Below are 57,671 nucleotides of genomic sequence, written 5' to 3' on the forward strand. Positions count from 1 at the left end.
CGTCTGTGCATACTGGTCCTTCCAGGCCCATACCTGCTCCAGGAACTTCTCGCGCCCCAGATCATGGCGGGAGATTCCCTGCTGTCGCAGCTTCTGCTCCACCTTGGTCTGCGTAGCGATACCAGCATGGTCCGTGCCCGGCAGCCACAGGGTATCATATCCCTGCATCCGCTTGGTGCGGATCAGCACATCCTGAAGCGTGAAATCCAGCGCGTGTCCGATATGCAGCATTCCTGTTACATTCGGCGGCGGAATGACGATGCTGTAAGGCTCCGCCCCCGGCCGCTTGCCGGCTTCGAAGAACCCCTTCTCCATCCAGTACGCATACCACTTCTTCTCTGCCGCTCCAGGATCATATGTAGTCGGCATGTCGCTCTGCTTGTGATTAGCTGCGGCGGTGTCTTCTGCCGCTTCCTGCTGGTTCGGCAGCTCTGCTGCTGCATTGTTATTATCAGCCATTGTGAACCCTCCACTGTTAATGTATTGAGTAGCTAGTGGTTTCTGAGAATACAAAAAGGCCCTTCGTCTCAAAGGACGAAAGGCCATTCTTTCGCGGTACCACCTTTGTTTCGCGCCAATAAAAAATAAACCTCTGCCTTAAGTCCCTCTTAAAGGTTCCTAAAGCTTAGCGCGACACTCATGCAGGGTAACGGCTGCATCCGGCCGCATCCTAACCCGTCTTCATCATGAAGACAAGCTCAGAAGGGCAACTCCGGGGCGACTTCGGGGGCTGCATCCTGCGGAAATTCACACCAATGATAATCCCGCTCTCTGAAGGGCTGACCGCCTACTCTTCCCGTTCCCAGTCTTTATGCTAGTTATTACTTAGTTCAATAATACATTCAGTGTTATCCCTAGTCAACCAGCATATACACAAAGGGCGCGCAGAAGATGAACTTCGGCGCCTACTCCCCGCTCCAGATCACTTGAACTACATTGAAACCCTGATTGCCGCCCGTTCCGGGAGCGCCATCCAGCGTAACGGAGAAGGTGCTTCCAGCATCAATAATCGAGAAGGCTGAGGCGGAGACCTCCTCCGTCTTGGAGGTCGCTCCCTTTTGCACAAAATAGTCCTTGTACGTATTGCCGAGCGTCTCCAGGCTCTGCTTCGTGGTGTAGCTGAAGGTCGCAGACGGCTTACCGGTCGCCGAGCCTTCAATTAGATCAAAGATCTTCGCGTCCGCCGGAAGCGGGAAATCTGCCGGCAGGCTCTTCGGACGCTTCACGGACTCCGCTGGAGTTCCTGCGGAGGAGCCGCCGGAGGAGGCAGGCGGGGCAGCCGCATCGCCAATGATTACCCGGCTGGTTACAGCATCGTAAGTGACAGCGGTGTTCAGCGCTTCACCGATCGAGCGTACGGGCAGATAAGTAATGCCGTTGTAGGTAATCGGGGCGAGGGTTTTGCCGTTGCCGTCCTTTGGCGTATAATTCTGGCCGTTCACGACGATCCCGATCTTATTGTTGAGGAGCGCCTTGATCTCCTTCAGATTGCTGGCGGCGTAGACACCGGCCGAGACTGTCAGCGTCAAGCTTAGTGCGGCCGCAGTGGCTGCCACTTTTTTCTTCATGTGAATTCTCATCCTTCCAGAAGTGGTGTACCAGCGCATAGCTGCCTGAATGTGTAATGTATGTAGGCCGGTAGTGACTATTACCCCGGCTTCAGTGGTTTTCAAACGAAGGGTACGGGCGGACGGCAACAGGAGGGAAGCCTGCTTCATGGATGCACCTGTTAATACACACAACAAATACCCCCGTCCGGTCTATAAGGCGGGGGATAACCTGTGAAGAAGGCTGGCTTCATCTCAGGGAATATATAATACCTGTCCCTCTTCTACAATCTGACCGGAAAGCCGGTTGTACATGGACAGCTCCCGGGTGCTTAGCTGGTATTTCTCTGCAATGGTGTCCAGCGTCTCCTCCCGCTGCACGATGCACAGCCGCACCTTGCGGAACAGATCCGTTCCGCCGCGCCCGCCGATGAACCGGCTCTTCCAGGCCGTATCGTTGCCAGCCTCAGGAACAGTTTCTTCCTGAGATGCCATATCGCCGGAATGCAGATCCTCCAGCTCTTTGTTGGCGCGGCTTGCGCTAAGCAGCGAGGAGAAGGTGAGCGGCTCCTGCTCGGCGGCTCCCGGTTCTTTTTTGCTGCCAAGGGCAACCTTGAGATCCTTTTTCTCCTCCTGGGGAGCCAGAGATTCCGCCGACAGGAAGACCTCATTGTCTTCCGCCTGGATCTCCTCTGCCGCCTCCCCCTCTTCGTTCCCGGCAAACAGCGCAGCAGCATCGCTGGCAGCGGAGGTAAGCACCGGCTCCGGCTGCGATACGGCATGAAGCTTCGCATTGCCCCAGTGATCCACAGTGTTCAATGCGGCGGTACCTGTCTGCAGCCCGGTGTCTTCCTGAAGCGACTGGTTCACAGCCGCCGGTGCCGTTTTCTCTTTGGAGGTGAGGAAGTGGCCGGAGACCGGATCAGCCGCCTGCTTCCGGCCTGCCGGGGATGCCGTATCCAGGCTATGGGTCCTTACTCTCTGTTCCTTGTCCTTCAGCGGTGTAGAGAGATAGGCCGCAGGCTGGGTATACGGAGCGTCTTCCGCCAACAGCGGTTGGCCTTCAGCCTCAGCCGGTGCTGCGGAGTCCTGATCTTCCACAGCCCCCTCCGCCGCCCCTTCGCCATATGTCCAGAGCGAATTCTCATAGAGGGTGTCATTCTCCGGACTGCGGAATGGCTCTCCGGCCCCCTTGCTGTCTCCTGCCTCCGGCGAATACGCTACCGTGTATTCCTCCTGCTGCCAGGCCGGCTGTGCATCCGCACTTCCGATTCCTCGCAGCGAGAGCACACCGGTAATGTTAACGGTCCGCATCGTCAGCAGATCAATATCGAAATTCTCGATCTCCACCCCTATGTCATCAAGTGAGCTGACCCGGGTCAGCGGAACTGTGATTTCAACGGGAATCGCATGCTCCAGACGCTGTGTACGATCATCTTCCCCCCGGTAAAGTCCGGTGAGCAACAGCTGGCCATGCAGCTCGGCCCGGTCCTCCCGCTGGATTACCTGGATGTCGGGAACCAGCTCGACTTCCTCCAGCTCAGCTATTCCCGGAAGCTCTTCCGAAAGGTGAATGCGTTCATAAATATCAAACCGCAAGCCATGGGACTGGTCAAACACGGGAAATGTCCTCCTTCTTGGCATAATCTATCCCTGAGACAAGCCCAGAGTATAAGCCCAAAATGTTACTCCCCTCATGTATATGCTTCAATCAGGCAGGCATGACAACTTTGCCGCTTCATTCGCGGACAGCGGCTATCCCAGAGGAGAAAGGGCCGTACGCGCATCCGGTATGGAGTAATTCTGCGGAAGCTTAGCACGCATCATTCCGGCAAGCGGATTACCCGGATCACACTGGCTCAGCACATCCGCCGGATGAAAGGCTGATGGAATTGCGCCCGCGCCCGGTTCTTCTTCAAAACGCACGTTGTCCGGGATGCCCTGCCGGCTCCTCTGCAAACTGATAGCCCTGTGATAGACATTCAGCGTACCCGCAGCCATGACATCCAGCGAACGGGTCTGTTCCGCCCACTGTCTGGCCTGGAGGCCGGTCCGTCTTCGCAGCTCCGCATCCCCCAGGAGCTGCTCGATCTGCAGAGCAAGCTGCGCAGCATCTCCAGGCGGAACAATCCAGCCCGTCTCTCCCTGCCGAACCATCTCCGGCATACCTGCGGTTCCGGCGACGATCGGCGCGATCCCGGCAAGCTGCGCCTCGGTAACCGAGAAGGGCTGCGTATCCTGCAGCGAGGGCTGCACATAGATATCGGCTGCCCGGAGCGCGGCCGGAATATTGTCCAGCTTCCCGGTGAAATGAACCTTCCCCGCAATGCCAAAAAGGCGGGTCTGCTCCATAAGCTCCTCCAGGAGGCTGCCGATTCCGGCCACCGCACAGATCCAGCGCTGACAGCGCTGTTGCAGAATGCCTAGCGCCTCTATCAGCACATGGACTCCTTTGATATATTCAAGACGTCCGGCAAACATGATCACAGGGATTCCCTCGGCAAATTGCAGCGGCGGCGTCTCTGCGGCCCGGGCGGCGTATTGATGCAGATCCAGTCCGTACGGCAAGGTATGAATAAGACCCGGGTTGACCCCCAGACTCTGCGTGAGCTGTCCAATCCAATCCGAAGAGACCAGAATCCGGTCAGCCGACCGGGCACCCAGCGTCTCAAGCCTGCGGAAATAACGCCCGATCGGGCGCTGTTCGTAGGCCTCCCGGGTCAGTCCTGGCTCAAGCCCCTTGTATTCATAGAAGGTCTCCTTGGTCAGGGCCCCGTGAATACTTGCGACCAGCGGAACGGGACGGCGCATGATCCGCCGCAGCGCGTACGAGGCTATGGGGTCCTGGGCATGAATGACATCATATTCCTCCAGCCCCAGCACAGCGGCGCCGCCTTCAAACACATAACGCCCCAGCTCAAAGCTGAAGATGCCATGCTCCAGATGCAGCGCCGGAAACCGCCCGATATCAAGCTGCGGCAGCAGCAGCGAATAGAACGCTTTTTTATCAAAAGACTCCGTCCGGTTCAGCAAATAAAGTGTATTGTTCTCCGCATGGCTGCCCATCAGGGTAACGGAATGGCCCTGCTCGCCCAGCTTGTCTGCCAGCTGCCTCATATACGTCCAAATGCCGCCCATATTGGTGAGGCCCCAGTAGGTGACCAGCAATATCTTCATGTATTCCTCTCCCCGGCTTATAGATTCACTTCTGTGCAGGAGCAGTCTGCTCCGTCCTAGTCAGAACAGTATATGAATGTTGCAGGCAGCGGGTATAGATATTTAGTCATGCTATAAAAATTTAAAAATAACTTTTAATCAATAAACATCTTTTCGGGTATAATCGGTATAAATCCTGAAAGGAAATTTCCGACATGTCCAAAGCGAGGGTATTTGACCTTTTTCTATTTGTCGCATCCCTGGCTATAGCCTTCATTCCCGCGCATGCTGTAGTCCTGGACGTTACCTATATAAAAGCATTACTGCTGTACACGATCTTCTCCAGCATCTACTTCCAATTGCGGATTGTGACCCGGAGCGGGAATTCTACGATCGATTATGCGATCAGCTATACTTCCTCTTTCGGGATTTTTGCCGGTCCGCTGGGCACGCTCCTGTTCGAGACCCTCTACCGGTTCATTGTGTATTTCTATAAAAAGAAATCAAAAACCGCCGATCCCGGAGAGTTCCTGGATACGTTCTACAACATCGGCTCCTTCACACTGGGCGGCTCTGCTGCGTATTATCTGTACACGGCGCTCTCACCGCTGGCGGACAAGCTTCCGCTCGGATACTGGCTCTTGTTCCTGCTTGTAGTCTGCGTCACCACCCTGCTGTCCTCCACCTTCCTGGTGCTCACCTTCGCCCTGTCGGGAGATATCAAGACACGCCGGGAAGCGAAGCACCTGCTGTTCCGAAGCCGGAATCTGCTGGACTTCAGCAAGGTTGCCCTGAGTAACGCCCTGCTTCTGCGGCTGCTGCAAATGGAGAATTGGGAGATGCTGATCGCTCTCTTCCTGCTCAACTATGTGGTCAGCATCTCTTTTTATTCCAAATCGCAAAGCGCCCAGCACAAATACGAACGCGACAAATTCGAGCAGATGGCATACCGTGACTTCCTCACCGGAACCTACAACCGGGCGCATATGGACAAGATGATGAAGGAGCTGAATCAGAGCGGGGAATACATCGGGATTGTAGTGGCGGACATCGACCGTTTCAAAAAAATCAATGATTCCTATAATCACGCCGTCGGCGACCGTGTCATTGTTCATTTTGCCGATACGCTGCATAAGCATCTGAGGGAGGGAGACATCCTGTTCCGCAGCGGCGGGGAAGAGTTCACGCTGTTCCTGAGGAACAAGACGTTCGAGGAATGCAGGGCGCAGATTCAGGAGATGCTGGACAGCCTTCACGGCCACAGTGTAAGTGCAGAATTCGAGGAGGAGATGATCCGCGTGCCCTATTCGGCATCCTTCGGACTCTTTTACTATAAGGCAGACCCGAATCAGAAGACCTCTATGGAAAAAGGGTACGTCCACGCCGACCAGCTCCTGCTGGAATCCAAGAAGCTCGGCCGCAACCGTCTCTCTTACCGGAATGATGTGCAGCCATAAGCACACATTCCTGCGCAGGGGGACGGCCTGTGAGGGCCGGGCAGAACCCGTCTAATGTATGCTGTTTTTAGCATACATCCGGTGCGTGCGCCTGCGCGCATGCACAATGTATGCTGTTTTTGGCATACATCCGGCCCGTGCGCCTGCGCGCATGCACAATGTATGCTGTTTTTAGCATACATCCGGTGCGTGCGCCTGCGCGCATGCACAATGTATGCTGTTTTTGGCATACATCCGGCCCGTGCGCCTGCGCGCATGCACAATGTGTGCTGTTTTTGGCATACATCCGGCCCGTGCGCCTGCGCGCATGCACAATGTATGCTGTTTTTAGCATACATCCGGTGCGTGCGCCTGCGCGCATGCACAATGTATGCTGTTTTTGGCATACATCCGGCCCGTGCGCCTGCGCGCATGCACAATGTATGCTGTTTTTGGCATACATTCCAGCTTCCCGGCGGAGCAGAAACGGCTCCTCATGATAAATCCCGAATAAGAACAAGAGCCGCTCTCCGTGAAGCGGATGGGCGGCTCTTGTGGTGACAGAACAGTTGCAGGCTAGAGCTTAGAGCTCAGTAGCCTTGAAGGTATCTCCGCCGGCAATCGTACCAGAGTTAAAGCCTTTATAGAACCAGCGCTTGCGCTGTTCGGACGTTCCGTGCGTGAAGCTGTCGGGCACCACATATCCCTGCGCCCGCTTCTGGATCGTATCGTCCCCCACCGCGCTCGCTGCTGTCAGAGCCTCATCCAAGTCTCCCTCCTCCAGCAGATTCTCACCCTGGACATGATGCGCCCACACTCCGGCATAATAATCGGCCTGCAGCTCAAAGCGCACCTGAACCTTGTTGAACTCGGTCTCGCTGAGGCGCTGGCGCTCTGCATTCAGCTGCTCGGAAGCGCCCAGCAGGGTCTGCACATGATGCCCCACCTCGTGGGCAATCACATAGGCCATGGCGAAATCTCCCGGCGCCTTGAACTGCTGCTGCAGCTCATCATAGAAGCTGAGATCGATATACAGGTTGGCATCCCCCGGACAATAGAACGGGCCTACGGCCGAGCTGGCGGTTCCGCAGGCAGAGTTCACGCTGCCGCTATAGAGCACAAGCGCCGGGTCCTGATAAGTCATCCCCTGCTCCTTGAAGATATCGGACCAGACATCCTCGGTATCGGCCAGCACGACAGATACGAACTCGGATAACTCCTTTTCCTGAGCAGTCTGCTCATAAGGGACACTTGAGTTCGTACCCGAACCGGTTGAGGTCAGATTCCCCATAATATCGCCGATATTCCCGCCGCTCAGCAGCGTAACAATCACTATGATCACGATCCCGCTGATACCGCCGCCAATCAGCTTGCCTCCGCCACCGCCTCCGCGGCCTCTGCGGTCTTCCACATTGGAACTCCCTCTTCTGCCCTGCCATTTCATGGCCTAACCCCCAGTTATGAATACTCGTGAATGCAGATCTATTTGTACTTAATACTGTTATACCCATAATTGCAGGGGTGCCACTCTTCTGAAGCAGCAGGTTCAGCCTGGAGACAAGTGGAAACCTGTTTGAAATAGTAAAACCTTTAAATAGTAAAACCCCTCCACCGCCGCAACGATGAAGGGGTAAAATAGGTTAAAGGATGGAACCGCCGTTTATTTTGCAGCTTTGGCTGCGCTTAGAATGGCTTTCAGATAACCTTGGGTGTCCACCAGCGTTGCACCGCTTACAGCGTCAACAACCTGCTCTTTGCTTTTGTTCGTCAGTGTAGCTTCAAGGGATTTTATAGTTTTGCCTGTTGCGAATTTCTCTATAGCCGCCAGGTTCTTGTCATAGGCTACTGTCGATTTGGCTTCTTCCGTCATGTGCTCACTGTAGTATTTGGCGTTGGTCTTCTTGGAGGCCAGCACCATGTTCGGATCTTTGTAGTTCTTGCCGAAATCCTTGTCCGAGTTCGGTACACCAGTGGCTACATCGGTGCCCAGGAACTGATAATCATCCAGCGAAGCCGCTACAATTACGCCATTCTGTACTACAGCAACCGCTACGGTGAAGCATTTGGTGCCATGGGCAGCCGCTTCCACCCGGCCTACCTTAAGCGGTGCACTCGCTGCCGAAGTAACATTGTTCAGGGCTCCGCTGCTCCCTACCCCAACAAGTGCCAATGAGATACTGGCCACGAGCATTAACTTTGTAACTTTTTTCACAAATATTCCCCCAGTTCATCAAATAGACTGCGCTTACATCCTATTTTTATCAATATATTGACAGACCGTCAGTTACAAATGTTACTGGAAATCTGCAAATATCTGGATTGTGCATAGATTAGCTGCAGTTTTGTTTGATTGTCACCTTGTTATTCGTAATGATAACCTTGGAATATCCGGATAAAGTTTCGGTGTAGGAGCATATTCCGATGGTTATGGGAACGTCCGGTTCTCTTGGATCTGCATACTTCAGATAAATTCCGCCTTCACCGTTTAAGGTTAGCCGGGGCTTAATTTTTACGGTTTTTCCGCTTTTGAGTATCTTGCCAACTTCGTCTACTGACGCCTCCGCTGCTGCGCTGGTTACCACTCCTGTCTCCAGAATACTCAGCTCAAAGTCTGATTGATTGTCTACCCTCACCTGGAAGCTCTGAAGCTGGGCAACCAGACCCATTACGCCATATTTGTTGTCCAGCCGCACAACCAGCATTATTCCGGCGGCAATCACCAGAGTCAAGGCGGCTAAGATTCCTGCCACTCTGCGATTCCATCTCATGCCCACAGTCAGATCATCTCCTCATACTAGTAAGACGGGTTTGAGCGCGGAAATGTATCAGAGGGCACGTTGGCTAACTGGTGGCTACAATGAAATAAGTGGAAAAAGGGCAACTGTTCAACAGTAAATCTACGAATATCCGGCAACAGTTGGAAATCCACTTAACGTCCCCTGGAGAGTAATGGTGCGTAAATTAAATAGCATAAACCACTTATTGTTCGATATTTCTGCTCGGGGAGGTCGCAATGAACAACAACAAAATAACCGGGCCGCTATCCTCCAGAAATCAGAGAAACGCGGCCCGGCTGGGCATGGCATCTTTTTGAGTTACTTAACTTCAAAGAGCCGATTCGGTAATGGCCTACTCCTGATCTACGCCGCCGATTTGTGCGCGCAGACGGAGCATATCCTCCGGCCAGGGGTCAGCTACTTCGATGCGGCTCCGGGTCCAGGGATGGGCGAAAATCAGCTTCTCGCCGTGCAGCGCCTGGCGGTCGGAACTCTCCTTCTTCACCTTGGCTCCCGGCTTGAGAGGAGGAGCCGGCTGCTTGCCGGGTCCTTGCAGACCCGGCGTGAGACCCGCCTTCTCTTGCTCCTCGAACCAGGCCGTAATGGCAGACTTGACTTGTCCCGGTGCCGTGCGGAGCGGCTGCGTTGGGTTGCTGTCGCCGGAGGGAACCTCTGCCGTATGCCAGCCGGACCCTCCATAGAGATCATCCCCGAACAGCGGATGGCCCGCATGGCTGAGGTGGACACGAATCTGGTGCGTACGGCCCGTCTCCAGCTCCAGCTTCACTATAGTTCCGCCGGGCAGGGCCTCGCGTCCCACAATTCGTGTCACCGCCGCCTGCCCTCCCGGGGATACCCGTCGGCGCGCCGCATGATGGCGGTCGCGGCCGATTGGAGCATCGATCACCGTAAGCTCAGGCGGCACTGTGCCTTCAACAATCGCCGCGTACAAGCGGGATACGTTCTTCTCACGCATATCCTCATCAAGCACAAGCTGGGCGTATTCGTTCTTCGCATACAGCACAGGTCCGGTGGTATCCTTGTCCAGCCGGTGGATATGACGGACGGCAATGCCGCCGCCGGAAGCCGCATAATGCGCGGCTACGAGATGATCCAGCGTTACTCCCGTACCGCTGCCGTCCGGATGAACCGCCAGACCCGCAGGCTTGTGGACCACGAGGCAGAAGTCGTCCTCGAACAGCACCTCAGCCGCAGCCTCCTGCCACACCGGCTCGATTCCGGCTTCCCTGTGAGGGAACAGGGCCAGCCGCAGCCGGTCGCCCCTCCACTGGATGCCGTCCTCGCGGCGCAGCCGGGAATGCAGCTTCTCCGGCATGCCGGCTACGCCCAGCAGCCAGGTATCGATGGCTGCCGGTCTGTCGGCAGCCGCTGTAATGACCCGGCCAGGCATGGCTTCCAGCCATTCCCCGCGCCGGGTCCACTTGCCGCCGCCCGCGAAGCCGGCACTGCCCGCGCCGGACCGATCCTCCGGTCCGGCCGTCACAGCGACTTCAGGGCCTGGTAATGGCCCTCGATCGTATCGTCAATATCCTGCTCGCTGTGCGCAGCGGATACGAACATGCCCTCGAACTGGGAAGGCGGAACGCTGATGCCCTGGTCCAGCATTTTGCCGAAATAGCGCTTGAACCGCTCCAGGTCACTGGTCTTGGCTGTCTCGAAGTTAGTGACCGGCTCTTCCGTGAAGAACGGGCATACCATCGAGCCCACGCGGTTGATCGTCAGCGGAATTCCCGTATCCTGCGCATTGCGCTTAAGCCCCGCTTCCAGTCTCGCGCCCAGCGACTCCAGACGGGTGTAGACCTCAGGGGTCAGCAGCGCAAGCGTGCTATAGCCCGCCGCCATCGCCAGCGGATTCCCGCTGAGGGTACCCGCCTGATAGATCGGGCCGGACGGGGCAATTTGCTCCATAATCTCTCTTTTGCCGCCATAAGCCCCTACTGGGAGCCCGCCGCCGATTACCTTGCCGAAGCAGGTCAGATCCGGGTCCAGCCCGAACAGTCCCTGCGCACAGCCCCGGTCTACACGGAATCCGGTCATCACCTCGTCAAAAATCAGCAAAGCCCCGTACCCCGTAGTCACCTTGCGGAGACCCTCCAGGAACCCAGGCAGCGGTGGAACTACACCCATGTTTCCGGCGATCGGCTCAACGATGATAGCAGCAATCTCGTTGCCGTAACGCTCAAAAGCAGTTTTGACCCCGTCCAGATCATTGTAAGGCACGGTGATCGTGTTCACCGCCACACCCTCAGGCACGCCCGGACTATCCGGCAGACCCAAGGTGGCAACCCCGGAACCGGCTTTAATCAGCAGGCTGTCGGCGTGGCCGTGATAGGAGCCTTCGAATTTGAGGATTTTGCTGCGTCCGGTGAAGCCACGGGCCAGTCTGATTGCACTCATGGTCGCTTCCGTCCCCGAGTTCACCATGCGGACAATGTCCACGGAGGCTACGCGTTCTACCACGGTTTTGGCCATTGCGGTCTCCAGCAGGGTCGGCGCACCGAAGCTTGTCCCTCTAGCCGCAGTCTCCTGCAGCGCCTTCACCACCTCAGGATGGGCATGTCCCATAATCAGCGGTCCCCACGAGCAGACGTAGTCAATGAAGCTGTTGCCGTCAATATCGTAGATCCGCGAGCCTTCGCCCCTCTCCACATAGACCGGGGTCAACCCTACGGATTTAAATGCCCGGACCGGGCTGTTCACCCCGCCGGGAATATATTGTTTTGCTTCTTCAAAAGCGGTGCGGGAAGCCTCTTCCCGGCGGTTTAGCGGTATATTGCCCATGCTTGTCCCCTCCTGATCCTAGCCGCGCAGCCAACGGGCTGCGTCCTTGGCGAAATAGGTAATAATCACATCTGCTCCGGCGCGCTTCATGCCGGTCAGCATCTCCAGCACAACGGCCTGCTCATCGATCCAGCCCTGCTGCGCAGCCGCCTTGACCATCGAGTACTCACCGCTGACATTGTATGCAACGAGCGGCAGATCGAACTGGTCGCGGATCGTTCGGATCACATCCAGATAAGCCAGCGCAGGCTTCACCATCAGCATGTCTGCGCCTTCCAGTACATCGGAATCCGCTTCGCGGATAGCCTCCCGCAGATTAGCGGGGTCCATCTGATACGTCTTGCGGTTACCGAACTGCGGAGCGGAATCCGCTGCTTCCCGGAACGGGCCGTAGAAGGCAGAGGCGTATTTCACCGAATAGGACATGATCGGCACATGCTCGAAGCCATTCTCGTCGAGACCTGTACGGATCGCCTGAACGAACCCGTCCATCATATTGGAAGGCGCGATAATATCCGCCCCTGCCCGGGCCTGCGAGACCGCCGTGCGGGTCAGCAGCTCAAGCGAAGCGTCGTTGATCACATCCCCGTGCACCACACCGTCCACAGTATGAGTATGCACCATGCCGCAGTGGCCGTGGTCGGTGAATTCACACAGGCAGGTGTCGGCGACAACAAGCAGCTCGGGGTACCATTTTTTGATCAGCCGGGTTGCCTCCTGCACAATGCCATCTTCAGCGAAGCCGGACGAGCCCACCGCATCCTTCGTCTCGGGAATACCGAACAGCAGGACCGCCGGAATGCCCAGGGAAGCAATCTCATCCACCTCCGCCTTCAGCGTGTCCAGCGAGAAATGATACACGCCGGGCATGGAGCTGATCTCATTCTTCACACCGGTTCCATAGGTTACAAAAATCGGCTGGATGAAATCCAGCACGTTCAGGACGGTCTCGCGCACCATGCCGCGAATACCGGCCGACCCGCGCAAACGGCGGTGTCTGGTTATTGGAAAGCTCATTGCTGTATCCTCCTGTTCAGAAAGTAAGTATATACACACATCTATTCATCTTAAGCAGTATTGGGATGTTACCGTTATCGCCGATAACAGGCCCGACCCCGATCGCATCGCTCAACAGCAGCACTGACAGGTCTGGCAGGTCTAACAGAACAGCCTATCTCCGCCTTGTCGATTCATTCCAGCGGCAGAGCTCTTGCACCAGTCCTTCGATGGTGGCTTCTTCCGGGAGCAGTCCCGGTGTTAATCCTGCTTCAATGGCGGTCTGTTCGGTCACCGGACCGATGCAGGCAATCTTGACGCCCGCCAGCAGCGCAAGCGGATCTTCCAGCCCCATCCGCTTCAGGATGCCGAGGAAATTGCGCACCGTGGATGAACTGGTGAAGGTCACCGCATGAATGCGTTTCTCCTCCAGCAGCTTCACCAGTTCAATATCGTCTTCGCCGGTGACCACCGTCTCATACGTATCCACTTCCGTCACTGCAAGTCCCAGCTCCCTCAGCTTGCCGGGCAGCCATTCGCGAGCCAGATCGCCGCGCGGAAGCAGCACCTTCTGCCCTGGCTTAAGCTCCGGGCCGAACGCTTCAATCAGCCCTTCCGCCTGGAAGCGGCCGGGCAATTCTTCGGAGATCAGCCCGCGCTCTGCGAGCGCTGCCGCCGTACCCGGTCCCACAGCGCACAGACGCGCCCCGTGCAGGCTGCGGATATCCAGCTTCTGCTGCGTCAGATGCCGCATGAAGAAGTCTACGCCGTTCGGACTGGTGAAGAACACCCAGTCATACGCCGCAAGCCCGCCAAGTGCCGCAGCGATCTCTGCCTGCTTGTCCGCATCCCGCTGCATCACCGTCTCAATGACCGGGAACTCGTACGGCTCGCCGCCCAGCTCCTCGATCCGGTCCACCAGCTCGCTTGCCTGGGCGCGCGCCCGCGTCACGACAATCCGCTTGCCGAACAGCGGCAGCGCCTCCACCCACATCAGCTGCTCCCGCTGGAGCACAACGTCACCGACCACAATAACCGCCGGCGGCTGAAAATCCGCTGCCGTAACCTTCGCCTCAATATCGGCCAGCGTACCGGTCAGCGTCTCCTGATCCGCACGGGTCCCCCAGCGCACCAGCGCCACCGGGGTTTCCGGCGGACGTCCGTGCTTCATCAGCTGGGCGCTGATGTAGCCGATTTTGGCGACACCCATCAGGAATACCAGCGTGCCTGTCGCATTCGTTACTTTATCCCATTGAATGGAATGATCCAGCTTATCCGGGCTCTCATGCCCGGTAATAATCGACAGGGAAGACGATGCCTCCCGGTGGGTCACCGGAATACCGGCATACGCCGGGACGCTGATGGCCGAGGTAATGCCCGGAACAATCTCATAGTAGATACCATTCCGGCGCAGCAGCTCCGCTTCTTCACCCACCCGGCCAAAAATCACAGGGTCCCCGCCCTTCAGACGCACCACCGTCTTGCCCTCCAGCGCGAGGTCCACCAGCAGCTGATTAATATCCTCCTGCTTCATCGTATGGCGGTCCGAGAGCTTGCCTACGTATATTTTCTCACCGCCGGGCTTCATCCATTTCAGCAGCCTTGGACTGGCCAGCCTGTCATAGACCAGCACATCGGCCTTCTGGATACACTCCAGCCCCTTGACTGTAATCAGCTTCGCATCCCCCGGACCTGCACCTACCAGATATACCTTCCCCGCCATCTCCGTCATCCCCTTATCCCTCTACACATGCGATTCTGGCCTGCACAAGCTTCTCCTGAGCCCACACTATTCCCTGTCTAACCCTTACCCCTTATTCCCTTACATCCGCCAAAATCTTCTCCGCACCTCTGGCCACCAGCTTACGCGCGACCTCCGCACCCAGCTCCACCGGATCTTCACCGGTGCAGGTCTCCTTCAGAATGACCGCCCCGTCCGGTGTTCCGACCATTCCGGTTAACGTTATGGACGGCCTCGCCGCTGTTCCGGCTTCTGATTCAAGCACCGCATAGGCGCCAATTGGCACCTGGCAGCCCCCGTTCAGAGCACCGAGGAAGGTCCGCTCCGCCGTAACAGTAAGCGCCGTGCGCTCATCATTATACAGCGCCAGCAGCTTACGCAGCCCGTTGTCGTCCTCGCGGCATTCGATGCCGAGTGCGCCCTGGCCGACAGCGGGCAGGCAGACCTCAGGCGGCAGATAGGCCGTAATCCGGTCCTGCCAGCCCATGCGCGACAGCCCGGCCGCTGCCAGCAGAATCGCGTCATATTCGCCGCTCTCCAGCTTCTTCAGCCGGGAGTCGATATTGCCGCGTACCGGCTCAATGAGCAGGTCCGGCCGAAGCGCAGCCAGCTGGCTGGAGCGCCGCAGGCTGCTTGTGCCTACACGCGCGCCTTCCGGCAGCTCCTCAAGGCCCGCTCCGTTGCTTGAGATCAGCACATCGCGCGGATCTTCCCGCTTCGGCACCGCCCCGTTCATTAAGCCTTCCGGCAATTCGGAAGGCATATCCTTCATACTATGTACCGCCATATCAATGTCCTTGGCGAGCATCGCCTGCTCAATTTCCTTGACGAACAGACCTTTGCCGCCCACTTTGGACAGGGTCACATCAAGAATCCGGTCACCCTTGGTCACAATCTTATGCACCTCAAAAGTGAAATCAAAACCATGCTCACCGCACAGCCGCTCCAGATCGGCAATCACATGCCCGGTCTGCGTTAACGCCAGCGCACTTTGTCTGCTGCCCACTATAATCTTCCGCATGCCCATTCCTCCCTGTTTATGTCAGTCCCTTATTCCAGCCGCCGCCGTACAAACTCTCCCGTCCCGTGAATAAGCAAGATTGGGCCGCTTTCGCCGAATTCAAGGGTATTTATACACTTCATTCGCTCACTTAAGCCGCTTCCGCCGAATTCAAGTGTACTTTTACACCTCATTTGCTCACTTAAGCCGCTTCCGCCGAATTCAAGGGTATTTATGCACCTCATTCGCTCGATTGAGCCGATTTCGCCAAATCCAGGAGCACCTTTACCCTCATTCGCCCGCCTCAGCCGCTTCCCCCGCTATTCCTCCCGGTTGCGCGCGACCCAGGCTTCAATCTCCCCGGATGTCCATGGTATAAAGGTGCCCTGCCTCATCTCATCCAACACATCCAGCTGTCCCAGCCGCCTCAATAGCCGCGCCCGGACCGCCGCGGCTGGCTCCAGCCGCTTGATCTCCGTCCGCAGCTCATGCAGAAAATCCAGGTACGGCTCATATTCCTCGCCGAGCAGCCCCGCAATCTGCTGCGTAATCGCCGCAGCCGCAGACGGTCCCGCCCCGGAGGTCGAGACCGCAACCGTCAAGCGCCCGCGGCGGAGCACGCCGGGCGTAATGAACGTGCCCGCCTCCGCATGGCTGGCTACATTAACGGGCAGCCCCAGCAGCCGGGCTTCCCCCGCAACCCTCTCATTCACCGCTCGATCGTCGCTCGCGGCATAGACCAGAACAGCTCCCTGGAGATCCCCGGGAGCATACGGCCGGCTGATCCATTGCAGCCGCCCGCCCTCAGCCATCGCAGGCAGCGTTCCGCTTAGCGATGGGCTGATAATCAGGAGCTCCGCTCCTGCTTCCAGCAGCGGAAACGCCTTGCGTTCCGCCACAGCTCCGCCGCCGATAATGATTACAAGTTTGCCCTGAACATTCAGCATGATGGGCAGATAGTTGCTCATCTGTCTCACTCCAGCATCCAAAATCATCTATCCGCCAGAATTAGCATAATCCGGCCCGCATGATGTAGTACTCTTTCTCAGTAACACTACCCGCAATAGAGCACATAAGCATACAACGGGCAGCAACCTTAACTTACACATAATACCTTAGAAGTCCTGCCTCAACAGCCACTACAACTTCCCGCAATTTCCCCAGCGATCATCAGCCGCATGGCTTCGCGCAGTCTACCCTAGCACTCGTCAGCCGTAACAACTTCGCGCAGCCATCCCTAAGCTAATCATTCTTCACGTTTCACCGTTAATTCTCTTACTCCCCGCCCCAGCCATGGAACTCCGACCAGGAATTCAGCAGGAAGTTAAGAATAATGAAGCCGTATCCGGCAATGGCCCAGCGGGCCGTGACGGTACCGCTTCTGCGGCCGGAGAACTTCAGCACAAGGTAGACGATGTAGACTCCAAGGCCCGTAAGCGTAGTCAGAACCTTCGTATCCTGGAACAATGGCGCCCGTCCTTCCGCGACAATCGACAGACCCGCCAGAATCAGCGAGGCCAGCAGCAGCGGGACTCCGGCAAGGATCGCCGTGTAGGAATATTTGTCCATCGTCTCCAGGCTGGGCAGCCTGCGGACACGGTCATCCCACTTCTTATTCTTCAGCTTCGTATGCAGGAATAGATACATTATCGCAAATACCGTCCCCAGTGTCAGTGCGGCAAAGCTCAAATTGGCCAAAATTACATGCATCGCCAGCCAGCCGTGCACCGCACTCCAGCTCTGGAGGGTATGATCCTCTGCGGTCAGCCATACCCGGTTCAGCAGGAATACGCTGAAGCCCGCCATACTGAGCAGCAGAACCGTGAACTCGCCGCCGCGCATATACGCCACAGCAAATGAAGTTACAACCATACTGAAGGAGAACCAGAACAGGAAATCATAGGGCGTGAAAATCGGCAATCCGCCCTCCTGGGAGAAGCGGATCGCAAGGCCGGTCAGCTGCAGCAGGCCCACGACAGCAAGAAGCCCTGTGCCCAGCCGCTTTCCGCCCGGATTACGCCGAAGGCAATCCGAGAAAACAAACAGCAGGCTCAGGGCATATAGCAGCAGAGCGGCATCATATATTCCGTTCAGCAGTAGCATGTCGCTCACCCGCCCAGCAGACCGGCCGGGGTAAGCACCGCTCCCGGCACCCGGATCTCTCCGCCGGACGGCCGTTCAGCAGAACTGTGCTGAAGCGGTTCAACACTTCCACCGGCCGGACCTGCGTCCAGTTGCTCCTGCAAGGCGAAGATTTGAGTGAAATACTCCAGGGCTTCATTGCCCTGCTTGCCGCCGGACATCTCCTTGATGACATTGATCGGATCATGCATCATCTGGTTAACAATGCTCTTGGTCAGGCGGCGGATCACCTTGCGCTGATGCTCATCCAGCTCAGGCAGCTTGTTGAACAGACTATCCATCGTTTCTTCATAAATTCCGTTTGACTTGTCCTGCAGCGCACGGATCACCGGTCTGACGCCCAGCGTCTTCAGCCATTGCTGGAATTCCGCCATCTCGCCTTCAATCATAACCTCGATCTTGGCGGCTTCACTGCGGCGCATCTCCAGATTGCTCTCCACAATGCCCTCCAGATCATCAATATCATAGAGGAACACATCCGGTACACTGGCAGCGGCAGGATCAATATCCCGCGGCACAGCAATGTCGATCATGAACAGCGGCCGTGAAGGGCGGCGCTTCATGCCCTCGGCTACCTGGGCTGCCGTCAGCACATAGCCGTCCGCACCCGTGGAGCTGATCACAATATCCACTTCATCCAGAGATTTCAGCGCCTCTTCAATCGTGCGGGGTTTACCCGAGAATTTCTCGGCCAGCTCTACAGCACGGGATAAGGTACGATTGGCGACAATCACTTCCGCTGCGCCGCTGCTGTACAGATGCTTCACCGTCAGCTCGCTCATTTTGCCCGCGCCGAGAATGAGCACTCTTTTGCCGGTGAACATGCCGAAGATCCGCTTGCCCAGCTCCACCGCCGCATAGCTGACCGACACAGCGCTCTCGCCGATCGAGGTCTCACTGTGCGCACGCTTGCCGAGCGTCACCGCCTGCTTGAACAGCCGGTTGAACCAGGTTCCGGTAACCCCTTCCGCCTGGGCTGTCAAAAAAGCGCTGCGCACCTGTCCCAGGATCTGCGTCTCGCCAATCACCATCGAATCCAGACCGCAGGTCACACGCATCAGATGGGCAATCGCCTGCTCGTCTTCATATATATACATATGTTGCGTAAATACATCACTTCTTACTCCGAACCACTGCTCCATGAAGCTGCGGATGAAATATCCGCACATATGAAGGCGGTCCACGACCACATAAATTTCCGTCCGGTTACAGGTGGCGACAACGACCCCTTCCAGAACGCTCTTCGTCTGCAGCAGCTGATGAAGCGCAAGCGGCAGATCCTTCTCGGCAAAAGCGAACTGTTCCCTCACCTCTACGGGAGCCGTACGGTAATTCAGGCCAACGACGACAATATGCATCGCTTGTTCACCATCCTAATCTATATTCATTGGTGTAGGCACTGTTGCTGCTTATCAGCAGATATTAGAGTCAATTTCATAAGTTCCACGAACACTGTGTTAAGTATATCACATCAAAATACGGCTTTTACCAAAACCTTTGAACTATTTATGAATTGCAGATAATAATTAGTATAAACAAGTGGTGGGGGATTTGCCATAAATTTAATAGGATGGGACCGCTTTATTTATGAATCGGATTGACATCCATTCGGATAAGGTCAAAAGTCATATAATATAACACAATAATGAGATATTGACACACTTTATTACGAATGATAGCATATAACAAATGATATGAGTTAACTTTTATAACATATGTAGCGAAAATCATCTAAATCCTCGTTTCCAAGTCACACTTGTGTCAGTTGTTCCCCTTCAAACCTCTCTTGTATAAGCCCGTTAATCTGGAATGGGCGTATCTACAGGCAACCGTAAATTGCCCCAGGCTACAGGAGGCCAGACCAGCTGCCGGATCAATCAGAGCGGGCTCACGGGTAAGACCGGGCTTTTTGCTGCTGATGTATCCTGCTTTGGACTGCGCCTCCTTTAGCCTGGGGTTTTTGGCATCCATTATAATAGAAGGAGTGAGGGCATGAGTATGAGTCCATCCTACACACGGTTAAGTGAATCGATCCTCCAGGCCAGGAATGTGCGAATTTATAAAAATAAAGACACCGCCTATGACTTCAAGCTCTACCCCTTCGGAGAACGCGGAACGTACATCGCCCCCGAGCTGATCACTGAAATTACCCACAATCTGGCTGAAGCGGTAAGCGGGCATTTTCCGGATTTTGATTACATTGTCTCCCCTGAACCCGGAGGTCATACCTGGGGAATGCTGGCGGCCTACAAGCTGATGAAGCCGATGAATATCCTGCGCCTCAGCACGGAGCTGTATGACAATTATGAGGTTAGTGTCAGACGGGAAACGGCGTATAATGAGAATTATATTTATTTTGACGGATTCTCCGCCGGTGACCGCGTGCTGCTGCTGGATGATGTCATTAGTTCAGGCGCTACCATCCGCTGCATTGCTGCACAATTGTCCGTGATGAACGTTGAGCTTGTAGGGGTGCAGGCTATACTGGCCAAGGGAGAGCATTACAAACAGCTGGAAGCGGATATTGAAGTGCCCGTCCGATTTCTGTCCCAGGTATAACGTGTGAAAATATAGCAGGGGAGTGACAAGCCATGGCTTATTATTACAAGCAGCCTTCAAGGACCTTCAGCGAGTTCCTGCTGGTGCCCAGCCTGACCACCAAAGAGTGCATTCCGGGAAATGTGGATCTTCGCACCCCGGTAACCAAATTCCGCAAAGGGGAAGCCCCTGCACTGACGATGAACCTCCCGGTGACTTCGGCGGTGATGCAGGCCGTATCCGACCACAACATGGCAATTGCCCTGGCCAAAAGCGGCGGCATCTCCTTCATCTATGGCTCGCAGCCGATCGGGCAGCAGGTCGAGATGGTCCGCCGGGTCAAAAAGTTCAAAGCCGGCTTCGTCCTCAGCGACTCCAATTTGCGGCCGGAAGACACGCTTCAGGATGTGCTGATGCTGAAGGAGCGCAGCGGGCACTCTACCATTGCCATTACAGACAACGGAGAGCCGACAGGCAGGCTGATGGGCATTGTCACGAGCCGCGATTACCGCGAGAACCGCCTTCCGCCGGATTGTCCAATTACGGAGTTCATGACCCCGCTGGCTTCGCTGATCTACGCCGAAGAAGGGATTACACTGACCGAAGCCAACGATATGATCTGGGATCATAAGCTGAACTGCCTGCCGGTGGTGAATGCCAGCGGACATCTCATCCACCTGGTCTTCCGCAAGGATTATGACAGCCACCAGGAGTATCCGCTGGAGCTGCATGACGATAACAAACAGCTCATTGTCGGCGCGGGTATCAACTCCCGGGATTACAAGGAGCGCGTACCGGCGCTGGTGGAGGCTGGAGCAGATGTGCTGTGCATTGATTCCTCTGACGGGTATTCGGAGTGGCAGGCGGAGACCATCCATTATATTAAGGATACTTTCGGGGAGAACGTGAAGGTCGGGGCAGGCAACGTCGTTGACAAGGAAGGGTTCCTGTATCTGGTGGAAGCCGGGGCGGATTTCATCAAAGTCGGCATCGGCGGCGGTTCCATCTGTATTACCCGCGAGCAAAAAGGGATCGGACGCGGCCAGGCCTCCTCTGTCATCGAAGTGGCGGCGGCCCGCCAGGAATATTACGAGCAGACCGGCATCTATGTCCCGATCTGCTCCGATGGCGGGATTGTCCATGATTATCATATTGTGCTGGCGCTGGCGATGGGCGCGGACTTCGTGATGCTGGGCCGCTATTTTGCCAGATTCGATGAGAGTCCGGGACGCAAGCTGCTGGTCGGCGGGAACTTCGTCAAGGAATATTGGGGCGAGGGGTCCAGCCGTGCCCGCAACTGGCAGCGCTATGACTTCGGCAATGCCGATAAGGAGAGCAAGCTGGAATTCGAGGAAGGCGTGGATTCCTTCATTCCCTATGCCGGACGGCTTAAGGACAATCTGGATCTCAGCATCAGCAAAATCAAATCCACCATGTGCAATTGCGGCTCGCTGACCATCCCGGAATTGCAGCAGAAGGCGAAGATTACCCTCGTCTCCTCCACAACGATCTTTGAAGGAGGCGCACATGATGTTATGCTTAAGGAAAAGGACCGATCCTCCTCGTGATCCAGTCCTAACCCATAAGGAGCGTTAACCATGCAAATTACCAAAGTTCTGGTCAGCAAGGACCAGTTACAGCAGCGAGTACAGGAATTGGGTGCTGAAATATCGCGTGACTATGCAGGCAAGGAGCTGGTACTCATCGGCATCCTTAAGGGTGGTGCCGTATTTATGTCCGATCTGATGCGCGAAATCACCTTCCCGGTCGGCATCGACTATATGTCGGTGTCCAGCTACGGTGCAAGCTCCACCTCCTCCGGTGTCATCACGATCAAGAAGGATATCGACATGGATATCCGCGGCAAGCATGTCCTGCTCGTGGAGGATCTGATCGACACCGGGCTGACGCTTCAGCATCTGAAGGAGCTGTTCGCCTTGCGTGAAGCCGCAAGCGTACGCATCTGCACCATCCTCAGCAAGCCCTCGCGCCGCCTGGTCGAAGTTCCCATCGATTACAGCGGAATCGATATCCCCGATGAGTTCGTTGTCGGCTATGGCCTGGACTACGCCGAGCAGTACCGCAATCTGCCGGAGGTCTGGATTGTGGAGACCGGGGACTAACAGGGTCAGATTTAAAAAGTTGGAGTGGGCGCGATGAGCGGGCTCTAACGGACCTGAGAGACCCTATTCCCAGGAAAACGCCCCTTTTTGAGGTTTAACGGACGGAGTGGAGCCTATCGTCTCTCTACGAGATGTTTAAGAGTAGAAATTCCAAGAATAAGCTCCATCGGGTCCGTTACTTTGCCCAGATGGTGGCTTTCCTCTGGAATAAGCGCGCCTCAGTCCGTTACACCTTGCCAAACACCGCAATGAACAACCCCCATCTTCATCTGGGAATGGCACTTGAAGGGGGTAGCTCCGTTATTGGAGGATCGCTTCTTTGCGTTTCTGGTGTTCGCTGCTTGCTTCAGCAGGTTGTGGGCGAGCGAAAGCCAGCCGACCTCCAGCGTCACTTTTTCCAAGCCGCGAAATAGAAAGCGCCGGAAGCCCCTTGCTCTCATGTTAGCATTGGCCTCGATTTTGGTTCCGTCCACAAAGTAATGTTCCAGAGAAATGTAATGTTCGTTCGCTAGAAACTGAAGGATGGCGGTAAAGATCGTTTCCAGAACCTCTTTCATCCGTTCGAAGCGAAAACTTTGGTGAGCATTTTGGGGTGGTAGATGTCACGGCCACCACCGGGGTAAGCCGCGTCAAAGATAGCATCGTCTAACTGGTTATTTTTAAGAATGGACGAGCCATTTCCCGCTCAAACAGCGGAGCGGACGGAACGATTGTGGAAAAGCGGCAGCGGTCGCCTTTGTGTCCGGATTTTCACCGCTAAGGGGAATATATAAAATCTGGACACAACTGCGATTGGAACAACGGTCCGTTTGCGGAGCGTCCATCTAAGTGCTCACGTTGATCCTATTCCGCAAGTGGAAACGGCATTGCCGTCCTTTGTAAGGACGGTACCGTTTCAGCGAGAAAGATAAGGATAATTATAGCGCGAAGCATATACATTCTTATCTTTCAATAAAGAGCTGTCCCAAGCAGCCATTTCATGGCTTTTGGGACAGCTCCTTGTGTTGCAATATTACCTCTGGACCCAGAAACTCCAGCGTGCCATTGCTGTTTTCACACCCCGTTATCACTCAACAACATAAGTTTTGCTCTCAAAGCCCGCTCAGCAGATCAACATTAAGATAGTTCGTATTGCCGAGTGCGCTGTTATACCCCAATTGAATGGTGTTGGAGCCTGCGTTCAGCGGTACCGCGACGGATACCGTTCCGTAGGTGCTCCAGCTGGAGGTGGAATTGAACACCAGATTGGAGGCGGTGACCACGCCGTTCACTTTTACGAAGCGGGAAGCATTACCGGCCGCAGCCGCATAGCGGAAGGTCACGGTCCGGGTTCCGGCTGTATTCTGGTTGACATAGAAATCAATGGAGGTGCCGCTTGTGTTCCATCCCCCGACATACCCTCTTCCTGTGAATCCGGCATTGCTGCTCTCATTGATCATGCCGCCGCCGTTCACCAGCGTCCGCGCTGCATTCTCTGCTTCGTAGGCTCCATTGCCTGCAATGTATCCGGTGTAGCCATCAGCGGGAACGAACTGCAGAATGGAAGCGCCCGCAGCAGCGGCCAGACTCTGTACATAGGAAGCGCCCGTATTACGCAGCCAGTCGCTGCCGATGATTCCATCGCTTACGCGGCGGTGATTCCAGGCCTGCGTTGCATTCTGCTGGAGGAAGCTCAAGTATTGCGGCTGTCCGCCCAGTGTACGAAGACGGTTCAGATTGCGGGCGAAAATCATTTTGAAGCCTGCAGCATCATTCTCCCCTTCATAAAGCAGCGTCTGGGCTGAGACCATTTTATTAACGGCATACCCGGCGGCATTATTGGCATCCGTAAGATAGGCGGCAGTTCCGGTAGCCTGATACAGGGATACAGCCGCACCCAGGAACGTTCCGTAATTATAAGTGAAATCCCAATCCTTAACGATACCGCTGCCTGCCCCTTCAATATGATCATTGATTTTGCTGCCACTAACCAGGGTAGACTTGGTCCAGTTATAGATTTGAGTAGCCTTGGTCAGATACGCAGGATCATTGTAGGCACTATACAGCTTAACTGCGGTCATGACCATCGGAGCATTCGTCGCCATATTCTTCTGGGCATTGGCCTGGCCCGGCACATGCGCGTCCCTTCTCCACCAGATTCCCCCGCCGTACGCGCCGGTGTCCCATTCGTTGTAGATTTGGCCAAACAGGAAGCTGGCACGATTCAGATACTCCGTGGTTCCCGTCAGCTCATAGGCTCTTGCGCAGGCCAGCGCCCACCAGCCCAGATCATCGTTGAACGGATTCGTCATCATATCCGGGTATTTGGCGTTAAATCCGGTGTAGATCTCATCAATCATCGTGCGGTAGACAGTGCTGTTCGTGCGTTCATAGGCATCCATCACAGTCTCCCAGAGCTGTGCTTCCCACCAAAAATCGGTGTAGAGCCCCCCATCCGGTCCATGGGCATGCTCGGAATGAATCTGATGATCGCTGTTAGTATAGAAGTATTTGGCGGAGGAATCATAGAATACCTGCACAAATGAGTTCATGGCAGCATCAGCATTGGAGACGGTGAAAGCCTCTGCTGTACTTCCCGCACCGGGAGCCGGCACAGACAGAGACAGGGACAACAGACAGAGAACCGCGGCCGTTCTTATTTTCTTCCAGGTGAACATTTCCAAATACCCCCTTCATTTGTACATCCAGTCCATAACCGTCAGGCGGCAATGGACTACTGGTTAAGCTTGGCGGCTCCCTCAAGCAGCATCAGACCGCTGAGCTGTACACTGAGCTGTACCGGCAGCCCGGGAGCTTGCTCCCAGGAGGGTCCGCACAGTCCCAGCGTCCGGTCCAGCCCTTGTGCCCACAGCGTACGGGCATTGGCCAATATGACTTCACGGACCCGGTCATTTCCGGGGAAATGCTGCTCCAGCTGTACCAGATAGCGGATCAGAATCCCCTTAAACAATCCGGTATCGTCAATCCCTTCATCCGGCAGCAGCAGAGATTCGCTGCGACATAGACGGTCGAAGCAGGCCTCAGCGGTCCGGCGGGCATCTGCGGCATAGGCGGGATCGCCGGTGACACGGCACAGCTCGACTCCCGCTCCTATGAATACTCCCTGGCAGTAAGTAAATTCCCAGTCGTAATCAATCCGCCCATCCCCCAGCCGGTTGATTCCATCCCATACGAACCCGGTGTCCGGGTCCACCAGATTCGCCTGGTTCCAGCGGTAAATACGGATCGCCCAGTTCAGATCCTCCTCATGCCCAAGCAGCGAGTATAGGCGGGCGGCCAGAATAGCGGCCGGGGCATTCGCCGGTGTGTTCTTATAATCCAGCTGATCTTTTTTCCAGGCCATACCTCCCCCGAAGTGCTCATTCCAGGCTGTCTGAATATCCGACCATAATTCAAGCACAGCACTCAGATATTCCGCTTCTCCGGTAGCATGATAGGCCCGCAGCAGCGCAAGGGCAGTCCATTCCATATCATCATAATAATTATGCGTGAATGTCCCGCCGTTATAGGCGTGCAAGCTGCGGCTCAGGCTAAGGATGCGCTCGGCATACCTGGAATCCCGTGTCCGTTCGTAAGCATCGGTCAGAATATCAATGACATGAGCCTGCCACCAGTAGTAGAAATTGTCGCCTGTCCTGCTGTATTCCCGCGGATACCATTGGTTCATAATTCCGCTGTCCTCATTATGGTAATGCTGCCACAGGGAGTCCTGGAGCCAGTCCGCACGCGCTGCCCAGTTCTCTGCCGGTGATGTCCCGTTAGAATGATCCATAAAGCCAGCTCCTCCTATTTAAAATGAGGCTTGAGCCTTCGGCTGCCCGCCAGCACAGCCATCCGCTCCAGCAGCTTGATGCCGCTCAGCTGGGTGCTCAATTGCACTACGCCCGAAGGCACCGTAGTCCAATCGGGTCCGAACAGTACCCGGTCTGCCGGCTTCCCCTGGTCCCACAGCCTCTCTGCGTTGCTGCGCAGGAAGGCCGCGGCGGCTCCGTCTCCCGGATCGGCTTGTGCCAGTTCTGCCGTATAGCGGACCAGAATGCCCTTGAAGAGACCGGCATCGCCGCCGCCCTCATCCGGGAGTATGCCGGAATGCGGGCCAGCCAGCTCCTTGACCGCTGCGCCGAACGTGCGCCGGGCCTCCTCCAGATAGTCACGGCTCCCGGTAATCCGGTACAGCTCGATAGCCGCACCGATATAAACCCCTTGATTGTACGTATATTTCCAATCCTTATCGATCCCGCCGTCACCGGTACGGTTCATCCCATCCCAGACGAAGCCCGTGTCCGGGTCCACCAGACGGGATTGCTGCCAGTTATATAGCGTATGCGCCCACTCCAGGTCCTGCGGATCTCCGAAAGCCTGATACAGCCGGGCGGCCAGGATGGCAGCCGGTGCATTGGCCGGGGTGTTCTTGTAATCGAGCTGCGATTTCTGCCAGGCGATGCCGCCCCCGGAATGGCTGTTCCAGCCGGTTCTGATATCCGTCCAGAGGATCAGGACTGTCTCTTTGTACAGCTCCTCTCCTGTTGCCTGATAAGCGCGAAGCCAGGCCAGGGCCATCCACTCCATGTCGTCGTACAGCTCATTGGGCCATACTCCGCCGTTGCGGCGGAGCAGTCCCGCATGCAGCGCGGCTAGCCGTTTACGGTATTTGTCAGCCCCCGTGCGCTGCAGACCATCCACCAGCACATCCACGGCATGAGCCATCCACCAGTAATGAAAGACCTCATTATCTTCGTCTTCCAGACATGGTGTCTCAATGTCATACATTCCGATAGCTTCGTTCCAGAAGAATATATCCAGCGCTTCCTGCGCCGAGTCCGCCCGTTCCGCCCATTGTTCAAGCTCTATTTGCTTCATATGCTCTCTCCCCGTCTATGATTTGCCTCCCGCAGAGGGCTCAGCCTTTAATGCCGCTGAAGGCAATTCCCTGTACAAAATAACGCTGCAGTGCCAGGAACAGCACCAGTATCGGCAGAATGGCCACCAGCGCCCCGGCCATCATCGGCCCGTAGTCCGTCTGGAAGTTATAAGAAAATGCCTGCAGGCCCATCTGAATCGTTGCCTTATCCGGATCATTCAGCACGATCATCGGCCATAAGAAGCTGTTCCAGCCCGCCTGGAAGGTGAAAATACTCAAGGTCGCCAGCGCCGGACGGGTAAGCGGCAGATAAATCCGCCAAAAAATTTTAAATTCTCCGCAGCCCTCAATCCGGGCCATCTCCAGCATGTCACTGGGGAGCGTCAGAAAAAATTGCCGCATAAAGAACACCGCGAAGCTCCCGGAGGCCCCGGGAAGAATGATGCCCCAGAACGAGTTCATCAGCCCGTTGCCGCCCCCGCCAAAAAGATCATTGCCCCCAGCAAACGGGATATGGCGCATCACATACACTGTCGGAATCATGGTCACAATGCCGGGAATCATCATTGCCGCCAGCAGCACGCGGAACACCGGCTTGTTCAGCCGGAATCTCAGCTTCGCAAAGGCATAACCGCTGAGCGATCCAAAAAACAGGTTAGCCAGAACGCCCGACACGGCAAGCACCAGCGAATTCCAGAAGAATAAAGCAAACGGCACCGTTGAAAAGGCTTTGCGGTAATGCTCAAAGGTTAAATGCTGCGGAAACCATTGGATCGGCATCGCAAAAATCTCATCATCCGGCTTGAGCGAGGTCAGCAAACTCCAGTAGAATGGCAGAAACATAACAACTGCTATCAGGATACATACCATGTAAAAAATGAGCTTGTTCAAGCCCTGCTTCAAGGCTGAGCCGCCTGTAACACCCATCCTGTGAACCTCCCTTTCCTGGACAAGCTGCCCCTAAATGATCGACTCTTCCGCTTTGGAGACCCGCATATTAATCAGCGAGAAAATAAGAATGGCGACAGCAAGCACAAAGGCCTGCGCCGAAGCATAGCCCATCTGCAGCTGGTTGAAGCCCTGCTGATAGATTAGATAGACCGGGGTCTTGGTCACATTGGCCGGACCGCCCTGCGTTAGCACAAACGCCTGGTCGAACAGCTGCAGCGCACCGATAATTGCCATCGTACTGACCAGGAAGGTTGTTGGCCGCAGCTGCGGCCAAGTGATGAAGCGGAAGCTGGCCCATTTGTTCGCCCCGTCCAGCCGTGCCGATTCATAGAGATAATCCGGGACCCCCTGCAGACCGGCCAGATAAATAATCATATTGGAGCCGACCGATTGCCAGAGAGTGAGCATTACAATGGACAGCATGGCCGTACTGGTCTCGGACAGCCAGGCAGGGCCGGTAATGCCCACATAGGACAATAAGCCGTTCACCAGGCCGAATTCCGGATGCAGCAGCCAGATCCATACCGTCGCCGCCGCTACCGCCGATGTCAGCGTGGGCAGATAATAGAAGGTGCGGAACAGCTTGACTCCCCGCCACGCCCTGCTCAGCAGCATCGACAGCAGCAGGGAAATAATAATATTGAGCGGAACAAAAATAACGGAGTACAGGAACACATTCTTGAACGTCTTCCACAGCAGACTGTCTTCAATCAGGCGGCGGTAGTTGTCCAGGCCGACCCAGTCATTTTGGCTAAGCACATCATAGTTGGTGAAGCTTAAATACAGAGCCATCACTACAGGGATAACTGTAAACACAGTGAACAGCAGCACCGTAGGCGTAATGAATACATAAGCAGTCCGGGCTTCGTGCCGTTCCACTTTTCTCATGGAAGCCATACAACTCCCCCTCTCCTCATCCGGCAAGCTTCCAGGGCAGACTACTTCACAACCGCGTTGTCCTTCAGCATCTTGTCGCCTTGTTCCTGAGCCTTCTTCAGCGTGTCTTCAATGCTCTGCTTGTTCTGCTGGTTCAGCTGAAGATTAGGCGCAAGCGCATCGGTCTCCATCACGGAATAACCGGGATGTGTTGGACGGATTTTGGCAAATTCCAGCGTATCCAGAAACGGCTTCCACTGTGGGTCATCCTGGAAAAACGGATCTTCCATCGAAGGCTTGAAGCCCGGAAGATTCAGGCTGGTCTTGGCCCACAGCAAGGCATTATCCTTGTTCGCTGTCCACCATTTAATGAATTCCCATGCCTCATCATGATGCTTGGAGCCCTCTGGAATAACGAGTCCGAAGCCGCCCATCACGCTGCCCTTGTCGCCCTTTGGTCCGGCGGGAGGCGGTACAATGCCATATTCAAGATCTTTGCCGTATTTGTTATAGGTACTGAGCATCCAGGGCCCGGAATAGAGCATGGCGACCTTGCCTGTAACGAAGGCATCCTGCCCTTCGCCAAGCCCCAGCTCAAAACCAACCTTATACACCTTGTCTTTGTTCATCAGACGGTCCCAGAATTCCAGCACCTGCTTGCCCTGCTCATTATTGAAATTAGTTGTGCCGTCCTCTGTAAGCATCTGTCCGCCCGCCTGCTGGAGATACATATTGAACAGGCCGAGGTCGCCCATGGAGAAGCCTGCCACTTCCAGCTTGTCGCCGTTCCACTTGGTCAGCTTGGCAGCAGCCTGCTCCAGTTCATCCCAGGTAGTCGGAGGCTGAAGTCCTGCTTCTGCCAGCAGTTTCTTATTGTAGAATAAGGCCCGTGCATCAACGGTCAGCGGAAGCCCGTATAACTTATTGTCATGGGAGAGCTCGGTCAAGGACTCGCTGTAGAAATCATCCTTGGAAATGCCGTCACGCGTTAAGTACTCATCCACCGGATGCAGCACGTTCTTGGGAGCATACAGCGAGGTCCGCCAGCGGTCCCAGAACAGCACATCGGGAGCGCCGCCATTGGTGGCCGCAGTCAGGAATTTGGTGATCATATCCTGCTGCAGCACATATTTGACATGAATCTTATCTTGGGATTTATTGAAGGCATCCACCATGGTCTCGAACTGCTTTTGGCCTTCACCGCCCCAGTCGCCCCAGAATGTGAGCTCTGTCTTCTTTCCGCTATTGCCGCTTCCGGCTTTGCCGTCATTCGCAGCGCCTTCTTTTCCCGAATTGCCGCTGCAGCCCGTCGCCAGAACACCAGCCATCATCAATGAGAGTACCGTAACCCATCCTTTTTTCATTGCAGCATCCCCTTAATTTGTATTGTCTGTTATCGAAAGCCCGGACTGCTCAGCCTCGCTTCACCTCAATTCCGCAGCGCATAAGCAGCAGCTCGCAGAACATCATATTGGCCCAAGAAAACCAGGGTCTGGTATACACCTCCGGATCATCCGCATGAAAAGACTCATGCATCAATCCGGTCCCGGCATCCGTCTGTTCCAGCAGCCCAAGCAGAGCATCCTGCTCCTGCCTTGTCTCAGAGGTCATTCCCTGAACCGCCAGGGAGATTGGCCATATATGACGCGGAGGGGTATGCGGACTGCCAATACCCGCTGCGGCCTTGCCTTCATAGAAATAGGGATTAGTCTTGCTTAGAATCAGCCTGCGGGTATTCAGATACACCGGATCATCAGCAGAGACATAGCCCAGGTAAGGAATGGACAGCAGGCTGGGCACATTGGCGTCATCCATCAGGTTCACGCCTCCCAGGCCGTCGGTTTCATAGGCGTAGACCTTCCCGTATTCAGGATGCTGCACAACGCCGTGCCGCCGGATTCCGCCTTCAATCTGCTCAGCCAAATCTTCCGCCGCCCGTGCAAGCTCCAGGTTGCCAAGCACTTCAGAGGCAATTTCGCTGACGTACCGCAGGACCACGACCGCGAACATGTTGGCAGGAACCAGGTAACCGTATTCGCAGGCATCATCGCTCGGACGAAAGCCTGACCAGGTCATGCCGGTATAGGCGGTCAAAGACCCTTTGCCCCCGCGGACAAGCGTGTCGGTCGGCGCGCAGTTCACGCGTTCAAAAACATAATCGGAACCGCTCTCATGATTCTGCTCCTTGATCCACAAGTTAATAATCTGCCAGACTCCGGCTTCAAAAGCTGAATTGAACTGCGTGACCCGCCCGGTGTTTTTCCACAGCAGATAGCTAAGCTGAATAGGATAACAAAGGGAGTCTATTTCGTATTTCCGTTCCCAAATCCACGGGTTCATCACCGTCTTGTCTTCCTGATGACCCCGTCCATTCGCTTCCCGGTTGAATGCATTCGCATAGGGATCAAGGGCAATATAGGCAAATTGCTGCCCGATAAGCCCTTCAATCATGCCGGCCATTTCTTCATCTCCGGAGGCGGGAATCAGGAAGGGACGGACTTGTGCGGTGGAATCCCGCAGCCACATGGCCGGAATATCACCGGTGATGACAAAAGTTGTTCCATCCGGATTGCGTTTTATCGTGGTATTCCAGGTGTTGAGCATGCACTGTTCGAACATGTCAGCCCAGTGCGGATGCTCCGGTATTGTCTCACGTACACGGTCAGCCAGCTTTCGCAGAGAATCAGGTGTGTCTAAGATCGCTTTCAGTGGGAATGACCTCCTTTTTATTGAATGAAGCGCTTTCACAAATGAGTATATTGGTATACAAATGATATGTCAATATGTATTTTTAGATAATAATATATTAATATATGAAATGCACCTGATATGGACTAGACTGCTAGGTTCACCGGTGAACCGGACACGTGTCTACTTGAACGCACCAAAAAAACCCATCCGGCTGAATGGGCTTTCGGGTTACAGCAGCTTGTTGGGACGGACAGGAGCGGTCGAATTCCCGGGAACCAGCTCTGCATCCAGCATCACCTTATTGGGGACGGCTTGCCCGTTCATAATGCTAAGCACATTCTCCAGGGCAATCCGGCCCATCTCCTCTTCATTCTGGCGCATATGGGTGAAGGCATACCCGCCTCCCAGATGTGTCGGCGGACTGTCGAAGCATATTATGGAGATATCCTCAGGTATACGCAGTCCCAGGCGTTCCACCGCAGTCTTCGCGAGCAGCGCAATATTATATTCAATGGCAAACAACGCCGTGATGGACGGATGACTCTGCAGATGGGCCACCAGCCGGGCGATGTCCCGTTCAATATTATCCGCATTAAAAAGCTTCGGCAGCGTGGAGGTTAAATCGCTGACCCACAGCTCCTTGTCAACCATGATCCCCCGCTGGGCATGGGCCTGAATGAAGCCCTCAATCCGGTCCTCCACCGCAGTGGTATCCACAGGAGGCGGAGACAGAAACGAAATATGCGTGTGCCCGAGGTCAAATAAATACTCCGTCGCTTCAAGGGCTGCCTGCAAATTATCGGAGCTGATGGATGCCGCAGCCACTCCTTTTAAATGTCTGTCTACCAGCACGAGCGGAAAACGTCTGATGACCAGCTTCAGAATTTCCGCATTGAAATACTCGCCCTGGGCCGGGAAAATAATCAAACCGTCCACACCGAGATTCAGCAGCTTCTGAATCGCCTGCTCTTCATTCTCCGGAATACCGAAGGTTCTCCGCAGCACCAGGAAGCAGTCATTATCGCGTGAAGCCTGCTCCATCCCGTAGATCAGCCCCGTCCCGTAGCTGTTGCCAAAGTCGGTGATGATCAGGCCGACGGTCTTAGCATCGGAATGAATATTTATGGCAGCCGGACTTGTGAGGCTCATTCCCATGTCAGGCTGCTCCGTGGAAGCGTCTGCTACGAACGAGCCGCGGCCGGGCTTGCGGACAATCAGCCGTTCGGCGGCAAGCATCTCAAGGGCTTTTTTGCTGGTTATGCGGCTGACATTATAGGTTTCAGCCAGCTCTTTCTCGGAAGGAACCCGCTCTCCGGGTTTGTAAGCCTGCGTTAGGATGCTCTCCTTCACTTCATCAAAGATCTTCTCATACATCGGCTTGGAAGAGGTGGATTCAGTCATGACGTTCTTGGTCCCCTGACGTTCATTTTTCGGTATCATACATAATAATATATCATGATATATATGAATTGTCGATCCGGGTCACCAGAACTTGCCTACCAATAACGCCGCCACTCTCCAAGCACCCGCATCAAAGCTTCACAGTAGAAGTAATCCCCCCAGAGGGTGCATTCGTCAATCCCCCAACCCCGTGGTTTATTATAGACACCATGCAACAGAATTCCGTTGGAATGAGGATGCTCCTTCGTTGTGTACCGCTCAGCAAGTACAGCCAGCATCTCCAGGGCAGCTTCTCTGTATCCGGCTGCACCCGGATCGTCAGCCGGTAATTGCCGGAACAGCTCCAGAAGCCCGCAGACAGCAATAGCAGCAGCCGAGCTGTCCTTCTCCTGGCCGTCGCCGTCCGTAAATATCAGATCCCAATAGACAATGCCGTCTGCCGGAAGTTTGGACAGGAAATAGTCGGCCAGCTGCCTGGAGGCGTCAAGCAGCGATGAATCGCCCGTATGCGCATAGGCAAGCGCGAAGCCGTATATGCCCCAGGCCTGCCCTCTTGCCCAGCAGGAATCATCGGCATACCCCTGATGTGTGTTGCCGTACAGCGGCTTGCCTGTTTCCGCGTCCATGTAATAGGTGTGATAGGAGGTATGGTCTGGACGGACCAGATAGCGGGCTGATTGCCGGGCGTGTCGGTGGGCTATGGATGCCAGGGCGCTGTCCCCGGTCTCTTCAGCAGCCCAGTGGAGCAGCGGAAGATTCAGCAGGCAGTCAATAATCATCCGGCCGCGCTGCGCCGGGTCATTCAGATCTCCCCAGGCCTGAATGATTCCAGCCTCGGGAAAGTAACGGTCCGCCAGCAGTCCGGCCGCTTCCAGCGCCATCCCCCGCGCCGCCAAATTGCCGGTAATCCGGTGAGCAGCAACCGCCGAGAGGCTGTAGAGAAATCCCAGATCATGCGTATCCACCGCGATCCGCTCCTCCACCCGCCTCCGGAAGCTGTCCAGCTGCTCTTCTGCCGCTTCCCGGTACCTGCTGTCTCCGGTCCATTCATACGCCAGCCAGACCATGCCGGTCCAGAAGCTGGCCGTCCAGTCCGTATTCTCTATGGCAGGATAGACCAGGTCTTGGCTGGCCGACGCCGGAAACAGCTCCGTATATACGGGCAGATTCGGCTCAATTTTACCTACCGCAAACTTCAAGGCCTGTTCGAAGAACAGCCGCTCATCCTCCTTAAGTTCACACAGTACTTTATGCATGGCCTTCCAGCCTCCTTTTTAAGCGGAGTGTAAGTCCGATTGTCTGCCGGCCGCCGGTCAGATTGAATCTGAGGAAGGCAAGCTTATCCTTAATCAGCTTAACTTCAGCACCGCCTGAACATGCGCTGACTTCATAGCCCGCCAGATCATCCCAGTACACTAACCCGAACGGAACAGCGCTGCTGCTCCCAATCTCATATTCAAGCTCAATCACCGTATCTGTCTTCAGATACTTCGTCACGAATACCGGCGGAACAGCTTCTGTGAAATCATCGTTCATGTTCAGCTTGCCGATGTAATTGCGCAGCAGGCGGGGCCTGCATTCTCCCTCCACGAAGGACAGCTGGCACTCTTTATCATAGTATAGAAAGGTTTCCGGCCAAGGGCCGAAGCCCACTCCGCCCAGAGTCATGGTGTATTCGTTAACCTCCGGCCGTACCGGATAATCATGGGTCAGCATATAGGACGGTGCCGTGTATTCATTCTGCTCTTTATACAGGCGTACAGCATGGGGTAAAGTCGTTAAGGTAATAGGATAGCTGGTAATATATTTGAAAAAGAGATCCAGCATTCCCGCGCATTCCTCGACATGGGAAGCCGGGAATACAGTGAACCGGTCTGTGAACTCCATCTCATGGCCTTCCTGCTGCTGGAGGAAAAACATCTGCCCGTTATGATCCGTATTGAACAAATATTCATCGAACAGATGCTTCCAATAGTCGATATTCTCTCCCGTACACAGACCGGCGCGCAGTACATCGTTGGGGTCCGTGGAATAGATGACTGGGCTGCCGGTATGGTAGGTGGCATGCAGGTCACGGGCGGTCCATTCACAGGCCACCACCTGGCCCCGGCCGGAATGCGGCACCTTGAAGCTCCTGCTGTTCACATACCAGGACCCCCAGGGAATGCCCTTATGGGTGATGCCATCCCACCAGAACTGCTCATAGCAATATCCCCACATGCCTTCAAAATCCAGTTCCTCCAGCACTTCAATCACTTCATTGTAAATCTTTCCCCTTGCGGCCACCTTGGTGGCGGCCCATGGGAAGGCCTCCTGCAGCAGCGACCAATCTTCTTCCAGCCGCCGCTTCAGCACCTCCTTGGAGGAGCCGGCCTCCTCTTCAAAGAAAGGGCATTGCAGAATGACATCATCGCCGTAGGCCGTATGCCATTCCCCGATCCGTTCCCGCAGGACCGGAATCGAGCCCCGGTTGACGATCCAGGTTACGGGAATCGCATATTTATGCGCAAGCTCCGCAGTCCGCTCAATCCCGTCAAGGGCGACACCCTTGCCCCAGTCTGCATCATAATGGGCAGCGTAGCTGACGAAGGTATAAATAAGTCGTTCCGGTTTCAACACAATCCCTCCAGATATTCATAGTTTGTTCCTGCCGGACCCTGCCCGGAGCTGCTTCTCCACCGCTGCCCTAGTTATCTTCATACTCTCCCGGAAACCGGAGGGTTACGGCGGTAAGCTTGTAGGGCTCACTCTCCAGCTCCATTACAGCTTTGTCCCCATAGTGCAGGCGCAGCCGGGTGTAGACATTCCGCAAAGCGTAGCCGCCATGCTCCTGCCTGCCTGCTTCGACAAGTCCGGCTTCCACCCGCTCCTTGTCGAAGCCTTCCCCGTTGTCCTCCACCTTACAGACGATGAAGGTCTCTTCCCGGTACACGCGGATGATGATCCGTCCGGTATGGCCTTCACTCCTGAATCCGTGGAGAATCGAGTTCTCCACCAGGGGCTGGAGCAGGATTTTTAGCAGCGGCTGCTCGTCCAGCCCCTCCTCCACCGTAATCTCATAGGTGAACAGCTCCTCGTAGCACTGCTGCTGCAGGCTTAAGTAACGGGTGACATGATCTACCTCCTTGGCTACGGTTGTCAGATCATGGCCGTTATTAAGCCCAAGCCGGAACAGTTGGGACAGGGAGACAATCATCTCCTTCACATCCTCCTGCTTGCGGGATTCTGATTTCCAGAGAATCGTATTCAGGGTGTTGTAGAGAAAATGAGGATCAATCTGCGCCTGTAGCGCCTTGACCTCAGATACGCGCTTCTGCTTCTCCGCCTCAGTGACGTTCTGGATGAGCTGCTCAATTTTGACCAGCATGATGTTGAAGCGTTCGCCCACCTGTGCCACCTCATCCCTGTAATCGCTGGAGAAGCGCACGGAGAGATCATTGTCACCGGCTCGGGACATCAGACGCTGCAGCCGATAGAGAGGGCGGATCAGCAGGCCGGTCATCCACTTCGACAGAATCAGTGCCAGCGGAATGAGCGCGAGAACGATAACAAGGGTGGCCCACCACATGTAACGGATATCCTTCAGCAGCACAGCCTTGGGCTGGAAGTAGAAGATCATCCAATTATCGGGAAAGGTCACCTTGGCCCAATTGACCAGATATTCCTTCCCTTGGAACCTGTATTCAAAATGATTGCGCCCCGCGTTAACCTCGCTCTGGAAGGCCGCTTCCCGCATCGGGGCTACGAAGCGGGAATGCTCATCCATCACCGGATTACCTGCTGCGTCAATGACTGCAATGCTTCCGCTGTCGCCGACCACATTCGTCTCGGCATATTCCTTGATGGCAGACTCCCGCACATTGACGACCACCTGCACATCGGTTCCCCGATAGGCCGAGATCGGCTCAATCAGCAGGCTGAGGACACGGCCGCTGTTCTCAAACAGCCCGTCACGGTGGGCCGGAACCCACAGCGGCAGCGTCTTCTCCTGCATAATCCGGCTTAGCGGAGTGTCTGCGAAATCCAGATTCGTCCGCTTCGCCCCGGTGACAGAATAGAATTCACCAATGGGCGTGGACACAAGCACCGAATCAATGGATGGCTCGATTAGCTGCATCTGGACCAGGGGCACCTGCAGCGCATTGTTCAGCGCGAAATAAGAGTAGTAGCTGGCCTCTGTTCCCGGCGAGGCGCGGAGAATATCCTCGAAGGGCGGACTCATCATAAAGGTCAGGACCGACAGCCGGACCTTGCGCAGCTTCTCCTCCAGAGCCTGGGCCGATTTACCGATCATCATCTGGCTGAGCTCTGCCGTCTTGCGCTCCAGAAGCCGCGAAGCCAGGTATTGTGAGGAGACGCCTGTAACCCAGATCGCCAGAATCACGATGGACACTATGCCGATCCAGAGCCTGGTCTTGAAGGTGGAATTGTGCAGGAATGTCCGCAAAATCTGCTTTCTCATCCGTTGCCCTGCCTGGGCCCATAGGCCGCCCGGAATTCCGTGGGCGTCATGCCGGTCGTTTTCTTAAAGACATCGCTGAAATAGGAGCGCTCCTCATAGCCCAGGCTTTCGGCAATTTCGGCGATGGGCCGGTCACCGGCCAACAGCAGCTTGGCCTGCTCCATCTTCTCCTGGATGACAAAAGCGCCGACAGAGAGCCCGGTCACCTTCTTGAACAGGTTGGAGAAATAGCTGGTGCTCAGGTGAACATGGGCAGCATAGTCGCCGACCAGCAGATTGAGATGCAGATGCTCACGAATGTAGCGGATAGCCGCCTGAATCGCCTCTTGGGCGCTGAATTGCAGCCGGGACTGGACCTGCGCACAGCTCAGCTTGCACAGCTGCTTCAGCGATTCGCGCAGATCGCTCAGCACCGCGCGGGGCGAGGTCAATGCCTTCATTAGCTCGGTCAGCTCCGGACTCTTGGCCAGTTCAGGCACCGCATTGCGGATCAATGCGGCAAGCTCTACACAGAGCGCCTTCGCACTGTCCGGCGAAGGCAGGGCTTCTGTCTTCCCGGCAGTTTCCAGCAGCATCAGCAGCAACTTCTCGGCCTGCCCGGCATTACCGGAACGCAGCGCATAGACCAGTTCCTTCTCCAGATCGGCATCAGGACGCGGAAGCACCTCGGGGCGCTGCGTGATATGCTCCCAGAAGAATACACTGTTGCCTCCGGTATAGAATGTGTAGGTTAGTGCCTCTACCGCCTGCTGATAGGCAACGGGAAGCTCATCCAGCTCCTGAACCGTCCGGCTTACGCCTGCCGAGACCGTGCATTTGGAGTAACGCTCGGCGTTCTCCCGGCATTCCTCGGCGATTCCCAGTGCGCTGGCCCCGTCCCCTGTGTTGATAATGAGCACGAAGCGGTGAACCGATTCGCGGAACAGCGTTCCCTTGGCCACCCGGAGCACAGTCTCCTCTACGATGTTCTGCACGGCAAACCGCAGCAGCTCCGCATCATTGACCGGAATCTCCTCGCTCTTCTGTACGAAATGGTCAATCTCCAGCACCACGACGGCGAGCGGAGAGGACTGCATATCCATCTGCAGAAATTCCCAGCGCCTGCGCAGCGTCTCCGGTTGGGCCGAGAAGCGGACCAGCAGGCTGAGGTATTCCTGGCGCAATAACGGCATGCTCTCCCGCAGCTTCTGCTGCATGTCGCTCAGCTCCTCGCTGTGCTGCCGCTCTCTCTCCAGCTCCTCCGCAGCCTTCTTCACCACTTCGGCCAGCTGCCTCGGGGTGAAGGGCTTGAGGATATAATCGAAGGCGCCCAGACGAAGCGCTTCCTGCGCATGATCGAAATCGGAATAGCCGCTGATGAAGATAAATTTGGCCTGCGGAAGCTGCGGCCGCAGCTCCCGCATCATCTCAATGCCGCTCAGCCTGGGCATACGGATATCCGTCACAATGATATCGGGCAGCTTCTTCTTAACGAGCGCCAGACCTCCCTCGCCACTGGATGCCGTGCCCACGATGTCTATCCCCAGTTCGCTCCAGTCCATATCCCGGGAGATCCCGTTCACGACAGCGCGGATATCATCAATTACGACCATGGTATATGTCCGCTTGATCATAGGTGCCTCCTCCTTCAAAAGCCTCCTCCGGCCGGAGGAGGCGGAACTTATTATTGTTGTTCCAGATAACGCGCGTAAGCCGTATTATAGATTTCCAGTACTTCATCCAGCTTCAACTGCTTCAGCTGCTGAACGAATGCGTCATAGCTGCCCTCCAATGCCTCTCCGCCCATGAACCACTTCTGCGAAGTTTCCATCACATAGGTTTCGATCGGCGGGAACAGCTCCTTAATCTTCTTGTCTTCATCCAGGGTGAAGTTCAGCTGCGGCACCTGGTACTCCGGGGCAAAGTAATTATTGTCCACATACATTTTCACGCCTTCCAGAGCGATCTTATTCGTCCATTGCTCTTCGTAGGCGAAATCCTGATGCCCGCCGATCGTCAACTGGGCACCCGTGGTCTTGATCAGATAATCGACTACAGCAGGCTCATTCAATACCTTCTCGGTGAATACCGGCTTGCCGTCCACCACCGTGTACGTTTCGCCTTCGATTCCAAAGTTATGCAGACGGCGTCCTTCTTCAGTCCACCAGAAGTCCATATAACGCAGTACAGCCGCCGGGTCCTTGGCATTCGCTGAAATCGCCCAGCCGGCATCGTTGCCCAGCGGATTGCGCTTGGTTACTTCAAATACCTTGCCGGAGATGCTGGCCGGAGGTGCGATAGGACGCAGCGAGAAATTAGGCAGAGTCGGCTGGAGCTTGTTGTTGTAATTGGCGGTGCTGGCGAACCAGTCATGTACAGAACCGCCGGTATCATTCGCAAAGAGAATATCACGTGCGGTATTGCCGCGGGTGAAGATCTCCTTATCAATCAGCCCTTCCTTGTACCACTTGGCTGTCTCGGTCGCAGCCGTCTTATACTCCGGCTCGTTCGGCCCGTATACGATCTTGCCGTCCTTCAGCTTGAAGGACAGCGAGGCATCCCACAGCGGAAACAGGGAAGCGAAGCCTGAAGTGGCATTGCGGGAGAAGAAAGGCACCTCGTCCTTCTTGCCGTTTCCGTTAGGGTCCTGTTCACGGAACGCCTTCAGCACCTCGTAGTACTCCTGAACCGTTGCCGGAGCCTTCAGCCCCAGCTTGTCGAGCCAATCCTGACGGATATACCAGCCCTCCTGGGCTTCCCCGTCAGACACGAACGGCACGACATAAATCTTGCCGTCTGAGGCAGTGATAGCACTCTTAACCGCCTTGTTCCCGTCCAGGAACGCCTTGAAGTTCGGAGCATTCTCGGCCAGCAGATCATCCAGCGGCACAAGCGCGCCCTGAACAGCGATATTATTAAGTCCGGACAGCTGGTAAGCCACAATATCAGGCAGTTCACCCGAAGCGAGCAGCAGATTCCACGCCTGGGCATCGTCGCCTCCGGTCGGAGCTACATTCTTCAGTGTGACGCCGGTAGCCTTGGCCGCTTCCTGAAAAATCGGCAAATCGCCGTTAATCTGAAGCGCCTGGCTATAATAATAGAAGTTAAGGTTTAGCGGTTCCACATTTGCTGCCGGTGAAGCAGAGGCGGCAGTCGAAGTGCCTGAATCATTCGCTGACGGGGATGGGGCTGCCCCCTCGTTGCCGCCTCCGCAGCCTGATACCAGGACGGCCATAAGCGCTGATGCAAGCAGCAGGCTTTTCATCTTTTTCATGTACAATAATCCTCCCTTTTATCTAGTATATCTTATCCCTTTTCTATGCAAACAAGTACGCCTCCGGTCAAGGCTTCCCAGGCGGCACCGCTACTGGCTTCAGCCCTTGATGGAACCGATCATGACTCCGTGTACGAAATACTTCTGGATAAACGGATAGAAGAGCATCATCGGAAGAACGGCAACCACAATCGTGGCGTAGATGACCGTTTCTGCAATCAGATAGGAGCTGTCCGTGACCATCATGGAATCGCTCGGCTTCATCTGTACCACCAGACGGTTCAGCAGCACCTGCAGCGGCACCTTGTCCTCACTGCGCAACAGCACCATGGCCCAGAAGTATCCGTTCCAGCGCCCCACCGCATAAAAGAGCGTAACTGTCGCCAAGGCAGCCTTGGACAAGGGCAGCATAATCCGCAGCAGAATGGTGGCCTCGCTCGCCCCGTCAATGCGGGCTGCCTCCTCCAGCTCTTCGGGAACAGACTGGAAGAAGGTGCGCAGGATAATAACATTAAAGGTCGAAATAGCGAAGCCGAAGATGATTGCACTCCGCGTATCGAGCATGTCCAGGCTGCGGAAGTTCATATAGATAGGGATAATGCCCGCATTGAAGACAAGCGTGAAGGATATCATCAGATTGATCGCCTTCCGGCCTTTGAGCCTGGGCTTGGACAAGCTGTATGCACCGCAGACCGTAAGTACCATGCTGACCAGTGTACCTGCGACAGTGTAGAAGAGCGTATTGGCGTACCCGAGCCAAATGGTCGGCTCCCGGAAGACCGCCTTATAAGCGTCCAGTGTCGGCTCGACGGGGAACAGAATCACCCGGCCCGACACCACCGCATCCGGAGAACTGAAGGAAGCGGACAGCACATAGAGTACAGGGAACAGGACAATGATCATCAGAAGCGTCAGGAATACATAATTGAAGCGGTAAAAAATCTTTTCGCCGCGGCTTTCTGTCATAATTTCTTCACCTACCAGAGACCGTTGCCGGTGTATTTTTTGCTGAGCCGGTTAGAGATTACAATGAGGAGCAGGCCCACAACCGAGTTGAATAATCCGACTGCTGTAGCCATGTCGTAACGGCCGTTCAAGATCCCTTCCCTGTAGACATAGCTATTAATGACGTCTGCCGTCTCGTAGGTTGCAGGCTGATAGAGCAGAATAATCGCCTCATAGCCGACCTCCAGCAGACTGCCGATCTTCAGAATCAGCATGATCATGATCGTAGGCAGAATTCCCGGCAGGGTCACATTTAGCATACGCTTCCATTTATTAGCTCCGTCTACCACCGCTGCTTCATACAGATCCGTATTGATGCCTGCCAGCGCTGCAATGTAGATAATCGCAGAGAAGCCCATTTCCTGCCAGATACCCATCGAGACGAAGATGGTGCGGAAATACTCCGGCACAGCTAGGAAATAAATTTTCTCGAGGCCCAGCTGCTCCAGCAGAAGATTAACGATCCCGTTGCCGGGTGCGAGCAGATTGGTTACGATGCCGCATACAACGACAACAGAGATAAAGTGGGGCAGGTAAGTAATGGTCTGCACCATTTTTTTGAACATGGCGTTCTTCACATCATTAAGCAGCAATGCCAGCAGGATCGGCGCCGGAAATGCGAATAACAGGCTGTACAAGCTGATCAGTAGCGTATTCTTCAGCACCCGCAGGAAGTAATCGCTCTGCAGGAATGTTTCAAAGTGGCTGAAGCCTGCCCACGGACTGTCCCCGATGCCCTGAAAAACGCTGTAATTCTTGAAGGCAATCTGCAGCCCGTACATCGGCTTAAAGGCAAACAGGATATACCATAATACAAAAGGCACAAGGATCGCATACAGGAACCAGTCCCTGCGCAGTGTCTTCCCCAGGCCCCCGGTCTTGACCGTTAATGCCGGCAAGGCGTTCTGACTCTCCTTAATCCGAAGTTTCATCACTCTTCTCTTCCTTCCTTGGCTGCCTGCTCGGCCGCCGCTGTCGTAACTTTATTATAAGTAGCGGCACTGCAAGCCATAAGGCAAAATCCGATTGTAAGGGACGGATATTCAACTGTAACCGGGTTCACCCGGATTGCACGAGTGATCCGAAGGCTTGTGTAAGCCACATTCTGCCCACAGCAAAAAACACCCGCAGCAGGAGACCTATCTCCAGTCTGCAGGTGTTCGGGTAGTATCGTTACTGCCAAGATCAGGATAAGCTAGAAGCTGCGGCTGTCCTGAACATGAATATAGTTAATGCCTTGCGCAGTCAGCTTGGAGCCGCTTGTATTCACGACCCGGACTGCCTTCTTGCCTTTGCCGCTGAGGGAGAAGCTGATATTATTAGCCAGTTTGTTCTCCACAATCTGTTCGAGCGCGCTGTGGAATCCGCCAACCGTAATGCCCTCCAGGTTCTCCAGCACCGGTTCTTTGCCCTCTTCAATCGTCTTGAGAATTTGATAGATTAACGACTTGCTTCCGTCCATCCTGATTCGCCTCCTGCATCAATTGTGAGCGTTTACAAACCATTAGCCCTACATGCGAACTTTTCCCTCTGTATATCTATTCTCTTATTCGACAGCACAGACCTGTTACCTCTTATTGGAATTCAATCTTCAATAAAAAGTCTCATCTATATGTTTCCCGTACATGCTGCTGACCCCGACGAGTCTGAACACTCCATTTACTTTGGCATAGGTGTAATTCTGATCAGGTTCATCCTTATACCGTACCTCCGCTTCATAATCGCCCGATTTCAAGCTATAGACTCCACTCCACGGATCTCTTGAATATCTGCTTCGGGATACGCTCTGGTATGAATCAGATATGCTTTAACCTCATTAGCGATGTGGCTTCTTTTATAAGGTAACCCGGTTAGCGACAGGTAGATCCCTCCTGCAACAACAACGAGTACCAGCACAGCTATTATCGTCCCCCGGTTAGTAAGCCTCATGCGGATAACCTCCGTTCAACATTAGTTTTTGCTCTGAGTGAAAATAACATAATTTTACATTTGTTGGTTCATTTTACCACACTGATGAATGACAGCACATTGTATTCGGTTTTTCACATACATTCTTCTCTTCAGCCTTAACGCAAAAAAGCACCCCTCAAGGTGCTTCCTGCCACTCTGCCTCCTTATGCGTTCTGGCGGTATATCGGTGCGCCCAGCGGGGAACTGCCTGCACCGCCGTCTACGGCGATATCTGCGCCCTGGATGTATGACGAATCATCGGAGGCCAGGAACAGGGCCACCTTAGCGATCTCTTCGGGATCGCCCGCACGGCCCAGCGGAATGGATAGAGACATTCCGGCTTCCACCTGAGCCCAATTCTCCATCGCCACTTGTCCCCATATAGGGGTCCGGGTCGCCCCTGGAGCAATATTGTTCACGCGTATACCAAGCGGCGAGAGTTCGGAAGCCAGCACCTTGGTCATGCTGCTGACTGCTCCCTTGCTGGCCGCATAGGCGGAGTTCCCGGGTCTTCCGGCATTCGCCAGCACCGAACCGGTCAGAATGACTGAAGCGCCGGCCTTCAGATGAGGGAGAGCAGCCTGTACGGTGAAGAAGACACCGGTCACATTGATCCTGAGCACTTCCTCGAAGGCAGCCAGATCCGTGCCCCCAAGCGGAGTCGAACCGGCTACACCTGCATTCGCATAGACTATATCCAGCCTGCCGAATGTCTCAATAGCTGCATTTACAGCCTTCACTGCACTCTGCGGATCAGCCGCATCCGCCTGTACTGCGACTACACGCTCTGCGCCCAGCTCTTCCGCCGCCGCATGTAAGGATACCGGGTTGCGGCCGGTAATGACCACTCTGGCCCCTTCCGCCACAAACAATTTGGCCGCAGCCAGCCCTATCCCGCTATTCCCTCCAGTAATTAATGCAACCTTTCCGTCAAGCTTACCCATCGTTAACACCTCTCCTGTTTTATTTGAGACCAATCGTTCTAATATTATTAAGCAGAAACGGCTACCACATCCTTATTAAAGCCCGGCATTCGTTTCAGCGAGAAATAGAAGGATAAGTAATTATTCGTTATCTTAGCACATTTAAGAACGATCAGTAAAGTATTATTTTTACCGATCGTTCTTAATGAATAACCGGGTAAACTCCAGCCTACCAATTTTCATTCAGCTAACGGGCAGTTATGCGGAATGAAATGGTATAATTCAGTAGCAATGAATACAGCGCATTTTTAAGAAAAGAGGGCACTATGGACCAAGAGCTTTTTCTAAAACTTAAGCATGGAGAGACCTTCTCCGATGTAGAGTCAACACTAAATGTCGAACTTGTCTTAACGAGATATGAGAATGACAATGTGACTTATGATTACTGCCATCTTAGTGAAATAGGTGTCTGGCTTTTTTTCAAAATAGATAGTCAGAGGTTGTATTCAATTAGATTCGATGAGCCTTTTTCATTGGACATCGATGGGGTTAAATTAGGGAATTCAATTAAAGAAGTTAAAAACATAAAGGGCAAACCTAGTCGTAGGTGGCCAATGCCTGATTCGGATATTGTAAGATTGATTTATGATAAACCCAGCTTTGTTCGGTATGATATTGACCTGCAATCTGGAAGGGTAGTTCATATTTTCAAATGAGATCTGAGTACAAATCGTTCAACTACTATGAAAATTAACTCTAATTTTCATTCTCTGTGGTGCAGCGCTGATTTTGTGCTGCATGGATGGCTAACGGGCAGTATAGTTAACAATGTACCTAGATTGATCGAACTGGGCGGTTTCTTTACATTGCGAAGAAGTGATCAGCTAGTGGAGTTGGCAATGAGCTCAAGCTCGGTTACAACTTCATCAAGCGGCTTCCTGGTGTCGATCTCAACAGTAGCTCCAGCACGTAAGAGAGGCTCAACACTAGCGACGTATTGTATAATTTCTTCACGTTGTTCGACAGTTTTTCCATAATCGTTCGTCTTACGGGAAGCCACACGTTCAAGGATTACTTCGAGGGGGGCACTTAACAACACTACTGCATCGAACATCGGGTAAAACTTCCCCTGATTTGATACACAACCCGAAATGAATAAAGTACCTTCGCTATGTTCAGTGAGCAGCTCATCGATTCGATTCTCGTGCCATAACCACCCAGAACCATCCACATTCTCGCTCCAACCATCATAATCGGTGTCGATAACTCTATACCCCCTATGAGTAAGTTCCCCCAGAACCGTTGATTTACCTGTACCCGACATCCCTGTCACCAGAATTATCGCCTTCTTTTTTGATATTGAGCCCGAAGTATTTGTCATATTTCCACTCCCTTTTTGAGAAGTCCCTAGACTATATTAAAACATAAAGGCGATAAAGGAAGTTAAGTTAAGTAATTCTCTCACTCATATAGTCGGGTTATTTTAACGCACAGTTTTCGTCAACTTCGCGTTATTTCTTATTGTGCTAACGGGAAACGATAGTTCAAAGTCATCCAGGAGCAGCTTATCACCTGGCAGCTACTCCTCTGCTTGTTGAAGTTATGGGCAGATTAATGCAACTTTCTAAATTAAACATCGTCTAATCATATGTTAATATGTGTAAATTAACTGATTCAGTTTCTTAGGGGGAATGTAGGAATGTCAAGAAAGCCAGTAGGAGCAGCGGCGGTTATTTGGGATTCAGAGGGGCGTATTCTTCTAGTAAAACATAGCTACGGAAAATACAATTGGGAACTACCTGGTGGGTTATCAGAACAAAATGAGTCTGCAGAGAATACTGCAAAGAGAGAAGTGCTAGAAGAAACCGGTCTTGAAGCTACTGTCGAGCGCTTAACCGGCGTGTATTATGAACCTTTTCACGATATGCACCACTTTGTTTTCACTTGTGTATTGGATGACGATCAACCACCACAGCCGGATGAGAAGGAAGTAACAGAATGTAATTATTGGGCTTTAAATGATTTGCCTAGGCCTATTAGTGACTTCACAATTGCACGTATACAGGATGCGTTGAACACTGACGGTAATCGATTATTCCATGTCATCGGACCGAGACAGTGGTTAGAATAATATGTTTTATTTCATAGACCATTCAACTAACGGGAAACGCTAATTAAACAACAACAGCGGCAGTCTAAGACTTTATTTATCAAGTCTTGTTCTGCCGCTGCTTCATTTAATGGAGCAGTCTAACACTCATTTTTCTAAAGTTTACGATTCGGACGATTCTTAATAAGGCACTTTGAACATGTAACGGCGGTCTTCCAGCGGATGATTGCGGGCCGCAGCCAGTTCAACCGCATAAACGCGAAGGATGAAGTTCAGCGCAAGCGGAGCAAGGTAGCCTTTCATCTCTTCGTCCACGCCGGTCCAGTCCAGTTCCTTGGCGTCAAGCACCAGGAATTTCTCCCCATGCTCCTTCAGGAATTTCAGCGCGCGTTCTTCCATCGGACGGGTCTCGTCCAGTCCCATCAACAGAATGAATGGCATTTGCTTATCCAGAATCTCAAACGGTCCATGGAAGAATTCGCCGGCGTGAATCGCATGGGAATTGATCCATTGCATCTCCATTAGGATACAGATGGCAAAAGAGTAGGCGATGCCGTAATTGGAGCCGCTGGCCATAGTGTAAATAACCGGCTCATCTTTGTAGGCTGCAGCGAATTCTTTGCCTGGAGCTGTATAGTTTGTTTTGATAGATTTCATGATGGCATCGAGATGCGGCAGGCTCGCCACCAGCTTCTCATACTTCTTGTTGCCTTCCTTGACGTACAGCAGACCCATCGTGAGGCGGTACAGAATCGCGTAGTTGGCGATTTCCGGATGCGGGTCAAGCTCGCCCGGAGGGGCCCAGCTGTAATTGACGATATAATCGGACTCATCAGCCAGCGGCGCAGTCTCAACGTACATGAGGGAGACGGTCAGCGCGCCTTTGCTCTTGGCAAATTTCGCAGCTTCCGTTGTCTCCGGTGTCTTGCCTTTGTGGGAGCAGAGGATTACCAGTGAATTCTCGCCGAGTGTTCCCGGATTACGGTAGATGAATTCATTGGAATTATACACCTCGGCTGAGATCGACGCCGATTCGCGGTCAATGAAATATTTGCTCGGGTACATCAGGGCGGAAGATCCGCCGCAGGCAACCAGGAATACCCGGTTAATGGTTCTCGTCTTGTAGGCCTCAAGAATCTGGTTCACTTGATCTTGCGCGGTTTGCAATACGTTCGCTACACTCACAGTTTCATCCTCCTAGATTTAACTTGTTATATGTTGTCTTATATATACTTATACATTTGTTGGCGCAAAATGTCAATGCCTTTTTCCTAAAAGCCTTCTGCACCAGCCATGCCGGGCCTGTCATCCGGAAATCCTCTTCAACCCGATAGACCTGGGGCTGTTGGCACTGCACTCCTGTCTTCAGGCGTAAGGCCGCGGAAATCCGGCGGTACCCGCCTTGCTGCTCCGGTCTGAATAGCCGCCCCGATAATTGCGGCTCTTACGTCGGCAACCACCCGTTCGTTGAAGATACTCGGTACAATATACTGTTCGTCCAGCTCGAAGGGGCTGACGACCCCGGCAATCGCCCGCGCAGCCGCAAGCTTCATCGTCTCATTAATCCCGCTGGCCCGGCAGTCCAGCGCGCCGCGGAATACCCCGGGGAACACAAGCACGTTATTGATCTGGTTCGGATAATCGCTTCGTCCCGTAGCGAAGATACGGGCGTACGGCAGGGCCTCCTCCGGCGAGATCTCGGGCTCGGGATTGGCCATCGCGAACACAATCGGGTCCGCCGCCATGCTCCGGACGTCCCCCGATACCAGTACCTTGCCGCTAGAGACGCCGATAAACACATCCGCTCCTTCGATGACTTCAGAGAGCGTGCCACCGCGCGAGCCGACCTGCGGCTGCATGCTTAACCATTGCCACATGGGCTGCTCATAACAACCTCCCCGCACAAGGGCTCCCCCGCGGTCCACCGGTGTCAGCTGGCGCACCCCGGCAGCGAGGAGCATTTTGCAGATGGAGACTCCAGCCGCTCCGATTCCATTCACGACGATCCGGACATCCTCTATCCGCTTGCCGACCACCTTCAGCGCATTCAGCAGCCCGGCCACAACGACGATAGCCGTGCCATGCTGATCATCGTGGAACACGGGAATATCCAGCTCCTCCTGGAGACGGCGTTCGATCTCGAAGCAACGCGGAGAGCTGATGTCTTCGAGATTAATGCCCCCGAAGATTGGACTGATCGCTATCACGGTGCGGATAATCTCCTCCGTGTCCTGCGAATCAAGACAGATCGGGAATGCGTCAACATCTGCCAGCTGCTTGAACAGCATCGCCTTGCCCTCCATGACGGGGGCAGCTGCGTAGGGACCGATGTTCCCGAGACCCAATACGGCTGTGCCGTCCGTAATCACCGCTACCGTGTTCCGCTTTATCGTAAGGGAGTAGGCTTTCTTCGGTTCCTCTGCAATTGCCGAACACACTCTGGCAACCCCTGGCGTATAGACGCGCGACAAGTCGTCGCGGTTCTTCACCTGCATCTTGGGCTGAACCTCAATTTTGCCCCCGAGATGAGCCAGGAAGGTACGGTCCGACAAATGAATAACCGAGATGCCGTTCATTGCCCGGATCGCGCTGATCAATGCTTCACTGCCTTCCTGCCCCGTCTGTACCGTAATATCCCTTATGGAAGAGCCCGACCCGGAACTGACCGCGTCAACGGCTACGATATCCCCACCGAACCGGCTGACCGTCTGGGCCACCTCGGCGAAGGAAGTCCGCTCATGATTGAATTCCATGCGAAGCATCAAGCTTTCATATCCCATCCGCGTCTCTCTCCTTCTGTCATGAATTGAACATAAGCGAACTTATGTGGTGAAATTACGCAGCTGCTCAGCCTGCGACCGGCCCAGCCAGGCAAAGCCCGCTGCCCCAATCACGCTGAGCACCGCTGCGCCGCCGAACAGAAGCCGGTAACCGCCTGCTTCGATGACATAGCCGCCGATATTGCTTGCCGTAATTCCGGCAATGTTGGTGTAGACGATGATGAAGAGCGAATGTGCCGTTGTCTTCGTATGGGCCGGGCTTGTGTCATAGGCATAATTAATCCCTGTAGCCAGGAAAAGCGCATAGGTAATGCCCGACAGAACCTGATTCATCATCAGAATCCCGAAGGCCGGCTCCAGCGAGAGAATATACCAGCGCAGCGCTCCGGCCAGAGACACTAGCGCCAGCGTGCGCACATAACCAAGTCTGCGGATGATGACACCCGAGAAGAGAAAGACAGGAATCTCAGCGATTGAAGAGATGGTGTACAGGATACCGATCTTGCCGGAAGCTTCCGCCCCGAAGTGGCTGATGTACACTGAATAGAACGCGTTGTTCAGCTGCGGCCCGATCGCAGCAATGAACACCGGGATGAGAAACAGCAGGAAACGCCGTTCCTTCAGGAGCGGCAGCATCTCCCTGAACATTCCGCCCCGCTTGGCCGGCTCCTTCTCTTCCTCAGGCTTCCGCGTGTACTCTGTATCCAGCATGAAGGTGAGCGCACACATCAGCATCATCGCCGCGATATAGGCGGGAAACATCACCCGCAGGCCGTATTTGTCAAACAGGAGACCGAACAGTGTAACAGACAGCCCGAAGCTAACCGAACCGACGACCCGGATCGAGCCGTAGCTGAGCGCGTTCTTCTTCGCGTGACGGACGGTTACAGCGTCCACAACCGGGAGCGTTGCCGACGCGAATACTGCCAGCACGATGGAGATACCGACATAAGCGGCATAATGTTGACCGGCGAAGGAATAGAGCAGCATCACCCAGGGGGTGATGCCCATGCTGACAACGAGGACCTGCTTGGCAATGCCGTAATAATCAATCAGCATCCCCCATACGGGCTGCATAAGGAAGCCGACCAGCGGGCCGATCGAGAAGATGAATCCGATCTGCTGTGCGCTGAGTCCATTCTCCGCAAACCAGTAGCTCAGGAACGGCAGATAGGACGCATAGGCGATATAGAAAAAATAGTTATACACATGCATCGAATATTTTCTGATGCCTCTTGCCATAGGCGCCTCCCTCTGTAACCGTAACTAGCGGTACGACCGTTCCAGACGTTTGGCCAGCATGGATAGCGGGAAACAAATGACGAAATAGACGGCCAGCACCAGCGTATACATCTGCGAGGCGACTGATAACCCCTCCATCAGCTCCACACGTTCAATGACGAGCTGAACGGACTTGAGAAAATCCTGGTTGCCGATCAGCACCGACAACGAGGTGGATTGGATCAGATTGGACATCAGCCCGATGACCGAGGGCAGCATCCGGCGAACCGCCTGAGGCAGGATGACGTAACGCATCGTCTGGACGGTACTTAGACCAAGGGCGACGCTTGCTTCCGTCTGCGCCTTCGGAATCGACTGAATCGCGCCCCGCACCGCAACGGATATATTGGCGCTGCTCCACAGGCTGAGCGCAATCATAGCGGAGATGTAGCTGTTCACATGGACCCCAAGCTCAGGCAGCAGAAAGAACACAAGGAACAGGGTAATGAGGATGGGCAAGCCGCGGAACAGCTCCGCATAGCCCCTCATGGTGAGCGACAGAGCCTTGTGATTCGAAGTCTGCAGCACACCGGCCAGGATACCGAGAACGAGGGCGATGCCCAGGCAGCTCAGGCTCAGCAAGAGGGTATTAATCAGCCCGTCGAGGAGAAAATTTAAGTTTTTGGATAATACCTCCATTTAAGCCCCCGCCTTTCGTCGTCTTGGTTTTGTAATCCAGCTTGCGTTCGATGATCCGGAACAGGTATGAGGTCCCCCAGATCAGGATCAGATAGATAACAGCGATTGTCGCCAGCATCTCATAGGTCTTGAAATCGTAGGCGATCCGGTCCATGGCCATGAACGTCAGCTCAGCAACTCCAATACTGGTCATATAAGCAGAGTTCTTGATCACGGAAACTGCGGTGTTGCTGAAGGCAGGGAAGCTGATACGGAAACCGAGCGGGATCATGACGAAGCGGACAATCTGCCATGTACTCATGCCAAGGGCCTGGCCGGACTCGATCATTGCGTGGGGAACGGCGTCCGTGCCCCCGCGGAAATTCTCCGCCGCGAACGCGCCTCCCCAGAGGGAGAGCGCGATGATGCCGACAGCAACAGCCGATAATTTGATCCCTAATGCCGGAAGGACAAAATATAGATAGAACACATGCACAAGCAGCGGCGTATTGCGGATCAGATCGACGTAGACAACTACGATCTGCGACAGCACGGGAATGCCAAGCGTCCTGATGACTGCACCGCTCATGCCGATGATGAGCGAGGCGGCGATGCTTGTCACACTGATCAGAACGGTCATTTTCAGTCCCGTCAACAGCAGCGGCAGCACATTCAGGATGTAACCGAAATCGAAACTCACGACCATGCACCTCCTCCTGATGTAGACTACATGGCGTTCCGCAGGAACTGTCGGGTACGCTCTTCCTGCGGATTGCCGAATACCTGCTCTGGCGGGCCTTGCTCCACAATCACGCCCTGATCCATGAAGATGATCCGGTCCCCGACATCGCGGCCGAAGCCCATCTCATGCGTAACAATCAGCATGGTTGTGCCGCGGGCAGCCAGATCCTTCATTACATCCAGTACATCGCGCACACGCTCAGGATCAAGCGCGGAGGTGACTTCATCGAACAGCAGCACCTCAGGATTCATCACGAGCGACCTGGCAATAGCCACCCGCTGCTGCTGACCGCCTGACAGTTGTGCCGGATAGCTGTTCTCCTTATCAAGCAATCCAACCTGATCGAGGAGGATCCGGGCTTGCGGCAGCACCTCGGTCTTCGAGCGGCCCTGGACCTTCACTGGAGCGAGCAGCAGATTCTCCATGACCGTCATATGCGGGAAAAGGTTGTAGCTCTGGAAGACCATGCCGATACGCTGGCGGACCTTCTGTATCGCCTGGGGGGTATGAACGATCTTCTGATCGTCGATATATACCTCACCGCCGTTGATCGTTTCGAGCCCGTTGATACAGCGCAGCAGTGTGCTTTTGCCCGAACCGCTTGGCCCGATGATGACGATAACCTCCTTCGCATAGACATCAATATCGACACCACGCAGGATTACATTCGTTCCATATTGCTTCTGCAGATTACGGATCGACAATTTCGGTTGACTGGTACTCATGCTGTTCCCTCCTCGGTTTGCCAGCAGCCGGTTACGGCCGCGGAATCATCTGCATCGGATCAAGATCGCCAGCCTGCGGCAAATATTCCTCAATCAGTGTCTTGAAGTAATCCTCCTTGCGCATCTGCTCCAGGGCGCCGTTAACGAAATTCAGCATTTCCGGCTCACCCTTGCGCACCCCAAGTGCCATTGGAGCAAAAGCGACCTGGTCGCCGACAATCGTATAATCCGTTGAAGTCTTCACGAATTCGGACATCAGCACCGCGTCATGGAACATCGCATCGGCCCGCCCGTCCTTCAGCGCGCGGAACGCATCGGCATTGCTCTCGATCTTGATTTGTTTGGCTGTCGGCACATTCTCATCGAGGTAAGTCGAGCCTGTGGAGCCTTTAATCACAATAACCGTCTTGCCTGCTAGATCCGGAATCGTCTTGATGCTGCTGTCCTTCTTCACGACGGTCACGACGCCGCCGTCGAAGAAATTCGTAGAGAAATCAAGCTGCTTCTTGCGTTCCTCGGTCACCCCGAGCGTAGCTGCGATGAAGTCGATCTTGTTCGAGTCTAGATACGGGATGCGGTTGGTCGCATTCACTGGCACGAATTCTACCGCATTCGCGTCACCGAACGCATACTCGGCCATCTTCTTGACGACACCGATCTCATAGCCGGCATTCTTCCCGTTCTCGTCCAGATATCCGAGCGGCGGATAGTCGTTCTTCACACCGACCACCAGCTTGCCGCGTTCCTTGACGGCTGCCGGAGGGGCAGGCACATCGGCAGAGGGTGCTGCCGCTGCCGCGTTGCCGGATGTTGCTGCTTTTCCTGATTCCTTCGCCTGGTTTCCGCAGCCTGCTGCGAAGACCATCACCGCCATCGACACCATCAGCATCCATTTGCTCATTCCCGACTTGCCCATCAAGTTTCTCATTCTTCATCCCCGCTTTCATTCGCTCAGTAGTTAGGCCTGCTAATCATGTCAGGTGAATCCCGGGTGAAACGGACGCAAGTCTTCACAAGCGTTGTGCCTTCCTCCTCAGTGTTAACGGTTACACGGGAACGGTCTACTCCCCGATTACCTGGATATAGACCTTGCGGCTCTTCGGCCCGTCGAATTCCGCCAGATAGACATCCTGTGCATCGCCCGAGATCATCTTCCCGTCCTGTACGACGAACAGGCAGCTGTTGCCGGAGATCATGGATTTCAGGTGCGAAGGCGAGTTACTGCCCGTTGCCCCGTATGAAGGAAGAAAATGGGCGTGGGCGTAAGGGAAATCCTTCGGCGCCAGCCGTTCGAGCAGCTCCTCGATATCCGTCTCGACGCATTCCAGCCCTTCGTTGATCATAATGCCGGTTGTCGTATGGGCGGAGATGACAGCTGCGAGCCCGTTCTGCACTCCGCATTCCGCAATGAATGCACGGATCTCCTCTGTAATCTTGATCATTTGGAATTCCGCTTGCGACCGGATGACGAGTGTCTTTAGTTTAACCATGGCCGTTCGTTCCCCCTTTCTCCAAGAAAGACCTGCGCATTGCCGCCAAGAATTTTCGCCAGCGTCTTCGGTCTGAAGTCCATCGCCTTCAGCGCCGGCAGCAGCCGTTTGGCTTTGAAGCGGGGGCTGTTCGTGCCGAACATGACCTTATCATTCAGGTTACGTTCAATCCAGAGCGGGCCCATATTAGTCTTAAATACCTGCTTATAGAAATCCAGGGCGTTATCCATATGGAGCAGCGAAGTGTCAGTGAATACATTCGGATATTTCAGCAGCAGCATCACCGTCTCGTGCACCCACGGCCAGCCGAAGTGGGCCAGACACATGCGCAGGTCCGGATAGGCGATCGCGACTTCCTCGAAGTTCAGCGGGTGCGAATACTTCGCCGGCGCATCCGGCTCCCAGCTCATACCGGCATGGAACAGAATCGGTCTGTCATATTGGAGGCATAGCTCATAGATTGGCTTCAAAATGTCGTCTTGCGGATAGAACTTCTGCTTGGACGGGTGCAGCTTAAGCCCCTGTAAGCCCAGCTCCCGGAAGGCATACTCCAGAGCCTCCGCCGCATCGCTGCGGTGCGGATCGACACTGGCGAAGCCGATGAACCGCTCGGGGGCAAGGTCCACGATTTGCTTGACGTCCTCATTGGAGACAATCCAGCCCCCGCTCTGCGTCGTCAGATCAAGAGGCAGCAGAATGGAGCGGTCAATTCCGTTATAGTCCATTTCCTGGAGTACAGATTCAAGCGGGCTGGGAGACTGTTTGAATATGCCGAACTGCTCCTTGCGGTAATTCAGGGTCTCTGTGTCTTCGCTGATTGCTTTGTAGAATATCGGGTGGGTATGAACATCAATGATCAACGGGTCCTTCCGCCTTTCCTCCGGCGTAGCTTCGCCGGTTAGTAGGGTTCAAACTTCGATACGACTTCGGCAGCCGTTCTTGCTCCTTGCTTAAGAGATTCCTGGATGGTCCAGCCGCTGAGCTGGCCGTACATGAAGCCTGCGCAGAACGAATCTCCCGCACCTACCGTATTGACCACCTCAGCCGGTACGATGCCTTCCCGGTAGAACCGCTCTCCGTCATACGCCACACTGCCTTGCTCGCCCAGCGTCACAACGACAACACGCGGTCCTTGTGCATGTGCCCAACGGATAAACGCTTCCATCTCGTCGTCCTCCTGAAGATAAGAGAAGAAGGCATAATCGGTATGGGGCAGGATCGGCTCTGAAATATGGCGTGCTGTGCGTGTAGAGAAATCATAGATAATCTGGACGCCCTGGCTGCGGATACCGGCAAGATGGTCGTTGATCCGGCCTGACAGATTCGTATGAATGGCCTGATGCTGAAGAATGAAGTCCAGATCGGCTTCGCTTAGGCAAAAATCACCCATGACACCTTCGACCTTCTCCTTGTGGACTCTGTCGTTACCGTTCAGATCCATGCGAAAGATAGCGGTACGCCCCTCTTCCTCTGTATGCATGTGAGTTACATCAATCCGTTCCCCGCGAAGCTTGTCCATCATGAGCGCTCCGTAGGAATCATTGCCGACTACACTGACCATAGACGCGACTGCACCTAACCGGCTCATGTGAATGACGAAATCGACGCTGTTCCCGGTGGGATACAACCGGTCTAAATTCTCATATACGTCTATACAACAAAACCCCACACCTGCAACCTGCATATCGTCCCCCCAATCCTTAGTAGACAGCATAAGCGATAAGATTGTATATGTTGTTATATTATAATATATACCATCATAAATTAATCAAGTCAACGAAAAAATCAAATGTAAATGCTTTCTTGGTGTTACATATGCGTTATGTATTGCTTATTTTCTGAAAATACTCCAAAAAAAATGCCATCATGTGATTATTAATCACATGATGGCACGAATAAGATCCATTATTTAGTAATTCCGTATCTTATGCTCCATTACATTGACAGGCCGGCAGCGGTGTCAGGCTTGACCGCGTTTGCCGGTGTTGATCGTAAAGATGACCTTACTCGCCACATAGATCGACTGCGAATAATGGAGCCGCCGGTCCCGGTCATCATAGGTGACTTTGTCGAGCTGATAGAGCGGGGTTCCCCGGTCGCAATGGAACAGGTTGCATTCAAATTCTGTGGCCAGAATGACCTCAAGGGTCTTCTCGGAGTAAGTCGGCTCGATATCGTAACGCTTCTTCATAATCTGATAGGTTGAAGGCGACTCGCCTATGAATTTCTCGAACTCCGGCATCAGGCCGAGGTGAAAATAAGAGACCTCGATAATAAAAGGCTGATTATCAATGAAGAGCAGCCGCTGCAGCTTCAGCACGGGATCACCGGGCTTGATCTTGAACGTCTCCGCCAGCTTCTCATCGGCCGGAATGACCCTATTCGATAGTATCTGGGCGCTTGGCGTCTTCCCTGAAGCCGTCGTCATATCCGAGAAGCTGCCGACGGAGATCAGCTCCCGCTTCTCCTTCATCTCACGCACATAGCTGCCCTTGCCCTGCTGGCTGTGCAGGACGCCTTCCTCCACTAAATCGGTGATGGCCCTGCGAACCGTAATCCGGCTTACGCCGTACGTGCTGCCGATCTCGGCTTCCGGCGGCAGCTTCTGCCCCGGCTGGTAGACGCCTTTTTGAATGTCCTCTTTAATGATCTGCTTCAGCTGCAGGTACAGCGGACTTTGACTGGATACGTTTAGTTTCATACCGCGACTCCTTTAACATCCTAATCATCTTGCGTTTATCATGTCATATGTTGTCATATGTATTGTCTGCTGTTGTGTTATCATAGTACCATATCATAACAGCAGAAGAAAATAAATAAAAATACTATAAAAGCTTCTTCTCTGAAACCACAAGAAACAACCCGCAGTTCGCAGGTTGTTAGTTGAATAATACTTTTATAATGTTGCAGGCCATTCCAATCCTACAGATTCCAGATCTCCCGGGCTCCAGCCTTCACATCCGCCAGCTCAGACTCGGACAATGCGCAGTATTCGCTGTTATCGTTCGAGGTATCGGCGTGCTGCACATAGGCGAGCTTGGAGTCCCGTTCAACAATCGTATAGAACCAGGTGTTCTTCGGTACGTTGTACACCTTGCCGATCTCCATTTCGATCAGCCTGATGCTGAACCTACCGTCCTTGCGGTCCGCCACCAGCAGAATACTTCTGCCGTGAACCGGAATGAACTGTTCATCCGTCTCCAGATGAACCTCCAGCCGGTGAATGCCGTCGATGTCGTTATCCGGCTTCCAGTTCTTGATGCAGACGAGCCATTCCTTGTTTTTATAGACACA

At 54.3% G+C, this 57,671-nt stretch carries 53 protein-coding genes, 1 pseudogene, 1 riboswitch and 1 other annotated feature (2 of these 56 running past the window's edge); of the genes and pseudogenes, 6 read left to right on the forward strand and 48 right to left on the reverse strand.

Annotation, left to right across the window (positions count from 1 at the left end; genetic code table 11):
* The 4 genes from MHH28_RS15455 to MHH28_RS15470 all read right to left on the reverse strand — a co-directional run.
* On the reverse strand, nt 1-369 hold the beginning of the coding sequence (locus MHH28_RS15455; RefSeq protein WP_405117120.1) for a valine--tRNA ligase. The gene continues 2,268 nt to the left of window position 1, outside the view; 369 of the gene's 2,637 nt are visible here — the first part of the coding sequence; its start codon is at nt 367-369; its stop codon lies off the left edge, out of view.
* Nucleotides 370-527: 158 nt separating this feature from the next.
* Nucleotides 528-813 (reverse strand) — a binding site (T-box leader).
* A 92-nt stretch (nt 814-905) separates the two neighbouring features.
* A complete protein-coding gene (locus MHH28_RS15460; RefSeq protein ID WP_405116368.1) occupies nt 906-1,568 on the reverse strand; it encodes a stalk domain-containing protein in 663 nt (220 codons plus the stop codon).
* A gap of 234 nt (nt 1,569-1,802) precedes the next feature.
* Complete coding sequence (locus tag MHH28_RS15465; protein ID WP_405116370.1) at nt 1,803-3,167, reverse strand: LysM peptidoglycan-binding domain-containing protein; 1,365 nt, start codon at nt 3,165-3,167, stop codon at nt 1,803-1,805.
* 135 nt (nt 3,168-3,302) lie between these two features.
* Nucleotides 3,303-4,724 (reverse strand): glycosyltransferase family 4 protein, encoded by a 1,422-nt coding sequence (locus tag MHH28_RS15470; protein ID WP_405116372.1) that lies wholly within the window; start codon nt 4,722-4,724, stop codon nt 3,303-3,305.
* A 194-nt stretch (nt 4,725-4,918) separates the two neighbouring features.
* Between MHH28_RS15470 and MHH28_RS15475 the strand changes: the two genes are divergently transcribed.
* Nucleotides 4,919-6,160 (forward strand): GGDEF domain-containing protein, encoded by a 1,242-nt coding sequence (locus MHH28_RS15475; RefSeq protein WP_405116374.1) that lies wholly within the window; start codon nt 4,919-4,921, stop codon nt 6,158-6,160.
* 562 nt (nt 6,161-6,722) lie between these two features.
* Here the strand turns inward: MHH28_RS15475 and MHH28_RS15480 are convergent.
* From MHH28_RS15480 to hemA, 11 genes and pseudogenes are all read right to left on the reverse strand, one after another.
* Nucleotides 6,723-7,583 carry a neutral zinc metallopeptidase gene (locus MHH28_RS15480; RefSeq protein WP_405116376.1) on the reverse strand — a complete coding sequence of 287 codons (861 nt, stop codon included), beginning with the start codon at nt 7,581-7,583 and terminating at the stop codon, nt 6,723-6,725.
* Between the two features lie 216 nt (nt 7,584-7,799).
* A complete protein-coding gene (locus MHH28_RS15485) occupies nt 7,800-8,351 on the reverse strand; it encodes a hypothetical protein (protein ID WP_405116378.1) in 552 nt (183 codons plus the stop codon).
* Between the two features lie 118 nt (nt 8,352-8,469).
* The gene (locus tag MHH28_RS15490) at nt 8,470-8,889 is read right to left on the reverse strand and encodes a hypothetical protein (protein WP_405116380.1); all 420 of its coding nucleotides are present in this window, start codon (nt 8,887-8,889) and stop codon (nt 8,470-8,472) included.
* Nucleotides 8,890-9,607: 718 nt separating this feature from the next.
* Nucleotides 9,608-10,327, reverse strand: a pseudogene (locus MHH28_RS15495) (RluA family pseudouridine synthase); the annotation flags it as partial.
* 89 nt (nt 10,328-10,416) lie between these two features.
* The gene (gene hemL, locus MHH28_RS15500) at nt 10,417-11,718 is read right to left on the reverse strand and encodes a glutamate-1-semialdehyde 2,1-aminomutase (protein WP_405116382.1); all 1,302 of its coding nucleotides are present in this window, start codon (nt 11,716-11,718) and stop codon (nt 10,417-10,419) included.
* A gap of 18 nt (nt 11,719-11,736) precedes the next feature.
* Complete coding sequence (hemB, locus tag MHH28_RS15505) at nt 11,737-12,735, reverse strand: porphobilinogen synthase (RefSeq protein WP_405116384.1); 999 nt, start codon at nt 12,733-12,735, stop codon at nt 11,737-11,739.
* Between the two features lie 154 nt (nt 12,736-12,889).
* Nucleotides 12,890-14,437 carry a uroporphyrinogen-III C-methyltransferase gene (gene cobA, locus MHH28_RS15510; RefSeq protein WP_405116386.1) on the reverse strand — a complete coding sequence of 516 codons (1,548 nt, stop codon included), beginning with the start codon at nt 14,435-14,437 and terminating at the stop codon, nt 12,890-12,892.
* Nucleotides 14,438-14,528: 91 nt separating this feature from the next.
* Nucleotides 14,529-15,476, reverse strand: coding sequence for a hydroxymethylbilane synthase (gene hemC / locus MHH28_RS15515; protein ID WP_405116388.1), 948 nt, complete (start codon nt 15,474-15,476; stop codon nt 14,529-14,531).
* A 299-nt stretch (nt 15,477-15,775) separates the two neighbouring features.
* Nucleotides 15,776-16,423: a bifunctional precorrin-2 dehydrogenase/sirohydrochlorin ferrochelatase gene (locus MHH28_RS15520; protein WP_405116390.1), complete on the reverse strand. Its 648-nt coding sequence runs from the start codon at nt 16,421-16,423 to the stop codon at nt 15,776-15,778.
* Nucleotides 16,424-16,730: 307 nt separating this feature from the next.
* Nucleotides 16,731-17,558, reverse strand: coding sequence for a cytochrome c biogenesis protein CcsA (ccsA, locus tag MHH28_RS15525; RefSeq protein ID WP_405117122.1), 828 nt, complete (start codon nt 17,556-17,558; stop codon nt 16,731-16,733).
* Nucleotides 17,559-17,563: 5 nt separating this feature from the next.
* Nucleotides 17,564-18,955 (reverse strand): glutamyl-tRNA reductase, encoded by a 1,392-nt coding sequence (hemA, locus tag MHH28_RS15530; protein ID WP_405116393.1) that lies wholly within the window; start codon nt 18,953-18,955, stop codon nt 17,564-17,566.
* Between the two features lie 408 nt (nt 18,956-19,363).
* Nucleotides 19,364-19,466, forward strand: a riboswitch (purine riboswitch).
* Between the two features lie 123 nt (nt 19,467-19,589).
* On the opposite strand from hemA, the gene MHH28_RS15535 reads away from it, so the two are divergent.
* From MHH28_RS15535 to hpt, 3 genes are read left to right on the forward strand one after another with little or no spacing between them, the layout of a single operon-like run.
* A complete protein-coding gene (locus MHH28_RS15535) occupies nt 19,590-20,156 on the forward strand; it encodes a phosphoribosyltransferase (RefSeq protein WP_405116395.1) in 567 nt (188 codons plus the stop codon).
* 32 nt (nt 20,157-20,188) lie between these two features.
* Nucleotides 20,189-21,703 carry an IMP dehydrogenase gene (locus tag MHH28_RS15540; RefSeq protein ID WP_405116397.1) on the forward strand — a complete coding sequence of 505 codons (1,515 nt, stop codon included), beginning with the start codon at nt 20,189-20,191 and terminating at the stop codon, nt 21,701-21,703.
* 30 nt (nt 21,704-21,733) lie between these two features.
* On the forward strand, nt 21,734-22,258 hold the full coding sequence (hpt, locus tag MHH28_RS15545; RefSeq protein WP_405116399.1) for a hypoxanthine phosphoribosyltransferase: 525 nt from the start codon (nt 21,734-21,736) through the stop codon (nt 22,256-22,258).
* A gap of 218 nt (nt 22,259-22,476) precedes the next feature.
* On the opposite strand, the gene MHH28_RS15550 is transcribed toward hpt, so the two are convergent.
* From MHH28_RS15550 to MHH28_RS15645, 20 genes are all read right to left on the reverse strand, one after another.
* Complete coding sequence (locus tag MHH28_RS15550) at nt 22,477-22,815, reverse strand: hypothetical protein (RefSeq protein WP_405116401.1); 339 nt, start codon at nt 22,813-22,815, stop codon at nt 22,477-22,479.
* 534 nt (nt 22,816-23,349) lie between these two features.
* Nucleotides 23,350-24,915, reverse strand: a complete 1,566-nt coding sequence (locus MHH28_RS15555) for a glycoside hydrolase family 76 protein (RefSeq protein WP_405116403.1) — start codon at nt 24,913-24,915, stop codon at nt 23,350-23,352.
* Between the two features lie 56 nt (nt 24,916-24,971).
* Entirely contained in the window at nt 24,972-26,030 is a 1,059-nt protein-coding gene (locus MHH28_RS15560) for a glycoside hydrolase family 76 protein (RefSeq protein WP_405116406.1), read from the reverse strand.
* A gap of 14 nt (nt 26,031-26,044) precedes the next feature.
* Complete coding sequence (locus MHH28_RS15565) at nt 26,045-27,118, reverse strand: glycoside hydrolase family 76 protein (RefSeq protein WP_405116409.1); 1,074 nt, start codon at nt 27,116-27,118, stop codon at nt 26,045-26,047.
* A 40-nt stretch (nt 27,119-27,158) separates the two neighbouring features.
* A complete protein-coding gene (locus MHH28_RS15570; protein WP_405116411.1) occupies nt 27,159-28,046 on the reverse strand; it encodes a carbohydrate ABC transporter permease in 888 nt (295 codons plus the stop codon).
* Between the two features lie 33 nt (nt 28,047-28,079).
* A complete protein-coding gene (locus MHH28_RS15575; protein ID WP_405116414.1) occupies nt 28,080-28,967 on the reverse strand; it encodes a carbohydrate ABC transporter permease in 888 nt (295 codons plus the stop codon).
* A 41-nt stretch (nt 28,968-29,008) separates the two neighbouring features.
* The gene (locus MHH28_RS15580) at nt 29,009-30,310 is read right to left on the reverse strand and encodes an ABC transporter substrate-binding protein (protein ID WP_405116417.1); all 1,302 of its coding nucleotides are present in this window, start codon (nt 30,308-30,310) and stop codon (nt 29,009-29,011) included.
* Nucleotides 30,311-30,359: 49 nt separating this feature from the next.
* Complete coding sequence (locus MHH28_RS15585) at nt 30,360-31,655, reverse strand: glycoside hydrolase family 125 protein (protein WP_405117125.1); 1,296 nt, start codon at nt 31,653-31,655, stop codon at nt 30,360-30,362.
* A 210-nt stretch (nt 31,656-31,865) separates the two neighbouring features.
* Complete coding sequence (locus MHH28_RS15590; RefSeq protein WP_405117128.1) at nt 31,866-33,038, reverse strand: GntR family transcriptional regulator; 1,173 nt, start codon at nt 33,036-33,038, stop codon at nt 31,866-31,868.
* Nucleotides 33,039-33,133: 95 nt separating this feature from the next.
* Nucleotides 33,134-34,294 (reverse strand): glycoside hydrolase family 88 protein, encoded by a 1,161-nt coding sequence (locus MHH28_RS15595; protein ID WP_405116420.1) that lies wholly within the window; start codon nt 34,292-34,294, stop codon nt 33,134-33,136.
* Nucleotides 34,287-35,654, reverse strand: coding sequence for a hypothetical protein (locus MHH28_RS15600; protein ID WP_405116422.1), 1,368 nt, complete (start codon nt 35,652-35,654; stop codon nt 34,287-34,289). Before MHH28_RS15600 ends, MHH28_RS15595 begins: the two co-directional genes overlap by 8 nt.
* Nucleotides 35,655-35,724: 70 nt before the next feature.
* Nucleotides 35,725-37,500, reverse strand: coding sequence for a sensor histidine kinase (locus MHH28_RS15605; protein ID WP_405116424.1), 1,776 nt, complete (start codon nt 37,498-37,500; stop codon nt 35,725-35,727).
* Nucleotides 37,497-39,113, reverse strand: a complete 1,617-nt coding sequence (locus tag MHH28_RS15610) for a response regulator (protein WP_405116427.1) — start codon at nt 39,111-39,113, stop codon at nt 37,497-37,499. The genes MHH28_RS15605 and MHH28_RS15610 overlap by 4 nt, the downstream gene beginning before the upstream one ends.
* Before the next feature lie 50 nt (nt 39,114-39,163).
* Nucleotides 39,164-40,753: an extracellular solute-binding protein gene (locus MHH28_RS15615; RefSeq protein ID WP_405116429.1), complete on the reverse strand. Its 1,590-nt coding sequence runs from the start codon at nt 40,751-40,753 to the stop codon at nt 39,164-39,166.
* Between the two features lie 99 nt (nt 40,754-40,852).
* On the reverse strand, nt 40,853-41,719 hold the full coding sequence (locus MHH28_RS15620; RefSeq protein ID WP_405116431.1) for a carbohydrate ABC transporter permease: 867 nt from the start codon (nt 41,717-41,719) through the stop codon (nt 40,853-40,855).
* A gap of 11 nt (nt 41,720-41,730) precedes the next feature.
* Nucleotides 41,731-42,690 (reverse strand): ABC transporter permease, encoded by a 960-nt coding sequence (locus MHH28_RS15625; RefSeq protein WP_405116433.1) that lies wholly within the window; start codon nt 42,688-42,690, stop codon nt 41,731-41,733.
* Between the two features lie 263 nt (nt 42,691-42,953).
* A complete protein-coding gene (locus tag MHH28_RS15630; RefSeq protein WP_209994007.1) occupies nt 42,954-43,220 on the reverse strand; it encodes a hypothetical protein in 267 nt (88 codons plus the stop codon).
* A gap of 129 nt (nt 43,221-43,349) precedes the next feature.
* The gene (locus MHH28_RS15635) at nt 43,350-43,493 is read right to left on the reverse strand and encodes a hypothetical protein (RefSeq protein ID WP_405116436.1); all 144 of its coding nucleotides are present in this window, start codon (nt 43,491-43,493) and stop codon (nt 43,350-43,352) included.
* Nucleotides 43,490-43,687, reverse strand: a complete 198-nt coding sequence (locus tag MHH28_RS15640; protein WP_405116438.1) for a hypothetical protein — start codon at nt 43,685-43,687, stop codon at nt 43,490-43,492. Before MHH28_RS15640 ends, MHH28_RS15635 begins: the two co-directional genes overlap by 4 nt.
* 185 nt (nt 43,688-43,872) lie before the next feature.
* Nucleotides 43,873-44,652: an SDR family NAD(P)-dependent oxidoreductase gene (locus MHH28_RS15645; RefSeq protein WP_405116441.1), complete on the reverse strand. Its 780-nt coding sequence runs from the start codon at nt 44,650-44,652 to the stop codon at nt 43,873-43,875.
* A gap of 305 nt (nt 44,653-44,957) precedes the next feature.
* On the opposite strand from MHH28_RS15645, the gene MHH28_RS15650 reads away from it, so the two are divergent.
* Nucleotides 44,958-45,347: a hypothetical protein gene (locus MHH28_RS15650; protein ID WP_405116443.1), complete on the forward strand. Its 390-nt coding sequence runs from the start codon at nt 44,958-44,960 to the stop codon at nt 45,345-45,347.
* A gap of 164 nt (nt 45,348-45,511) precedes the next feature.
* Here MHH28_RS15650 and MHH28_RS15655 read toward each other — a convergent pair whose 3' ends face one another.
* Nucleotides 45,512-46,012 (reverse strand): AAA family ATPase, encoded by a 501-nt coding sequence (locus MHH28_RS15655; RefSeq protein WP_405116445.1) that lies wholly within the window; start codon nt 46,010-46,012, stop codon nt 45,512-45,514.
* A 318-nt stretch (nt 46,013-46,330) separates the two neighbouring features.
* Here MHH28_RS15655 and MHH28_RS15660 point away from each other — a divergent pair, with 318 nt between their 5' ends.
* Nucleotides 46,331-46,762 carry an NUDIX hydrolase gene (locus MHH28_RS15660; protein WP_405116447.1) on the forward strand — a complete coding sequence of 144 codons (432 nt, stop codon included), beginning with the start codon at nt 46,331-46,333 and terminating at the stop codon, nt 46,760-46,762.
* A gap of 159 nt (nt 46,763-46,921) precedes the next feature.
* Here the strand turns inward: MHH28_RS15660 and MHH28_RS15665 are convergent, their stop codons facing one another.
* The 12 genes from MHH28_RS15665 to MHH28_RS15720 form a co-directional block, all read right to left on the reverse strand.
* Nucleotides 46,922-47,908 (reverse strand): SIS domain-containing protein, encoded by a 987-nt coding sequence (locus tag MHH28_RS15665; RefSeq protein ID WP_405117131.1) that lies wholly within the window; start codon nt 47,906-47,908, stop codon nt 46,922-46,924.
* Between the two features lie 155 nt (nt 47,909-48,063).
* A complete protein-coding gene (locus MHH28_RS15670; RefSeq protein ID WP_405116449.1) occupies nt 48,064-49,521 on the reverse strand; it encodes an NAD-dependent malic enzyme in 1,458 nt (485 codons plus the stop codon).
* Between the two features lie 42 nt (nt 49,522-49,563).
* On the reverse strand, nt 49,564-50,763 hold the full coding sequence (locus MHH28_RS15675) for an MFS transporter (protein ID WP_405116451.1): 1,200 nt from the start codon (nt 50,761-50,763) through the stop codon (nt 49,564-49,566).
* A 24-nt stretch (nt 50,764-50,787) separates the two neighbouring features.
* Nucleotides 50,788-51,441 carry an amino acid ABC transporter permease gene (locus MHH28_RS15680; protein WP_173132302.1) on the reverse strand — a complete coding sequence of 218 codons (654 nt, stop codon included), beginning with the start codon at nt 51,439-51,441 and terminating at the stop codon, nt 50,788-50,790.
* Nucleotides 51,392-52,126, reverse strand: a complete 735-nt coding sequence (locus MHH28_RS15685; RefSeq protein ID WP_405116455.1) for an amino acid ABC transporter permease — start codon at nt 52,124-52,126, stop codon at nt 51,392-51,394. The genes MHH28_RS15680 and MHH28_RS15685 overlap by 50 nt, the downstream gene beginning before the upstream one ends.
* A 20-nt stretch (nt 52,127-52,146) precedes the next feature.
* Entirely contained in the window at nt 52,147-52,887 is a 741-nt protein-coding gene (locus MHH28_RS15690) for an amino acid ABC transporter ATP-binding protein (protein ID WP_405116457.1), read from the reverse strand.
* A 31-nt stretch (nt 52,888-52,918) separates the two neighbouring features.
* The gene (locus MHH28_RS15695) at nt 52,919-53,815 is read right to left on the reverse strand and encodes a transporter substrate-binding domain-containing protein (RefSeq protein ID WP_405116459.1); all 897 of its coding nucleotides are present in this window, start codon (nt 53,813-53,815) and stop codon (nt 52,919-52,921) included.
* Nucleotides 53,816-53,948: 133 nt separating this feature from the next.
* A complete protein-coding gene (locus MHH28_RS15700; protein WP_405116461.1) occupies nt 53,949-54,377 on the reverse strand; it encodes a secondary thiamine-phosphate synthase enzyme YjbQ in 429 nt (142 codons plus the stop codon).
* Nucleotides 54,365-55,237, reverse strand: a complete 873-nt coding sequence (locus MHH28_RS15705) for an amidohydrolase family protein (protein ID WP_405116463.1) — start codon at nt 55,235-55,237, stop codon at nt 54,365-54,367. Before MHH28_RS15705 ends, MHH28_RS15700 begins: the two co-directional genes overlap by 13 nt.
* Before the next feature lie 38 nt (nt 55,238-55,275).
* Nucleotides 55,276-56,091: a fructoselysine 6-kinase gene (gene frlD / locus MHH28_RS15710; RefSeq protein WP_405116465.1), complete on the reverse strand. Its 816-nt coding sequence runs from the start codon at nt 56,089-56,091 to the stop codon at nt 55,276-55,278.
* Nucleotides 56,092-56,337: 246 nt separating this feature from the next.
* On the reverse strand, nt 56,338-57,078 hold the full coding sequence (locus MHH28_RS15715; protein ID WP_405116467.1) for a UTRA domain-containing protein: 741 nt from the start codon (nt 57,076-57,078) through the stop codon (nt 56,338-56,340).
* A gap of 221 nt (nt 57,079-57,299) precedes the next feature.
* A protein-coding gene (locus MHH28_RS15720; protein ID WP_405116469.1) for a hypothetical protein crosses the window boundary here: on the reverse strand, nt 57,300-57,671 show its 3' portion. The gene runs 42 nt beyond the window's last position; only the last 372 of its 414 coding nucleotides appear in the window; its start codon lies beyond the right edge, outside the window; its stop codon occupies nt 57,300-57,302.

It is taken from the genome of Paenibacillus sp. FSL K6-1217, from assembly GCF_045040735.1.
In the GTDB taxonomy this organism is placed as follows: domain Bacteria; phylum Bacillota; class Bacilli; order Paenibacillales; family Paenibacillaceae; genus Paenibacillus_AQ.

Bases quoted from the DNA above. Each gene is read 5' to 3' on its own strand.
- MHH28_RS15620 (WP_405116431.1), bottom strand. From the start codon at position 41,719: ATGACAGAAAGCCGCGGCGAAAAGATTTTTTACCGCTTCAATTATGTA.
- MHH28_RS15610 (WP_405116427.1), bottom strand. From the start codon at position 39,113: ATGATCAAGCGGACATATACCATGGTCGTAATTGATGATATCCGCGCT.
- hemA (WP_405116393.1), bottom strand. From the start codon at position 18,955: ATGCATATTGTCGTCGTTGGCCTGAATTACCGTACGGCTCCCGTAGAG.
- MHH28_RS15570 (WP_405116411.1), bottom strand. From the start codon at position 28,046: ATGGGTGTTACAGGCGGCTCAGCCTTGAAGCAGGGCTTGAACAAGCTC.
- hemL (WP_405116382.1), bottom strand. From the start codon at position 11,718: ATGGGCAATATACCGCTAAACCGCCGGGAAGAGGCTTCCCGCACCGCT.
- cobA (WP_405116386.1), bottom strand. From the start codon at position 14,437: ATGGCGGGGAAGGTATATCTGGTAGGTGCAGGTCCGGGGGATGCGAAG.
- MHH28_RS15685 (WP_405116455.1), bottom strand. From the start codon at position 52,126: ATGGTCGTGAGTTTCGATTTCGGTTACATCCTGAATGTGCTGCCGCTG.
- hpt (WP_405116399.1), top strand. From the start codon at position 21,734: ATGCAAATTACCAAAGTTCTGGTCAGCAAGGACCAGTTACAGCAGCGA.
- MHH28_RS15560 (WP_405116406.1), bottom strand. From the start codon at position 26,030: ATGGATCATTCTAACGGGACATCACCGGCAGAGAACTGGGCAGCGCGT.
- MHH28_RS15675 (WP_405116451.1), bottom strand. From the start codon at position 50,763: ATGGCAAGAGGCATCAGAAAATATTCGATGCATGTGTATAACTATTTT.
- MHH28_RS15715 (WP_405116467.1), bottom strand. From the start codon at position 57,078: ATGAAACTAAACGTATCCAGTCAAAGTCCGCTGTACCTGCAGCTGAAG.
- MHH28_RS15540 (WP_405116397.1), top strand. From the start codon at position 20,189: ATGGCTTATTATTACAAGCAGCCTTCAAGGACCTTCAGCGAGTTCCTG.
- MHH28_RS15595 (WP_405116420.1), bottom strand. From the start codon at position 34,294: ATGCATAAAGTACTGTGTGAACTTAAGGAGGATGAGCGGCTGTTCTTC.
- MHH28_RS15470 (WP_405116372.1), bottom strand. From the start codon at position 4,724: ATGAAGATATTGCTGGTCACCTACTGGGGCCTCACCAATATGGGCGGC.
- MHH28_RS15640 (WP_405116438.1), bottom strand. From the start codon at position 43,687: ATGAGGCTTACTAACCGGGGGACGATAATAGCTGTGCTGGTACTCGTT.
- MHH28_RS15655 (WP_405116445.1), bottom strand. From the start codon at position 46,012: ATGACAAATACTTCGGGCTCAATATCAAAAAAGAAGGCGATAATTCTG.
- MHH28_RS15590 (WP_405117128.1), bottom strand. From the start codon at position 33,038: ATGACTGAATCCACCTCTTCCAAGCCGATGTATGAGAAGATCTTTGAT.
- ccsA (WP_405117122.1), bottom strand. From the start codon at position 17,558: ATGCTACTGCTGAACGGAATATATGATGCCGCTCTGCTGCTATATGCC.
- MHH28_RS15520 (WP_405116390.1), bottom strand. From the start codon at position 16,423: ATGAGCAACTATCTGCCCATCATGCTGAATGTTCAGGGCAAACTTGTA.
- MHH28_RS15630 (WP_209994007.1), bottom strand. From the start codon at position 43,220: ATGGACGGAAGCAAGTCGTTAATCTATCAAATTCTCAAGACGATTGAA.
- MHH28_RS15690 (WP_405116457.1), bottom strand. From the start codon at position 52,887: ATGAGTACCAGTCAACCGAAATTGTCGATCCGTAATCTGCAGAAGCAA.
- frlD (WP_405116465.1), bottom strand. From the start codon at position 56,091: ATGCTGTCTACTAAGGATTGGGGGGACGATATGCAGGTTGCAGGTGTG.
- MHH28_RS15565 (WP_405116409.1), bottom strand. From the start codon at position 27,118: ATGAAGCAAATAGAGCTTGAACAATGGGCGGAACGGGCGGACTCGGCG.
- MHH28_RS15575 (WP_405116414.1), bottom strand. From the start codon at position 28,967: ATGGCTTCCATGAGAAAAGTGGAACGGCACGAAGCCCGGACTGCTTAT.
- MHH28_RS15615 (WP_405116429.1), bottom strand. From the start codon at position 40,753: ATGAAAAAGATGAAAAGCCTGCTGCTTGCATCAGCGCTTATGGCCGTC.
- MHH28_RS15700 (WP_405116461.1), bottom strand. From the start codon at position 54,377: ATGGTTAAACTAAAGACACTCGTCATCCGGTCGCAAGCGGAATTCCAA.
- MHH28_RS15555 (WP_405116403.1), bottom strand. From the start codon at position 24,915: ATGTTCACCTGGAAGAAAATAAGAACGGCCGCGGTTCTCTGTCTGTTG.
- MHH28_RS15680 (WP_173132302.1), bottom strand. From the start codon at position 51,441: ATGGAGGTATTATCCAAAAACTTAAATTTTCTCCTCGACGGGCTGATT.
- MHH28_RS15695 (WP_405116459.1), bottom strand. From the start codon at position 53,815: ATGAGAAACTTGATGGGCAAGTCGGGAATGAGCAAATGGATGCTGATG.
- hemC (WP_405116388.1), bottom strand. From the start codon at position 15,476: ATGCGGAAGATTATAGTGGGCAGCAGACAAAGTGCGCTGGCGTTAACG.
- MHH28_RS15535 (WP_405116395.1), top strand. From the start codon at position 19,590: ATGAGTATGAGTCCATCCTACACACGGTTAAGTGAATCGATCCTCCAG.
- MHH28_RS15650 (WP_405116443.1), top strand. From the start codon at position 44,958: ATGGACCAAGAGCTTTTTCTAAAACTTAAGCATGGAGAGACCTTCTCC.
- MHH28_RS15460 (WP_405116368.1), bottom strand. From the start codon at position 1,568: ATGAAGAAAAAAGTGGCAGCCACTGCGGCCGCACTAAGCTTGACGCTG.
- MHH28_RS15645 (WP_405116441.1), bottom strand. From the start codon at position 44,652: ATGGGTAAGCTTGACGGAAAGGTTGCATTAATTACTGGAGGGAATAGC.
- MHH28_RS15550 (WP_405116401.1), bottom strand. From the start codon at position 22,815: ATGAAAGAGGTTCTGGAAACGATCTTTACCGCCATCCTTCAGTTTCTA.
- MHH28_RS15480 (WP_405116376.1), bottom strand. From the start codon at position 7,583: ATGAAATGGCAGGGCAGAAGAGGGAGTTCCAATGTGGAAGACCGCAGA.
- MHH28_RS15625 (WP_405116433.1), bottom strand. From the start codon at position 42,690: ATGAAACTTCGGATTAAGGAGAGTCAGAACGCCTTGCCGGCATTAACG.
- MHH28_RS15670 (WP_405116449.1), bottom strand. From the start codon at position 49,521: ATGGGATATGAAAGCTTGATGCTTCGCATGGAATTCAATCATGAGCGG.
- MHH28_RS15580 (WP_405116417.1), bottom strand. From the start codon at position 30,310: ATGAAAAAAGGATGGGTTACGGTACTCTCATTGATGATGGCTGGTGTT.
- MHH28_RS15475 (WP_405116374.1), top strand. From the start codon at position 4,919: ATGTCCAAAGCGAGGGTATTTGACCTTTTTCTATTTGTCGCATCCCTG.
- hemB (WP_405116384.1), bottom strand. From the start codon at position 12,735: ATGAGCTTTCCAATAACCAGACACCGCCGTTTGCGCGGGTCGGCCGGT.
- MHH28_RS15660 (WP_405116447.1), top strand. From the start codon at position 46,331: ATGTCAAGAAAGCCAGTAGGAGCAGCGGCGGTTATTTGGGATTCAGAG.
- MHH28_RS15605 (WP_405116424.1), bottom strand. From the start codon at position 37,500: ATGAGAAAGCAGATTTTGCGGACATTCCTGCACAATTCCACCTTCAAG.